Raw genomic sequence first — 55,315 nt, forward strand, 5'->3', positions numbered from 1 at the left:
GGGGGGGGGGGGGGGGGGGGGGGGGGGGGGCGGGGGGGGGGGGGGGGGGGGCGGGGCCCCCCCCCCCCCCCTCCGCCGTACCTCCTGCCGGTCTCAGACCGTCTCGTGCCGGTCTCAGACCGTCTCGGCGACCTTGGGCGCGTCGTCGCCGGACTCCGCCTTCGGCGCCGCGGCCGGTCCGGCGCCGCGGAGCGCCACCTCCTTGACGAAGAAGGCGAGGACGAAGCCGAGGACGGCGACGGCCGAGCCGATGAGGAAGGCGCCGTGCGTGCCGGACGCGACCGCGTGCTGGTAGGCCTCGCGGAGCGCGGCCGGGAGCTTGGCGAGGCTCGCCGCGTCGAGCTGGGCGGTCCGCTCCGTGAGCCCGCCGCCGCCGCGGGAGGCCATCTCGTCCTGGACGCGGCTGGTGAAGAGCGCGCCCATGATCGCGACGCCGAAGGAGGAGCCGAGGGTCCGGAAGAGGGTGGTGGAGGAGGAGGCGACGCCCATGTCCTTCATCTCCACGCTGTTCTGGGCGACCAGCATGGTGATCTGCATGAGGAAGCCCATGCCGGCGCCGAGGACGGCCATCCAGATCCCGGAGACGAGGCGCGAGGTGCCGGTGTCCATGGTGGAGAGCAGGAAGAGGCCGGCCACCATGAGCGCGCCGCCGACGATCGGGAAGACCTTGTACTTGCCGGTGCTGGTGGTGAAGCGGCCGACGAGCAGCGAGACGACCATCATCGACAGCAGCATCGGCAGGAGCAGCAGGCCGGAGTTGGTGGCCGAGGCGCCCTGGACGGCCTGCTGGAAGATCGGCAGGTAGAGGACCGCGCCGAACATCACGAAGCCGGTGATGAAGCCGATCAGGGACATCAGGGTGAAGTTGCGGCTGCGGAAGATGTGCAGCGGCATGATCGGGTCGCTCGCGCGGGTCTCGACGAAGAGGAACGCGGCGAGGGCCAGGGCGCCGCCGATCGTCAGGCCGATGATGGTGGCCGAGCCCCAGGCGTACTCCGTGCCGCCCCAGGTGGTGACGAGGACGATCGCGGTGATGCCGGCGGTCAGCAGCGCGGCGCCGAGGAAGTCGATGCGGGTGCCCGTGGCGCGCTGCTTCTTCGGCAGGTGCAGGACGGTGGTGAGCATGGCCAGGGCGACGGCGCCGAGCGGCAGGTTGATGTAGAAGGACCAGCGCCAGCCCCAGTGGTCGGTGATGGTGCCGCCGACGAGGGGGCCGCCGATCATGGCGAGGGCCATGATTCCGGCCATCATGCCCTGGTACTTGCCCCGCTCGCGGGGCGGGATCAGGTCGCCGATGATCGCCATGACGCCGACCATGAGGCCGCCGGCGCCGAGGCCCTGGACGGTGCGGAAGCCGATGAGCTGGCCCATGTCCTGGGCCATGCCGCTGAGCGCCGAGCCGATCAGGAAGATCACGATCGAGGTGAGGAAGACGCCCTTGCGGCCGAACATGTCGCCGAGCTTGCCCCAGAGGGGGGTGGAGGCGGCGGTGGCCAGGGTGTAGGCCGTGACGACCCAGGAGAGGTGCTCCAGGCCGCCGAGCTCACCGACGATCGTCGGCATCGCGGTGCCGATGATCATGTTGTCCAGCATCGCGAGCAGCATCGCGATCATGAGGGCGAGGAGGACGACGCGTACGCTGCGCGGCTGCGGCTCCGCGGCCTCCCCCTGTGCTGCCTTGTCGTTCTGTTTCGTCGCCATGTCGGTCCCCGTCGCTCCCTTACTTGCCGCCCGGCTAGTTACTACACTGAGGAAGGTAGGCCGGTAACTAGCCGGGCGTCAAGTAAGTTTTCTGGAAAGCGGAGACCCGTCATGGCCCGAGGCAACACCCGCCAGCGCATCCAGGACGTGGCTCTCGAACTCTTCGCCGAGCAGGGGTACGAGAAGACCTCGCTGCGCGAGATCGCGGAGCGGCTCGACGTCACCAAGGCCGCGCTCTACTACCACTTCAAGACCAAGGAAGACATCATCATCGGGATCTTCCAGGACCTGGCGCGCCCCATCGACGAGCTGGTCGCCTGGGCCGGCGAGCAGCCGCGCACCCTGGAGACCAAGCAGGAGATCCTGCGCCGCTACCAGAAGGCCCTGCGCGCAGCGGCCCCGCTGTTCCGCTTCATGCACGAGAACCAGGCGACCGTGCGCGACCTGAGCATCGGGCTCACCTTCAAGGAGCGCTTCATCGCGCTCAACCAGTTCATCCAGGAACCCGACGCCCCGATGAAGAACAAGGTCCGCGCCGTGAGCGCGATCTTCTCGCTGCACGCCGGGACCTTCTTCATGGACAACGTCGAGGGCGACCCCGAGGAGAAGCAGGAAGCCGTCCTCGAGGTCGCCCTCGATCTGATCGAGCAGGCCCAGGGGGCCTGAGCGACCGGGTGCGTCAGACGCCGACGCCGTGGGCCCGCAGGAAGGCCATCGGGTTGACGGCGGAGCCGTAGTTCGGGGTCGTGCGGATCTCGAAGTGCAGGTGGGGGCCGGAGGAGTTGCCGGTGTTGCCCGAGAGGGCGATCTGCTGGCCGGCGCCGACCTTCTGGCCGATGGAGACCTTGATCTTCGACAGGTGGGCGTACTGGGAGTACGTGCCGTTGCCGTGCTTGATCACGATGGCGTTGCCGTACGCGGGGCCGTCGCCGCCGCCGTACGGGCCGGCCTTCACGACGGTGCCGGCGGCCGCGGCGTGGACCGGGGTGCCGATCGGGACGGCGAAGTCCTGACCGGAGTGCTTGTGGGCCCACATGGCACCGCCCTGGTTGAAGCTGGCGCTGAGGGCGTACGAGGCGACCGGCTTGACCCAGGCCGGGGAGGCCTTCTTGACGGCCTTCACGGGCGTGGCCTTCACGGCCGCGGCCTTGGCGACGGCGGCCTTCACCTGGGCGGCGACGTGGGCCTGGGCGTCGGCCTGGGCGGCGACGGCGGCGGACGCGGTCAGCGCGGCCGGGGCGGTGACGGCCTTGCCCTCGGCGGCGAAGGCGGACCCTGCTCCGGCCACCAGCGTCGCTCCCAGACCCGCGGTGGCGAGAGCAACGGCGGTGATACGGGCGGCGGGGTTCATGACGCGCTTCGACATACGGGGGAAAACCTCCGGGACGTACGGGACCCGGCGCGGACGGTCGCCGCGCCGGGCTTGCTCATCCTTGGTAACCCGGGCCCCAGCCCATCCCAAAACACCCCATCTACGACATCACGTCGTAGCGATCTCCCCAGGAATACGACCCTTGACGACTCGGAGGCTGAGCCGCGAAATCGGACAAAACGACCTCATGAATCCGGTTTATCCGCATGTCGAGCCCCACCTGAACCGCCGAAAACACGGCGCACGGCCCGCCTCGGGCCCGGCGGGACCGAAGTCACGATGGTTGATCCCTGAACGTCCCGATTCGCGGCCAATGCGAGCCACTACCGCGCCTAGTACCCCCCGAAACCCCTGTGCGCCTTGTCACCAGCGCCCGGCTTCGGATGGGACCTGGGTCACGCCGCGAGTCATCCCGAATGGGACCTGGGTCACGCGACCGAGCCCGTCGGAAGCCCGTCCCGCACTACGCTGAGCGCTTCGGGGACCCACGGGGGGCACACATGGAACCGGCACTCATCGGCACGCGCCTCGCCTCGGCGGCGATCAGCCCGCTCCTGAGGAAACTGCTGGTCGGTGACGGCCCGGGGGCGGGCCTCACCGGCTCTTCGAAGATCCGGCTCTCCTCCCTGGTCTCCTTCCGGGGCGAGAAGCGCACCCTCACGGAGAAGGACGTCCGCAAGCTCGCCGCCACCCTCGTCGCACGCTCCACGGGCGGCCCCGGCGAAGCCCCCTTCCCGGCCGACGAGACCGAGGCCGTCACCGACACCCTCGCCAGGACCCTCCTCGCCCTCGGCGACCTCGACATGGACGACGTCCAGGCCGTCCGCCTCGGCCACCGCGACCTCGCCCGCCGGCTGCGGGCGGCGGCCCCGGCCCCCGACGGCCTCTCGACGGACTCGGCCCTCTACCTGGAGTCGATGACCGAATGGGCCTGCCTCCACCTCCTGGAGTTCTTCACCCAGCGCTCCACGTTCATCGCCCGCAGCCTGGTCGAACAGACCCGGACCCAGGCCAAGCTCATCGCCAAGGTCGACGAGGTCATCCGCCGGACACCACGGTCCGACGCCCGGGACGCGGAGTTCGAGCGCCGCTACCTGGACCACCTGGCGAAGAAGCACGGCCGCCTCACGATCCACGGCATCGACCTGCACCACTCGCCGGACCGGTGGCCGCTGGACCTCGCCTACCTGTCCCTGGAGGCGACGGGCGAAGCGCCCGTGCCGGACGAGTCGGGCTCCTTCGCCCCTCACCAGCGGGAACAGGCCGTCCGCGCCGACCTCGCCCTCGCCCGGCACGACAGGGTCCTGCTGCGCGGCCTCGCCGGCTCCGGCAAGACGACCCTCGTCCAGTGGCTGACGGTCTCGGCCGCGACCGGGGGACGCACGGACGGCATGGCGTACCTCCGGGGCCGCGTCCCCTTCGTCCTGCCCCTGCGCGCCCTCACCCGCCACGGCGAACGGCTCCCCGCGCCCGACCGCTTCCTCCCCGCCTCCGGCTGCCCGCTCACCCCGCCCGACGGCTGGGCCGACCGCGTCCTGTCCTCCGGCCGGGGCGTCGTCCTCGTCGACGGCATCGACGAGATCCCCGAGGCCGAACGCGGCCGGGCCCGCGACTGGCTCCGGGACCTCCTCGACACGTACGGGGGCAACCGCTGGCTCGTCACCTCGCGCCCCACGGCCGTGCGCGACGACTGGCTCGCCGGCGACGGCTTCACCGAGCTGACCCTCTCCCCCATGACCCGCGCCGAGGTCTCCACCTTCGTACGGCGCTGGCACCGGGCCGCCGGGCCGGAGGCGGAGCCGTACGAGCAGCCGCTCCTCGACGCCCTCCGCACCGCCGAGCACATCGGCCGGCTCGCCACCAACCCCCTGATGTGCGGCCTCGTCTGCGCCCTCCACCGCGACCGGCGCGGCTTCCTGCCCCGCGGCCGCAAGGCGCTCTACGAGGCCGCCCTGTCGATGCTCCTCGCCCGCCGCGACCGCGAGCGGGACATGGGCGCCCCGTCGGGCATCGCCCTCGACGAGGCGCCCCAGATCCAGCTGCTCCAGCGCCTCGCGTACTGGCTGACGCTGAACGGCCGCACCCAGCTGGACCGGTCCCGCGCGGAGTCCCTCGTGCGGGAGGCGGTCCCGGCGGTCCAGGAGGCCGCGCAGCATCCGCCGGAGACGGTCTTCACCCACCTCCTCCACCGCAGCGGCCTCCTGCGCGAGCCGACGGAGGACACCGTCGACTTCGTCCACCGCACCTTCCAGGACTACCTGGCCGCGAAGGCCCTGGTGGACCACTGGGACATCGGCGTCCTGGTCCGCCACGCGGCCGACGACCAGTGGGAGGACGTCATCCGCATGGCGGTGGGACACGCGAGGCCGCGCGAGTGCGCGGAGATCCTCCGCGAGCTGCTGGCGGCGGCGGACGCGGCCGAGGACCGCCGGGACCAGTTGCGCGTCCTGATGGTCGCGGCGACCGCACTCGAAAGTGCCACGGAGGTGTCCCCCGACGTACGGGACGAGGTCATGGCCCGCACGGCCGAGCTGATCCCGCCCCGCTCGGACGGCGAGGCCCGCCAGCTGGCGCTGGGCGGCTCGTCGGTGCTCCGGCTGCTGGGCGGGCCGGAGGAGCTCGGCGCGATGGACGCGTACCACTCGGTGATCACGGCCACCCACGTCACGGTGGACGCGGCCCTCCCCTATCTGGCCCGCTTCGCCGATCACCCCTCCCTGCGGATCCGGGCCCAGCTGATGCACGCCTGGACCCGCTTCGAACCCGGCCCGTACGCCGAGGAGGTCATCGCGCGACTCGACCCCAGCGGGCTCCGGTACTTCCTCCACGCCGACGAGCACGTGGACGAGCTCCTCCGGCTCGGCCTGCGTCCCGACCTGCTGGAGGTCGACGAGCCGGTGTCGGACGAGGCACTTGCCCGGCTCCTCGCCGCCTGCGACCCCGTGGCCCTCAGGCTGCGGCGGGCGGGCGGACGACCCCGCCTCTCCGCGCTGTCCGGACTGACCCGGCTGGAGTCCCTCGTCCTGGGACTGAGGGCCGACGCCACGTGGTCGGCGGCGGACCTGCCCTCGGGGGCACCGCTCGACCACCTCCAGCTGCCGGGCAGCTGGCCCGAGGACGGGCTGGAGACGCTCGGACGGCTCCGGAACCTGACCTCGCTGAACCTGTGGAAGGCGCCGTACGCGACCGCCGTCGCATGGCGAGGACTCGCCTCCCTCTCCACGGTGCGCACCCTCTGGATCGACGAGGGGGATCTCGTCGGCTGCCCGGAGGGGACGGCTCTGGAATCGGTGCGGACCGTCCGCCTGACCCACGAGGAGGAACCGGAGCTCAGCCGGCTCGACGCGGTCTTCCCCGCGCTGGACGAACTCGATCTCGTCCGGACGGGAAGCGTCGGGGGGTAGGCCCGCCCGTCTCTCGCACGCGGACGGCACGCGAAAGGGGCGGCCCCGGAACCATCAGGTTCCGGGGCCGCCCCTTCGGCACTACGGGCTCAGCGCCTGCGTCACGCGTCCTTCGAGAGGTTCGGGCCCGGGCCGCCCGCCGCCTCGATCGGCGGGGCGTCCGGCAGGGCCGTCTTCTCCTCGCCGCGGAAGGTGAACTTGCGCTCCTCGCCCTCGCCCTCCGTGTCCACGACCACGATGTGACCGGGACGCAGCTCGCCGAAGAGGATCTTCTCCGACAGCGTGTCCTCGATCTCGCGCTGGATCGTCCGGCGCAGCGGCCGGGCGCCCATCACCGGGTCGTAACCCTTCTTGGCGAGCAGCTCCTTCGCGGTCTGGGAGAGCTCGATGCCCATGTCCCGGTCCTTGAGGCGCTCGTCGACGCGGCTGATCATCAGGTCGACGATCTGGAGGATGTCCTCCTGCGTCAGCTGCGGGAAGACGATGATGTCGTCCACACGGTTGAGGAACTCCGGGCGGAAGTGCTGCTTCAGCTCGTCGCTGACCTTCGCCTTCATCCGCTCGTAGTTGGACTTCGTGTCGCCCTGGGCGGCGAAGCCCAGGTTGAAGCCCTTCGAGATGTCCCTGGTCCCGAGGTTGGTGGTCATGATGATGACCGTGTTCTTGAAGTCCACGACCCGGCCCTGGGAGTCGGTCAGGCGACCGTCCTCCAGGATCTGGAGAAGGGAATTGAAGATATCGGGGTGGGCCTTCTCGACCTCGTCGAAGAGGACGACGGAGAACGGCTTGCGGCGCACCTTCTCGGTGAGCTGGCCACCCTCTTCGTAGCCGACGTATCCGGGCGGCGAACCGAAGAGACGGGAAACCGTGTGCTTCTCGCTGAACTCCGACATGTCGAGGGAGATCATCGCGTCCTCGTCGCCGAAGAGGAATTCGGCGAGCGCCTTGGAGAGCTCGGTCTTACCGACGCCGGACGGGCCGGCGAAGATGAACGAGCCACCGGGGCGCTTCGGGTCCTTCAGACCCGCACGGGTACGGCGGATGGCCCGCGAGAGGCCGATGACGGCGTCCTTCTGGCCGATGACGCGCTTGTGGAGCTCGTCCTCCATGCGGAGCAGACGCGAGGACTCCTCCTCGGTCAGCTTGAAGACCGGAATGCCGGTGGCGGTCGCGAGGACCTCGGCGATCAGCTCGCCGTCGACCTCGGCGACGACGTCCATGTCGCCGGCCTTCCACTCCTTCTCGCGCTTGGCCTTCGCGGCGAGGAGCTGCTTCTCCTTGTCGCGCAGGGACGCGGCCTTCTCGAAGTCCTGCGAGTCGATCGCGGACTCCTTGTCGCGGCGGACGCCGGCGATCTTCTCGTCGAACTCGCGGAGGTCCGGCGGCGCGGTCATCCGGCGGATGCGCATCCGGGAGCCGGCCTCGTCGATCAGGTCGATCGCCTTGTCCGGGAGGAAGCGGTCCGAGATGTACCGGTCGGCCAGGGTCGCGGCCTGGACGAGGGCCTCGTCGGTGATGGAGACCCGGTGGTGGGCCTCGTACCGGTCGCGCAGACCCTTGAGGATCTCGATGGTGTGCGGCAGCGACGGCTCGGCGACCTGGATGGGCTGGAAGCGGCGCTCGAGGGCCGCGTCCTTCTCCAGGTACTTCCGGTACTCGTCGAGCGTGGTGGCGCCGATGGTCTGGAGCTCACCGCGGGCCAGCATCGGCTTGAGGATGCTGGCGGCGTCGATCGCGCCCTCGGCGGCGCCCGCACCCACGAGGGTGTGGAGCTCGTCGATGAACAGGATGATGTCGCCGCGGGTGCGGATCTCCTTGAGGACCTTCTTCAGGCGCTCCTCGAAGTCACCGCGGTAGCGGGAGCCGGCGACCAGCGCGCCGAGGTCCAGGGTGTAGAGGTGCTTGTCCTTGAGGGTCTCGGGCACCTCGCCCTTGACGATGGCCTGCGCCAGGCCCTCGACGACGGCGGTCTTGCCGACGCCGGGCTCGCCGATGAGGACCGGGTTGTTCTTGGTGCGGCGGGACAGCACCTGCATGACCCGCTCGATCTCCTTCTCGCGCCCGATGACCGGGTCGAGCTTGGATTCGCGGGCCGCCTGGGTGAGGTTCCGGCCGAACTGGTCGAGGACCAGGGACGTCGAGGGGGTGCCCTCGGCAGGACCGCCGGCCGTGGCGGCTTCCTTGCCCTGGTAGCCGGAGAGCAGCTGGATGACCTGCTGCCGCACCCGGTTGAGGTCGGCGCCCAGCTTCACGAGGACCTGGGCGGCGACGCCCTCGCCCTCGCGGATCAGGCCGAGCAGGATGTGCTCGGTGCCGATGTAGTTGTGGCCGAGCTGGAGGGCCTCCCGGAGCGACAGCTCCAGGACCTTCTTGGCACGAGGGGTGAAGGGGATGTGCCCGGACGGGGCCTGCTGGCCCTGGCCGATGATCTCCTCCACCTGCTGGCGGACCGCCTCGAGCGAAATCCCGAGGCTCTCCAGGGCCTTAGCGGCGACACCCTCACCCTCGTGGATAAGGCCCAGAAGGATGTGCTCGGTGCCGATGTAGTTGTGGTTGAGCATCCGGGCTTCTTCCTGAGCCAGGACGACAACCCGCCGCGCGCGGTCGGTGAACCTCTCGAACATCGTTAATCGCTCCTCAGAGCGGTCAGTCAGTTAGGGGTCGATCCCCTCCCTGTCCTTCCGCAGCTTAGTCCCGCAAGCGGGGACCGCTCATTCCAACTGCCGACATCCGTCCGGATCACCCCCTCTTCAGCGGGGAGACCTGCTGCCGAACAGCCGACAAATGCTCCAACCCGATGGTGCGAGACGATGTTCCCGCAGGCCAAGTAGTTACCCGCGCCATCAGTACGCCGATGGCGAACGTGAGACGCCGAAGCCCGCGAGTCGCCCCTCCCCACTAGGAATGTCTTACCCGTGAGGACTGACACTCCATGCGGCACACCCCGGTTCCCTCCGCTACCAGCGAACACCCTTGCGCGCTCGAATGCACCCTTAGGCCCCATCCCGGACACCTTGCGCGACCCGATGGGCACACCGTGTCACCGCGGGCGTAACCAAGTCGTCCCTCCGGGAGTTCCCCGGGCATGGTCTTCACCGTCCCGCCGCCCCGCTCGCCGATCGACGGCGGTGTGGCGCGGTGGTACGAGGACCGGCTCGGCTGGGCGACGGAGGCGGGGCCGCCGGTGCGGCTCGTCACCGGGCTGCGCTTCGACGTCCTGGAGGTGCCCGCCGAGGCCGGCCGGGGCGTGCTGCGCCGGATGGGCGCGGCGACGGGTCCGGTGGCCCTGGTGGGGCGCCGGATGGGGCTGCTCGTGGCCGCGGGGAGCGCGGAGGAGCTGCCGGGGCTGCTCGACTGGCTGGAGTGGGGCGGGATCTCACTGGATCTCGCGGTCCTCGGTGCCGACGGCCGGATGACCGCACCCCTTCCCCCGGGGTGGGGCGGATCCGGCGCGCCGGGCGCCGCGGTGTGGCTGCGGGCGCCCGCGCCGGGCCGCGAGGTCGAGGCCTCGCTTCCGGCGCTGCGGTCCGCGCCGTGGGGCGTTGCGGGCACCCCCTGTCTGGTGCGTCTCGTGGCCGCCGCCGCCGCGGAGTGCCATCGGGTGCGGCTGCTGAGCGCCCGTACCCGCGGGACGGCTCAGCAGCTGCCGCCTCAGCGGTTCGCGTCCTCGTAGGCAGCCTTGATGTCGGCGGGAACGCGACCGCGGTCGTTGACGTTCATGCCGTTCTCCTTGGCCCACGCGCGGATCTTCGCGGTGTCCGGGCTGCCCGTGGCCACGGCGCGGCCCTTGCCGCGTCCGCCGGTGGTGCGGCCACCGGTGCGACGGCCACTCGTGGTGTACGGCTCGAGCAGGCCACGGAGCTTTTCCGCGTTGGCGGTGGTGAGGTCGATCTCGTAGGTCTTGCCGTCCAGAGCGAACGTCACGGTCTCGTCCGCCTCGCCGCCGTCGAGGTCGTCGACAAGAAGGACCTGAACCTTCTGTGCCACCGGATTTCCTTTCATCGAAAATGCAGTACGCGGAAAGGAAACCGCTTTTCCCGGAAAAACACAAACCCCTGGGAGAGGTTCAGAACCCCGGCGGCACGGGAAACGTGCGCGATTCGGACATAGGGTTCCGCGAGAGGATCCCGGGCTTCCGCGTCACAGGTGCAGAAGCATCCGGCTGTTGCCCAAGGTGTTCGGCTTCACTCGTTCGAGACCGAGGAACTCGGCGACTCCCTCGTCATAGGAACGCAGGAGCTCGCTGTAGACATCTCCGTCGACCGGGGTCTCGCCGATCTCGACGAAGCCGTGCTTCGCGAAGAAGTCGACTTCGAAGGTCAGGCAGAATACCCGCCGCACCCCGAGCCATCGGGCGGTGTGCAACAACTTGTCCAGCACCTGATGTCCGACGCCGGCGCCCTTGAACTCGGGATCGACGGCGAGAGTGCGGACTTCGGCGAGGTCTTCCCACATGACGTGGAGTGCGCCGCAGCCGACGACGGTGGCGTCCTCGTCGCGTTCCGCGACCCAGAACTCCTGGATGGACTCGTAAAGGGTTACGGTCGCCTTGTCGAGCAGGATGCCGCGCTGCACGAAAGGATCGACGAGACGGCGGACCGCGGGGACGTCGCTGGTGCGGGCCCTGCGGACGGTGACGGCTTTGGCGGAGGTCGACATGGGGGGACGCTATCGCTACGGGCGGGCTGTCCCTTCGCCACCCTCGGGCTCCCGCGGGGGAGCGGGGAGCGGGTTGTCGCGCTGGACGATCCGGATGGCGTCGTTCAGCGACTCCCGCTGTTCCGGCGACATCATCCCGAAGAAGGCGACGAGCGCGGCGGCGGGGTTGTCGCTCTGCGCCCAGGCCTCGTTCATCAGGGCCGCCGAGTAGGCGGCGCGGGTGGAGACCGCCGTATATCGATAGGCGCGGCCTTCGACTTCCCTGCGGACCCAGCCCTTCTGGTGGAGATTGTCCATGACGGTCATGACGGTGGTGTAGGCGATGGACCGTTCCTGCTGGAGGTCCTCCAGGACTTCCCGGACGGTCACCGGGCGGTTCCATTGCCAGACGCGCGTCATGACGGCGTCTTCGAGCTCTCCCAATGGACGGGGCACAGCGTCACCATAGTGCTCGAAACGCCAATACGGGGCGATTTAAGACAAGAAACCAACAAAAAGGACGCACGACCTCGAAAGGTCGCACGTCCTCGGTGACGCGGGGCCGGCGGGAGCGGCAGCACGGGACCGGCGGGGCCTATACGGGCCGGGCGGGGCCGGTGCGGGCCGGGCAGGGCCTGCGGGCCGGCCGGCGGGGGCCGGTGCGGGCCGGCGGGGCCTCAGGAGGCGGCGGGGCCGTCCGCCTGGCGGGCCGCCTCGGCGCGGGCGAGGGCGGCGTCCACGGCCGCGTCCTCCTTGGCCTTGTTCGGGCCGCCCTGGCTCTTGACGATCGTGACGACGAGGCCGATGAAGAAGGCGGCCATCACGACGGGGGGCACGAGCGCGGATACGTATTCCATGCCGTCCAGAGTAGCTATCCGGCGGCCCGTTCCTCGGGTGGGGGCGGGGGTACGGGGCGGCGGCGCGGCGGGAACGCCTCGGAGGGCTTGGGCACCGGGCGCTCGGCCGGGGCGGGCGGGGTCGGCTTGGGCTCGTCGCCCGCCGTGCGCCCGCCGGGCAGGGCGAGCAGCCGGGCCCGGGAGGCGGAGGCCGCGGCCGGGGCGGTGGCCTGGGAGACCCGCGCCAGGCGCGCGCGCACGGAGCGCTCGGCGAGGACCTGGCAGCGGGCGAGCAGCTCGGCGGCGGCCGGGTTGCGGCGCAGCGCGCGCAGGGCGGCGAGGTCGTCGGCGCCGGGGTCGTAGCCGGCGGCCAGCGCGTCCCGGAGGAGCTCCAGATAGCCGCCGAGGGACCCGGGCAGCGCCTCCCGGTAGCGGACCAGGTCGGCGAGGAGGAAGGCGCGCAGCCGGCCCGCCTCGCGTACCGCCTCGTCCACGGATTCGGTCAGGCGCAGGCAGTCCTGGACGTCCTCCTCCTGGAGGGGGGCGGGGTGGAGGGCAGTGGCGAGGGCGCGGCGGAGCACACGCAGTTCGTCCGCGCTGAACGCCATGCCGCCGCGGGATCCGTATGGCGTGGGCATGGGCCGACACTACGCGCTAATCGGACAATTTTCGCTTAGCGATCATCGCGGCGCGCCGAACCCACCCCTACATGCGGGACACGTTCCGCTCGTACACGAGACGCAGGCCGATCAGCGTCAGCCAGGGCTCGTGCGCGTCTATCTCCTTCGAGTCGGCGAGGACCATCGGCGCCAGGCCGCCGGTCGCGATCACCGTGACGTCGGAGGGGTCGCCCTTCGGGCCGACCAGTTCCCGCTTCATCCGGGCCACGACGCCGTCGACCTGGCCCACGTATCCGAAGACGATGCCCGACTGCATGGCCTCGACCGTGTTCTTGCCGATCACGCTGCGCGGCCGGGCCAGCTCGATCTTGCGGAGCATGGCGCCCTTGACGCCCAGGGCCTCCACCGAGATCTCGATGCCCGGCGCGATCGCGCCGCCCGCGTACTCCCCGCGCGTGCTGACCGCGTCGTACGTCGTGGCCGTGCCGAAGTCCACGACGATCGCCGGGCCGCCGTACAGCTCGACGGCCGCGACCGCGTTGACGATGCGGTCGGCGCCGACCTCCTTGGGGTTGTCCGTGAGGATCGGCACCCCCGTCTTCACGCCCGGCTCCACCAGGACCGCCGGCACGTCCCCGTAGTACCGGCGGGTCACCTCGCGCAGCTCGTGCAGCACCGAGGGGACCGTCGCGCAGATGGCGATCCCCTCGATGCCGTCGCTCAGCTCGACGCCCAGCAGCGGGTGCATGCCCATGAGGCCCTGGAGCAGGACCGCCATCTCGTCGGCGGTCCTGCGCGGGTCCGTGGAGATCCGCCAGTGCTCGACGATCTCCTCGCCGTCGAAGAGACCGAGCACCGTGTGCGTGTTGCCGACGTCGATGGTGAGCAGCATCAGGCCCGCACCTCGCGCAGGTCCAGGCCGATGTCGAGGATCGGGGAGGAGTGGGTGAGGCCGCCGACCGCCAGGTAGTCCACGCCGGTCGCCGCGTACGCCGCCGCGTTCTCCAGGGTCAGCCGGCCCGAGGACTCCAGGACGGCGCGGCCCGCGACCAGGGCGACGGCCTCCTCGGTCTCCAGCGGGGTGAAGTTGTCGAGCAGGATCAGGTCGGCGCCCGCGTCCAGGACCTCGCGGACCTGGTGCATCGTGTCGACCTCGACCTCGATCGGCACCTCCGGGAACAGCTCGCGGACGGCCTTGAAGGCCTCCGCGACGCCGCCGGCCGCCACCACGTGGTTGTCCTTCACCAGGGCGGCGTCGGAGAGCGACATGCGGTGGTTGACGCCGCCGCCGCAGCGGACCGCGTACTTCTCCAGGGCGCGCAGGCCCGGCGTCGTCTTGCGGGTGTCGCGGACCTTCGCCTTCGTGCCCTCCAGCGCGTCCGCCCACGCGCGCGTGGCGGTGGCGATGCCGGAGAGGCGGCACAGGATGTTGAGCGCGCTGCGCTCGCCGGTGAGCAGGTCGCGGGTGCGGGCGGTGACGCTGAGCAGCTTCTGCCCGGCCTCCACGCGCGCGCCGTCCTCGACGTGCCGCTCGACCTCGAACTCGTCGGTGCAGACGATCGACAGGACGGCCTCGGCGACCCGCAGACCGGCAACGACACCGGCCTCGCGGGCGGTGAAGTCGGCCGTGGCGACGGCTTCCTCGGGGACCGTCGCCACGGTCGTGACGTCGACCCCGCCGTCGAGGTCCTCGGCGATCGCGAGGTGGGCGATGTCCTCGACCTGGACGGGGTCGAGCCCGGCGTCGGCGAGCAGCTCCGCGAGGGCGGGGTCGAGCCCGCACTCGAACTCCTCGCCGTCGCCGCAGGCGCAGCCGTCGCCGCAGCCGCCGGCCTCCTCGTCGGAGACCGTGTTGATCTGGATGAGAGGGACGTCCACGGGCTCGGGACGGGCTTCCTCGGGCGTGCTCACTTACGGCTCCCTGGGGGCGTCGACGGTGGGGGGAAAGTCGGAGGTCCCGGTGGTGCGGACGTCGAGGGTCCGCTCCGGGGTGAGGTGGACGACGAGGTGCCTGCGCCACCGGGCGTCGTCCCGGTCGGGGCGGTCCTCGCGCCAGTGGCAGCCGCGGGTCTCCTCGCGGCGGGACGCCGCCGCGACCAGGAGGCGGGCGACGGCGAGCAGGTTGGTGGTCTCCCAGGACTCGACGCCCGGCTCGGCGGACTTCCGGACCTCGGGCTTCGGGTCGTCGGCGTGGGCCGGGGCGGGTCCGGCCGTCCCGGCCCGGGGCGCCTCCGGCTCGCCCGGGACCGGCGGGATGTGGAGGGCGTCCAGCTCCTCGGAGGCCGTGCGCAGGCTCGCGGCGGACCGGAGCACCCCGGCGCCCAGGGTCATGGTGCGCTGGATGCGGCGCCGGGCACCGGGGTCGAGCAGCGGCAAGACCACCGGGGCCGGGTGGTCCACCGGGACGGCCGGGCCGCGGCCGGGGGCGCGGGCCACGACGTCCTCGGCGATCCGCTCGGCGAAGACCAGGCCCTCCAGGAGCGAGTTCGAGGCGAGCCGGTTGGCGCCGTGGACGCCCGTGCAGGCGACCTCCCCGCACGCGTACAGCCCGGGAACGGTCGTCCGGCCCGACAGGTCCGTGCGGACGCCGCCGGAGGCGTAGTGGGCGGCCGGCGCGACCGGGATCGGCTCCGTCACCGGGTCGATGCCGTGGGCGCGGCAGGCCGCCAGGATCGTCGGGAAGCGCTCCGCCCACATCTCGGCGCCGAAGTGCCGGGCGTCGAGGTACATGTGCTCGGCGCCCTGCTCCTCCATCCGGCGCGTGATCGCCTTGGCGACGATGTCCCGGGGCGCCAGCTCGGCCAGCTCGTGCTGCCCGAGCATGAAGCGGACCCCGTCGGCGTCGACCAGGTGGGCGCCCTCGCCCCGCACCGCCTCGGAGACCAGCGGCTGCTGGCCCTCGGAGCCGGCCCCGAGGAAGAGCACCGTGGGGTGGAACTGGACGAACTCCAGGTCGGAGACCTCGGCCCCGGCCCGCACCGCGAGCGCGACGCCGTCGCCGGTGGAGACGCCCGGGTTGGTGGTGGCGGAGAAGACCTGCCCCATGCCGCCGGTGGCGAGGACCACCGCGGGCGCGTGGACGGCGCCGACGCCGTCGTGCTGCCCCTCGCCCATGACGTGCAGGGTCACGCCCGCCGTACGGCCCTCGGCGTCCGTCAGGAGGTCCAGGACGAGGGCGTGCTCGATGGTGCGCACGCCCCGGTCCCGTATCGCCTCGACCAGGGCGCGGGAGATCTCGGCGCCGGTCGCGTCCCCGCCCGCGTGGGCGATCCGGCGACGGTGGTGGCCGCCCTCCCGGGTCAGCGCGATCTCGCCGTCGGCGGTCTTGTCGAAGTCGGCGCCCGTCGCGATCAGCCGGCGGACGGCGTCCGGGCCCTCCGTGACCAGGGCCCGCACGGCCCGCTCGTCGCAGAGCCCGGCACCGGCGACGAGGGTGTCGTCGAGGTGCTGCTCGGGGGTGTCGCCCTCACCGAGCGCGGCCGCGATGCCGCCCTGCGCCCAGCGGGTGGAGCCGTCGTCGAGCCGGGCCTTGGTGACGACGACCGCACGGAGCCCGGCGGCGGTGCAGCGCAGGGCGGCGGTGAGGCCGGCGACCCCGGAGCCGACCACGACGACGTCGGCGTCGATGGCCCAGCCCGGCGCGGGCGCGTGCAGCCGTATTCCGGTCACTTGGTGGCTCCGAAGGTCAGGGGGATGTTGTCGATGAGCCGCGTGCTGCCCACGCGCGCGGCGACGGCGAGGATCGCCTCCCCGTCGTGGCCGTCGGCGACCTCGGTGAAGTCGGCCGGGTCCACGAGGGCCAGGTAGTCGAGGACGAGCGGCGGCTCGGCCTTGGCGGCCTCGTCCAGGACGGCGCGGGCCGCGGCCCGCACGGCCTCGGCGCAGCCGCCCTCGGCGGCCTGCGCGACCGCGTGGGCGTCGGCGGCGGCCCGGGCCTCGCCCAGCCGCGACAGCGCCTCGGCCCGGTTCTCGGCCCGGCCCTGGGCGCCCGGCAGCGAGGCGGCACGCGCGCGCAGCGCCTCCTGGGCGGCGAGCCGCTCACGGGCGGCGAACAGCGCCCGCGACAGCGACAGCGCCGTCCGGCGCTCCCCGGCGGAGAGGTAGCGGTTGCGGCTGGAGAGGGCCAGGCCGTCGGCCTCGCGGACGGTCTCCACGCCGACGATCTCGACGCGGAAGTTCAGATCGCGGACCATGCGGCGGATCAGGGCCAGCTGCTGGGCGTCCTTCTGGCCGAAGAAGGCCAGGTCGGGCGAGGTCAGGTGGAGCAGCTTGGCGACGACCGTCAGCATGCCGTCGAAGTGGCCCGGCCGGGAGGCGCCTTCGAGCCGCTCGCCCATGGGTCCGGCGGTGATCCGGACCTGAGGCTCCCCGCCCGGGTAGACCTCGTCCACGGAGGGCGCGAAGACCACGCTCGCGCCCGCGTCGAAGGCCAGCGCGAGGTCGGCGTCCAGGGTGCGGGGGTAGCGGTCGAGGTCCTCGCCGGCGCCGAACTGCAGCGGGTTGACGAAGACGGTGACGACCACGAAGCCCTTGGCGCCGACGCGCTCGCGTGCGGCCCGGATCAGGGTGGCGTGGCCCTCGTGGAGGGCGCCCATGGTCATGACCACGGCGGTGCGTCCGGGCACGCCCCAGTGGGCCGCCGCGTCCTCCAGGTCCTCGACCGTGGGCACCAGCTCGGCGGGCTCGTGGCGGACGGCACGGCCGCCCTCGGCGCTCTTGCGGGCGAACAGGGTCATCGGTCGTCTCCTTGCGGCCCGTCGGCGGGGCCGGCGGGGTCTGCGGGGCGGGCGCTCCCGCCCGACGGCTCGGCCAGCACGCCCAGCAGGTCCTCGGCCAGCTCGGGCTTGAGCAGGCCGTGCGCGAGCGCCCGGTCGGCGGTCGTGCGGGCCATCGCCAGATAGCCGGCGACGGTGCCGGGCGCGTGCTTGCGCAGCTCGGACACGTGGGCGGCGACCGTGCCGGCGTCCCCGCGCGCGACGGGCCCGGTGAGGGCCGCGTCCCCGGACCGCAGGGCGTTGTCCAGGGCGGCGCCCAGGAGCGGGCCGAGCATGCGGTCGGGGGCGGCGACCCCGGCCTTGTGGAGCAGCTCCATCGACTGGGCCACCAGCGTGACCAGGTGGTTCGCGCCGAGGGCAAGGGCCGCGTGGTAGAGCGGCCGGGCCGCCTCCGCGATCCACTCGGGCTCGCCGCCCATCTCGATCACCAGCGCCTCGGCGGCGAGCCGCAGCTCCTCGGGCGCGGTCACCCCGAAGGAGCAGCCGGCGAGCCGCTGGACGTCGACGGCGGTACCGGTGAAGGTCATGGCGGGGTGCAGGGCCAGCGGCAGGGCGCCGGCCCGGCGGGCGGGGTCCAGGACCCGCGCCCCGTACCGCCCGGAGGTGTGCACGAGCAGCTGTCCCGGCCGTACGGCCCCGGTGTCGGCGAGGCCCTCGACCAGTCCGGGCAGCGCGTCGTCCGGCACGGTCAGCAGGACCAGGTCGGCGAGGGCGAGGACGCGGGCGGGCTCGACGACCGGGACGTCGGGCAGGAGCTCGGCGGCGCGCCGCCGGGAGGCGTCGGAGACCGCCGAGACGGCGACGGGGCGGTGCCCCGCGAGCCGGAGCGAGGCGGCGAGGGCGGGGCCCACCCGGCCGGCGCCGACGACTCCGACGGTGAGGCGGGCGGGTCGGTCCTCGGCCCGGAGCTCCGATGCTCCGGGCTCTGGCGCTGCTGGTGCGTTCACGGTGGGGACGGCCTTCCGTTCCAGTCCTCGGCGGGTACCGGACGATTTCTGGTCATGCTACGCCAGCGTTTCGCGGCGCTCCGCGGGCTGTCCACAGGGTGTGGGCGGTGGTGTGATGATCGGCCCATGAATCCTGAGACTCCTGTCGAGACTCCTGGCCGGCCTCCCGTGGACGAGGAAGCGGCCCGGCTCCACCGGGCGAAGGTGTGGGGCGGCGCCGAGCGCCGCCTGTGGGACACCTCGGTCGACGGCACGGCCGGCTCGCGGCTGCGCGAACTGGCCGCCTGGACGGAGGCCACGGGCCGCGGGGACGCCCCCGTCGACATGTACGGGAACGGGGTCGTGGAGGAGCTGGAGCGGCGCGTCGCCGAAGAGCTCGGTCTTCCCGCCGCCGTCTTCTTCCCCACCGGCACCATGGCCCAGCAGGTCGCGCTGCGCTGCTGGGCCGGGCGCACCGGCAGCCCCGTCGTCGCCCTCCACCCGCTCGCCCACCCCGAGGTCCACGAGAACGGGGCGTTCGGGGCCGTCTCGGGGCTCCGCACGGTCCACCCGACCGACGCGCCCCGGCTGCCGACCGCCGAGGAGGTGCGGGGCCACCCGGAGCCCTTCGGGACGCTGATGCTGGAGCTGCCGCTGCGGGACGCCGGCTTCGTGCTGCCGTCCTGGGAGGAGCTGACCGAGGTGGTGGAGGCGGCCCGGGAGCGGGACGCGGTGGTCCACTTCGACGGGGCCCGGCTGTGGGAGACCACGACGCACTTCGGCCGCGGGCTCGCGGAGGTCGCGGGGCTCGCCGACAGCGTGTACGTCTCGTTCTACAAGTCCCTCGGCGGCATGTCCGGGGCCGCGCTCGCCGGCCCCGAGGAGGTCATGGAGGAGGCCAGGATCTGGCGGCACCGGTACGGGGGGATGGTCTTCCAGCAGTACCCGGCGGCGCTCTCCGCGCTCCGGGGCCTGGACGTCGAGCTGCCCCGGCTGCCCTCGTACGTGGCGCACGCGCGCGTGGTGGCCGACGCGGTGCGGGAGGCGTTCGCGGAGGCGGGCCTCGGCTGGTCCCGGGTCCACCCGGAGACCCCGCACACCCACCAGTTCCAGGTCTGGCTGCCGTACGACCCGGCCGCCCTGACGGCGGCGGCCCTCGCCCAGACCGAGGACACCGGCGTCGCCTTCTTCCGCCGCTGGTCCTCCCCGGGCGCGGGCGGCCCGCCGGGCGTCGCGATCACGGAGCTGACGGTGACGGGCTCCGGCCTGGAGTGGACGGCGAAGGACGTGAAGGAGGCGGTACGGGACTTCCTGGCGCGCGTGGAGGGGTGAGGGGCCTGGGGGGGCGAGGTTTCGGGGGTCGAGGCCGGGGCGTCGGGCGCCGGGGGTCGAGGCCGGAGTCCGGGGCGTCGGGCGCCGGGGGTCGAGGCCGGAGTCCGGGGCCTGAGGCCAGGGCCGGGGTTCCGGAGGCCGCGAGTCGGGATACCGGGGGCCTGGGTCGGGGGTCGGAGCCGGGGTCAGGGGCCGGGGCCGTCCTCGGAGGACGGTCGGGTTCCTCGGGCCCGTCAGGAGGACGGACGGCGGCGGCGCAGGGCCGCGCGGAGGCGCAGGCGCAGGCCTCCGCCGGCCCTGCGGCCCGCCACCACCCGCTCGAAGCGGCGGCGGTCGCGGGCGGCCCGCAGGACGGCCACGTCGTGGGTGCCGGGCACCGGCGGCATCGGTTCGCCGAGCCGGGCGGCGCGGCAGGCGTCGAAGAGGTACTGGTGCAGCGCGTTCATGCCCCCACCGTGCGCCGCGCCGCCACGCCCCGGCCCCCGGATTGACGGCCCCCGTCAATCCGGGGCCCGCCGATTGACGGCCCCCGTCAAACGGGACGACAACGCCCCCTCCCCACCCCGCACCATGGACGGGTGAGCGTGACCATCGACATCACCGGACTGCCGCACGAGCGGATCACCTTCTGCCCCTCGCCGCTGGCCGAGCTGGGCTCCGCCCTGCACACCCTCGCCGTGCCCGCGCACCACCCCCGGCTGCACGCCTGGACCACCACGACGACGGCGGCCCTGAAGCCGGAGCTCGCCGACCGGCTCGTCGATGCCGACTTCATGTGGAACAACACCCGCTCGGACATCCTGCTGCCGTCGCGGCCCCGGGAGACCCTCGCGGAGGAGCTGGACGACCTCGACCGCATGGACGACGAGAAGTTCGTGGGCTCCGCCCTGGAGATCTCCTGCAACAGCCGTTACACGGACGGCGCCCCCTCGCCGCTCGTCGACGAACGGATGCGCCGCCGCGCCCTCGACCTGGCCGCCGCGCGCGGCCCGCGCCAGGCCTCGTTCGTGGAACGGATGCTCGCCGACCCGCCCGGCACGCGCGCGTGGATCCGGCGGCTCCTGGAGGACTGCGACGAGGCCTTCTTCGCGGACACCTGGCGCCGCGTCCGGGTCCAGCTCGCCGCCGACGCCCGCCACAAGACGGAGCTGATGCGCCGCGAGGGACTCGCCGAGGCCGTCGCCGACGCCTCCCCCGCGATGAGCCTGGAGGAGGACGCGCACGGCTCCCGGATCGTCGTCGACAAGCTGGTCCAGGGCCGGACCAGCGCCGAGGGCACCACGCTGACGTTCCTGCCGACGGCCTTCGGCTGGCCGCACCTCTTCGCCCTCTACACCCCCGGCTGGCAGCCCGTCGTCCAGTACCCGATCCCCACCCGCGACCTCGGCGGCGCGGCCTCCGTCGAGGCGGTCAAGCTGCGCCTGGAGGCCGTCGCCCACCCCATGCGGATGCGGCTCTGCCGCAGCCTGGCGCGGGGCTCCAGCACGACGAGCGAGCTGGCCGACGCGTACAACATCACCGCCCCCGAGGTCTCCCGCCACCTCGCGGTCCTGAAGAAGGCCGGGCTGATCATCACCCAGCGCCGCGGCCGGTACGTGCACCACCAGCTCGACGTGTCCGTCGTCGCCCGCCTCGGCAGCGACTTCCTGGAGTCGGTGCTGCGCTGAGCCCGGCCCGACCGGTCCCGACCGGTGCCGGCCAGTGCTCATCAGTGCCGATCAGTCTCGGTCGGTCCGGTCGGTCTCGGTCGGTCCGGTCAGTCGAAGCGGATGTGGGAGAGGCCGATCCGGATCCGCCGCAGCCGGTGGCGCAGCCGCCCGTCCGTGTCCGGCGCGATCCGCAGCCCGGCGAGCCGCGCCACCTCGTCGGCGACCCGCGGGACCGGCATCCGGTCCGTACGGAGGTGGTGGGCGAACTCCGGGCCGGCCAGCCGCTCCAGGCACTCGTCCAGCCTGGCGACGGCGAAGCTCTCCCGCTTGAGTCCGCGCCCGAGCCCCCGCTCCGCGAGCCGCTTCAGGACCGTCTCCCGCTCGGCGAGCAGCGCGAAGTGCCGCACCCGCTCCTCGCCGTGCGCCTCCCGCAGCCGCCCCACGACCTCCGTGAAGTACCCGGGGTCCACCAGCGTCATCGGGACGATCACCGGCCCGTCCCCGTACTCCCTCAGCGCCAGGTCCAGCACCTCGTACACCCCCCGCCGCCAGGCCGGCAGGTCCTGGAAGTCCCCGCGCAGCGACGGCGGCAGCGTCCGGTGCAGACCGAAGCCGATGTGCTCCGGATCGCAGACCACGCTGCCCGGCAGACGGCGCCGCAGCTCGTACGCGGTCTGGGTCTTGCCGCCGCCGAACGGCCCGTTGATCCACAGCAGCACGGCTCAGCCCATCCCGCCGCCGCCCGCCCGGACCAGGCCCGTCTCGTACGCCAGGACCACGACCTGGACCCGGTCGCGCAGGCCCAGCTTGGTCAGGATGCGGCCCACGTGCGTCTTCACCGTCGCCTCGGAGAGGACGAGCCGGGCGGCGATCTCGCCGTTCGACAGGCCCTGCGCGACCAGCATCATCACCTCGCGCTCCCGCTCCGTCAGCCGCTCCAGCTCCTTGTGCTGCGGCTCCTTCCCCGAGGACGGCAGCATCGGCGAGAAGCGGTCGAGGAGCCGGCGCGTGGTCGAGGGCGCCACCACCGCGTCCCCGCTGTGCACCGAGCGGATCGCGCCGAGCAGCTCCGCCGGCGGCACGTCCTTCAGCATGAAGCCGCTCGCACCCGCCTTCAGACCCGAGAAGGCGTACTCGTCGAGGTCGAACGTCGTCAGGATCAGCACCTTCGGAGCCCCCGGCTCCGCGCAGATCCGCCGGGTCGTCTCCACCCCGTCCAGCTTCGGCATCCGCACGTCCATCAGGACGACGTCGACCGCCGTGGACCGCAGCACCTCCAGGGCCTCGACCCCGTCGCCGGCCTCCGCCACGACCTCCATGTCCGGCTGGGCGGCGAGCACCATGCGGAAACCGGTCCGCAGCAGCACCTGGTCGTCGACGAGCATCACGCGGATGGACATCAGGTCAGTTCCTTAGGGGTCGATCGTCAGTGAGCGGGCTTGAGGGGGAGCAGGGCGCTGATCCGGAAACCGCCACCCGGACGCGGGCCCGCGTCCAGGGTGCCGCCGACCATGCCGACCCGCTCCCGCATGCCGATCAGACCGTGGCCCCGCCCGTCGGCGCCCCCGTCCTCGTACATCTCCTGCGGAGCGCCCCGGCCGTCGTCCTCGACGAGCAGGCCGAGACCGTCGTCGAAGTAGACGAGGCGCACGCTGGCGCCCGCGTCCGGCCCGCCGTGCTTGCGCGTGTTGGTGAGGGCCTCCTGCACGATCCGGTACGCGGTGAGCTCGACGCCGCTGGGCAGCGGTCGCGGGCTCCCCTCGATCGCGAAGTCGACGGTGAGGCCGGCGCCCCGGACCTGCTCCACGAGGTCCTCGATCTGCCGCACGTCGGGCTGGGGCACGTACTCCCCGGCCTCCTGGTGCTCGCCGGTGCGCAGGATCCCGAGGAGCCTGCGCATCTCGGCGAGCGCCTGCCGGCCGGTGGTGGAGATCGTCTCCAGGGCCTGCTTGGCGGTCTCCGGGGAGGAGTCCATGACGTAGGCGGCGCCGTCGGCCTGCACCACCATCACCGACACGTTGTGCGCGACGACGTCGTGCAGCTCGCGGGCGATCCGGGCGCGCTCGGCGGCGACCGCGACCTTGGCCTGGGCCTCGCGCTCCTGCTCCAGGCGGGAGGCCCGCTCCTCCAGCTGCGCGAAGTAGGCGCGGCGGGTGCGGAGCGAGTCGCCGAGCACCCAGGCGAGGGCGAACGGCACGGTCATGATGATCGTGAAGAAGACCTTGGCCGCGTCGGAGCCCGTGCCCTCCATGGGCCATCTGAGCTGCGAGAGCGTGGAGGCGCTGAGCCCGCCGATGAGCGCGAGTCTGGACGCCCAGCGGGGTCCGTCGTGCGCCGCGACGGTGAAGATGATCACGAGCATGGCGAAGTCGGCCATGAACGGCACCAGGCCGAGGGCGAGCTGGGCGACGCCCAGCGCGACCGCGAGCACCAGCATCTTCTCCGGGGCACGCCGGCGCAGGGCCACGACCAGGGAGAAGAGCAGGGCGACGAGGCCGTACCCCACGGCGCTGCCCCTCATCTCGCCCGCCGACACCACCCACAGCAGGGAGAACCCGAGGAGGACGACGGCCCAGAAGGTGTCGACGCCCGTCGGGTGTCTGCGGATGAAGTCGTAGAGGCTCTGCACGTCACCCAGAGTAGGGAAGACGGATAGGTGCAGGGATCAACCGTGGGGTCGATCCTTGGCGCGGACCCCGTACTCCCCGAGGTGGAGACTGGGGCACGTGACGGATGAGACGTGTCAGTGGCAGGGGTGGCGGGAGGCCACGGAACGGGCGCTGTACGGCCCCGGGGGCTTCTACCTGCGCCCCGAGGGACCGGCGGGCCACTTCCGCACCTCGGTGCACGCCTCCCTGCTCTTCGCCGCGGCCGTGGCCCGGCTGCTCGGCGAGGTCGCGGAGGAGCTGGGCACGGCCGAGGTCGACCTGGTGGACGTGGGCGCGGGCCGCGGCGAGCTGCTGACGGCGGTGCTCGCGGCCGTCGGGCCCTCGCTCTCGGTACGGGCGTACGCGGTCGAACGCGCCGCCCGCCCGGACGGGCTCGACCCACGGGTGGAGTGGACGGACCGGGTGCCGCGGGGCGTGCGCGGGCTGCTCTTCGCGAACGAGTGGCTCGACAACGTGCCGGCGGACGTCGCCGAGGCGGACGCGACGTGCACGGCCCGGTACGTGGAGGTCGCGCCGGACGGCCGCGAGCGTCTCGGCGCCCCCGTCACCGGCCCGGACGCCGACTGGCTGGACCGCTGGTGGCCGCTGCGGGAGCCGGGCGCGCGGGCCGAGATCGGCCGGCCCCGCGACGAGGCCTGGGCGGCGGCGGTCGCCTCCCTGGCGGCGGGCCGCGCGGTGGCCGTGGACTACGCGCACCTACGGGAGGCCCGGCCGCCCTTCGGCTCCCTGACCGGCTTCCGCGCGGGCCGCGAGGTCCCCCCGGTGCCGGACGGCGGCTGCGACGTGACCTCCCACGTGGCCCTGGACGCGTGCGCGGCCGCGCCGGACGACGGCCTGCCCGCCCCCGAGCTGGTCACGCAGCGGGAGGCTCTGGGGCGGCTCGGGGTGTCCGGGGGACGGCCGCCGCTCGCGCTCGCCTCGACCGACCCCGCCGGTTACGTCCGCGCGCTCGCCTCCGCCGGCGAGGCGGCCGAGCTCACCGCCCGCGGCGGCCTCGGCGACTTCCTCTGGCTGACCCAGCGGGTCCCGGGCTCCGTCCACCGACCCGAGGGGCCCGGGGCCCCCGGGCCACGGGGGATACTGGCCGCATGACGGAGACGACGGTCGGAATCGGCGGCGCGGCGGAGAGCACCGACATGGTGCTGAACATCGGACCGCAGCATCCCTCGACCCACGGCGTGCTCCGGCTCCGGCTCGTGCTCGACGGCGAGGTCGTCCGGCACGCCGAGCCGGTGATCGGCTACATGCACCGGGGCGCCGAGAAGCTCTTCGAGGCCCGGGACTACCGGCAGATCATCATGCTGGCCAACCGGCACGACTGGCTGTCCGCCTTCTCCAACGAGCTCGGCGTCGTCATGGCCGTCGAGCGGATGCTCGGCATGGAGGTCCCGGAGCGGGCCGTGTGGACGCGGACGCTCCTCGCCGAGCTGAACCGCGTCCTCAACCACCTGATGTTCCTCGGCTCGTACCCGCTCGAACTGGGCGGGATCACCCCCGTCTTCCACGCCTTCCGGGAGCGCGAGGAGCTCCAGACGGTGATGGAGGAGGTCTCCGGCGGCCGGATGCACTACATGTTCAACCGGGTCGGCGGCCTCAAGGAGGACCTGCCCGCCGGCTGGCTGGGGCGGGCGCGGCAGGCCGTCGCCGACGTCCGGTCGCGGATGGACGTGTACGACCGGCTGGTCCTCGGCAACGAGATCTTCCGGGGCCGTACGCGGGGGGTCGGCGTCCTCGCGCCGGAGACCGTCCACGCGTACGGGGTGTCCGGGCCCATCGCCCGCGCCTCGGGCGTCGACTTCGACCTGCGCCGCGACGAGCCGTACCTCGCGTACGGGGAGCTCCAGGACACCCTGCGGGTCGCCGTGCGGCAGGAGGGCGACTGCCTCGCCCGGTTCGAGTGCCTGCTCGACCAGACGCACAACTCCCTGGACCTGGCGGACGCCTGCCTGGACCGGATGGCCGAGCTGGCACCCGGGCCGATCAACCAGCGGCTGCCGAAGGTGCTCAAGGCGCCGGAGGGGCACACGTACGCCTGGACCGAGAACCCGCTGGGCGTCAACGGCTACTACCTGGTGTCCAAGGGCGAGAAGACCCCGTACCGGCTGAAGCTGCGGTCGGCGTCGTTCAACAACATCCAGGCGCTGGTGGAGCTGCTGCCGGGGACGCTGGTCGCCGACATGGTGGCGATCCTGGGCTCCCTCTTCTTCGTCGTGGGCGACATCGACAAGTAGCCCCCACCGTTGTGGGCTCGCGCCCGCGGGCGGTGCCTCCGCCGCTGCGGGCAGCCGCTTCGCCGGGGCGGCGCCCATCCCTGTTGCGGGCTGCCCCCGCCGCCCCCGTTGTGGGCAATCGTTCCGCTGGGGCGGAACGGGTGGGCACAACGGACCCGCGCCCTGCCGGCGCCCAAGGCTCATGTGCCTGGACCCGCACCCCGTGCACAGCGCACCGGTGGTGGTGCGGGTTCAGGCGCGGGACGCGGAGGCGCCGCTAGGGGCGCCGTCCCGTGTGCCCACCCGTCCCGCCCCAGCGGGACGATTGCCCACACGGGGGTACGGGAGGGGCACCGCCCCGCAGGGTGCGGCCCCCGCGGGCCGAGGTGCCGACCCGCGGGGTGCGGGCTCGTGGCTCGTGGAGGGTCAGGAGATGATGGCGCCTCGGAGTTCCGCCACGTCCAGTTGCTCCGTCTCGTCGTGCGCCGTCAGGTCGATGACCTGACCGATCGCCCGCGGCGCCGCGGCGACCGGGGTGAGCAGCGGCGTCCCGGAGGCCAGGACCTCCTCGCCCACGACGTCGGCGAGGTCGCTGTTCTGCACGTCCTCGATGACGGCCGCCGCCTTCTGCGTGCCGAAGAAGTCGAAGCCGCCCTCGGGGCGCGGGGCGGGCCGGCGGGCCGCGTACGGGACGACCGCGGCCGCGACCGGCACTGCGGGCAGGGTGGTGGAGGCGGCCGTGCGGGTGTGCTCGGTTCCGGCGGCCGCCGCGTGCTTCCCCTGCGGCTCCTCCGTCTCCCGGGCGCGCTCGGCGAGGTCGCGGGCGCGGGCCGCCTCGGCGGTGCGGCGGGCCTGCTGGGCGGCGGCGTTGCGCGGGAGGTCGCGCAGGGCCTGGGCGGCGCGGCGGAAGGCCTCCGGGGTGGGCGTGGAGCCGCCGGCCGGCAGCGCCTTGGCGTCGGCGCCCGCGGCACCGCCGGTCTCCAGGGCGAGGACGCGGCGGCCCTCCAGGGCGCTGGCCCGCTCGGTCTCCGCGGTGGCGTACCGGCGGAGGAGGTCGGCGTGCTCGCCGCGCAGCCCGGCGAGCTCCACGCGCTTGGCGCGGAGTTTGGCCTCGAGCCGGGCCCGCAGCGCGCGGGACTCCTCCAGGTCGGACTCCAGCTCGGCGGTCCGCTCCTCGGCCTTCCACTGGTCGGCGGCGCGCGCCCGGTCGAGTTCGGCGACCTTGAGGCCGGCGCTCCGGTCCCAACTGCGCATGAGGACGGCGCCGGTGACGGCCGCGGCGGCCGCGGCGGCCGCGAGCAGCCGCGCGATCACCGGGTCGCCGGGCAGCCAGGCGGCCGCGGCGCACACGACCGCGGCGCCGGCGACCGCGGAGGGCGGCAGCAGCTTGTGCAGAGGCGGGGAATGGCGGTGGCGTCCACGTGGCATGGCCTGAAATTTACCGTGCGTAGGCGTCATGTGGGGTGTCGGCCCGGCAATCTCTTGGCCACTTCTCGCCACCAGAAGTGGATATCGATGGTTCCGGTTCCGTTTCGGGCCGACTCCCCTCCCTCATCTCCTACTTCTTGAGCAGCCCCTTCGTCTCCAGATACTCCTTGGCGACGTCCTCCGGCTTCGCCCGCTCGGCGTCCACCTTGCGGTTGAGTTCGGCGAGATCCGCTGTGGTCAGCACCTTGGTGAGACGGTCGAGCGCGGCCGCTATCTCGGGGGAACCGGCGTCCTTGGCGTTGACCACCGGCAGCACGTTGTCGGCGTTCTGCAGATGCTTGTCGTCCGTGAGGAGGACGAGGCCGTACGTGTCGATCGTGGCGTCCGTGGTGGTCGTCAGGACCAGCTGGTCCACCCCGTCCTTCACCGCCTGCTTGGCCTGCGGCGTGCCGACTCCCTTGGGGTCGATCCCGGCCACGTCGATCCCGTACGTCTTCTTCAGACCGGGCGCGCAGAAGGGCCGCACCGCGCATTCGTCACCGGCCGCGATCTTCACCTTCAGCTTCGCGCGGCCGAGATCGGAAAGCGTCGTCAGCTTGTTCTTCGCGGCGAATTCCTTGGTCACCGCGAAGGCGTTCTGATCGACGGCCTCTCCGGCCGCGAGGACCTTCAGTCCGCGCGGTTCGGCGAGCTTCCGCAGCGCGTCGACCGTGGCCGTCACGTCGCCCGAGGCGACCGGCTTGTCCTCGGGCGCCTTCGGGCCGTTCGCCTTCGCGTTGAGGAATTCCGCGATCGTCGCCGCGTATTCCGGGACGACGTCGATCTCGCCGTTCTCCAGGGAGGGTTCGTACAGCTCGCGATTCTTCACCGTCGTGACGGACACCGAGTATCCGGCGGACCGCAGCGACTGCGCGTACAGCTCGGCGAGGACCTTGGCCTCCGTGAAGGCGGCCGCGCCGACCACCAGCGAACCCTTCTCCCCGCCGCCGGAGCCGCCGGAGCTCCCGGCGCTCCCGGCGTCCTTCTTCTTGCCTTCCTCCAGGCTGTCACCGCCGCACGCGGCGAGGGCGACGGTCAGCGCCGCCGTACCCAGCAGCGCGCCCGCGATACGCGAGACCCTGTTCACCAGATCACCCATCTCATCAGTCAGCGTTCGATCGATCGGCCGTCATGTGCGAAAAGGCGGTCCACGCCCACCAGGACGCCCTCCACCAGGAGGGCGAGCAGCGCCACCAGCACGGCGCCCGCGACCACCTGCGCGGTGTCGTACGTGGCGAAGCCGGCCGTGATGACGCGGCCCAGGCCGCCCTGTCCGACCATCGCGGCGATCGTCGCCGTGGCGACCACCTGCACCGCGGCCGAGCGGATGCCGGTCATCACCACCGGTCGGGCCAGCGGGAGTTCGACCCGGAGGAAGAGCTGACCGCCCGTCATCCCCATGCCCCGGGCGGCCCGCACCGCCGCCCGGTCCACCTCCCGCACCCCCACGTACGCGTTGGTGAGGAGCGGGGGGATCGCGAAGAGCACCAGGGCCACCACGGTCGGCACGTAGCCGGCGTTCCGCAGGGGCGACACCATGAACAGCGCGAGCACCGCGAAGACGGGGATCGCCCGCCCCACGTTCGACACGTTCACCGCGAGCGCCCCGCCGCGGCCGAGGTGCCCCAGCCACAGGCCCAGCGGCAGCGCGAGCGCGGCGGCGATCAGGAGCGCCGCCCCGCTCACGTACACGTGCTCGGCGAGCCGCCGCCCGATGCCCTCCTCGCCCGTCCAGTGCGCGCCGGTGGTGAGCCAGCCCCAGGCGTCCGTCACGATGCCCACCTCACCCACCTCCCGGCGCGGTCCGTATCCGGGTCCAGGGCGTGAGCAGCCGCTGGAGGCCCAGGAGCAGCAGGTCGGCGGCGACGGCGAGCAGCACGCACAGCACCGACGCGGCGAGCATCTGCGCCTTGAAGAAGGTCGGCAGCGCGTCCTCGATGAGGTTGCCCAGGCCGCCGCGGCCGACGACCGAGCCGACCGTCGTCAGCGCGATCGTGGAGACCGTCGCCATCCGGACCCCCGCCATCAGCACCGGCAGCGCCAGCGGGAGCTCGACCTGCCAGAGCATCCGCAGCGAGCCGTACCCCATGCCCCGGGCGGCCTCCCGCGTCTCGGCCGGCACGGCGGCGAGCCCCGCCAGGGTGTTCCGCACGAGGATCGTCAGCGCGTACAGCACGAGGCCGGTCACGACGAGCGCCGCCGAAAGGCCGAAGAACGGCAGCAGCAGCGAGAACATCGCGAGCGACGGCACCGTGTAGAGCAGGGTGGTCAGGCCGAGGACCGGGCCGGCGAACCGGGGCCGGGCGCGGACGAGCAGCGCGAGGGGCACCGCGACGGCGAGCGCGATCAGCACCGACACGACCGTGATTCCCACATGCTGGAGCAGGGCGTCCGTCAACTCCCCGCCGCGCGTGCGCAGATACTCGCCGCAGACCCAGTCGTTCGTGACCAGACAGTTCGGCGCGCTCATCGTCCCTCCCCCCGGGTCGCCCGCCCTCCCGAACTCTTGTGTGACGACCCTAACCCCCGCCACCGACAATCCCCGAGACTCGCCACAATGCGGCAACACGCCCTTCACACACACCCGTCGCCCGGGGGACAGAATGGGGAACCATGATCCGGTTCGAACGCGTGACCAAGCGGTACGACGACGGCACCACGGCCGTCGACGACCTCTCCTTCGAGGTCGCCGAGGGCGAACTCGTCACCCTGGTCGGCCCCTCCGGCTGCGGCAAGACGACCACGATGATGATGGTGAACCGACTCGTGGAACCGACCTCGGGCCGCGTCCTCGTCGACGGCCGGGACGTCGCCGGCGTCGACCCGGTCGCCCTGCGCCGCAAGATCGGATACGTCATCCAGCAGGTCGGGCTCTTCCCCCACCGCACGGTCCTCGACAACACCGCGACCGTCCCCGCCCTCCTCGGCTGGAAGAAGGCCGCCGCACGCGCGCGCGCCGCCGAACTCCTCGAACTCGTCGGCCTCGACCCGGCCGTCCACGGCCCCCGCTACCCCGCCCAGCTCTCCGGCGGCCAGCGCCAGCGCGTCGGCGTCGCCCGCGCGCTCGCCGCCGACCCGCCCGTCCTCCTCATGGACGAGCCCTTCGGCGCCGTCGACCCGGTCGTCCGCGAACGCCTCCAGAACGAGTTCCTCGCCCTCCAGGCCACCGTCCGCAAGACGGTCCTCCTCGTCACCCACGACATCGAGGAGGCCGTCCGCATGGGCGACCGCATGGCCGTCTACGGGCAGGGCCGCATCGAACAGTTCGACACCCCCGCCACCGTCCTCGGCTCCCCCGCCACCCCCTACGTCGCGGACTTCGTCGGCAGCGACCGCGGCCTCAAGCGACTCGCGGTCACCCCCGTCACCGAGGCCGACCTCGACCCCCGGACAGAAAGCACCGAACGGCACGCCGGAGGCCCCGAGGGAGACCGGGACGACGCCCGAGTGCCCCTCGGGACCTCCCTCAAGGACGCCCTCGCCGTGCTCCTCCAGCACGACACCGGCCGCCTCACCGTCACCGGCGACGACGGCCGCCCGCTCGGCGTCCTCACCCCGGCCGGCGTCCACCGCGCCCTGCGCCGGGCCACGGCACCCGCGGACCCTAGTTCGCGCTGAGCCTCGCACCCATCCAGATCAGGCCCGGCGGCAGCTCGCGGTTCCACGTGTTGAAGTTGTGGCCACCGCTGTCGAGGATGATCGACGACACCGTCGCCGGGCTCTTCACCTTCTTGATGAACTGCCGCGTCCCCTTCAGGTTGCTCTCGCCCCGCTTCGACGAGGTCACCAGGAGCGACGTCTGCCCCCGCGGCCGGTGATCCAGACTCCACAGCAGGTCACCCCGCTTGCGCAGGGCGTCGTCCCCGTGGAACAGATCCCCCGTCGTGACGTCCTCCGCCGCCCGGTAGTACGCGGAGAAACCCGCCCCCGCCGCGAACCGGTCCGGATGGTGGAGCGCCATCTTCAGAGCGCAGTACCCACCCGTCGAGTTCCCCATGAACCCCCAGTTCCGAGCCCTCTTCCCCACCCGGTACGTCTCCGAGACCGCCTTCGGCAGGTCCTCCGCGAAGAAGGTCTCCGTCTGCGGGCCCCCGGGAACGTCCACGCACTCGGTGTCCCTCGGCGGCGCCACCGTCGGACGCAGCATCACCAGGATCATCGGCTGCATCCGCCCCGCCTTCGCCTGGAGGTACGCCGTCTTCGGATAGTTCAGCCCCTTGAGCAGGTTCTCCGCCGTCCCCGGATACCCGGTGAGCACCACGGAGGCCGGAAACGTCCGTTTGGCGTACTGCGGCTGGAAGTACTCCGGCGGCAGATACACATAGGCCGGCGACACGATCCCCGAGCGGCCCCCCGCCACCATGACCTTCTGGACCTGCCCCCCGACCGACGGACGACCCCCGCCCGGCACGTCCAGCGCCTGCGACCCCAGCACCCGGAGGTGCTTCGAACCGGCCGCGTGGTCGACGACCACACCCATCTCCTGCTCCTGCCCGAACAGATCGGCCCAGGAACCGTAGAAGAGGAACGACCGGTTCGCCGCCAGCCCCACCGCCGCGAACAACACCACCTGCGTCACGAGCAGCAGCCCCACCCGGCCCACGACCGGCCGCCAGCCGCGCCGCGCCAGCCTCGGCCACAGCCAGACCGTGGCCAGGAACAGCACCACGGCCAGCACCACCGCCAACACGAGGACCTTGTTGCTGGTGAGACCCATGAGACGACCGAGCCTTCTTTCCGAGATTTTCCTGTGCACGAATGAACCCGGTCCGGTACGCCGTCGTCATAGAAGGCGCACCAGCCGGAACGGCCCACCGAACGCGCCGCAGGGCCCGACCGGAGTCAGAGACCCTGCGCAGGACCACGAGAAGTACGGGAAGCCATGTCTGTCACGGTAGATGGGGACAAATCAGGATTGGTTCCGGTTCGGGTGCGGCGGATTCTCCGCGGCCCCCGCCCCGAGAACGTCCCCGCCCACGTCGGCACCGCCTGCACCGCCATCGGCCTCATCGACATCGCCGCCGGAGTCTTCCCCCGCTTCCGGACCAGCCGCATGCACGCCGTCGCCGAAGTCCTCCCCGGCACCCTCGGCCCCCTCTCCGCCGCCCTCTCCCTGAGCGCCGGCGTCCTCCTCCTGCTCCTCGCCCACGGCCTCAAGCGACACAAACGCCGCGCCTGGCGCGCCGCCGTCGTCCTCCTCCCCCTCGGCGCCGCCGCCCAGTTCGTCTGGCGCCACTCCGCCCTCGGCGCCCTCCTCTCCCTCGCCCTCCTCACCCTCCTCGTACGCCACCGCAACGAATTCGCCGCCCTCCCCGACCCCCGCAGCCGCTGGCGAGCCCTCGCCAACTTCGTCCTCATGGGCGCCGGATCCATCGCCCTCGGCCTCGTCATCGTCAGCGCCCACCCCCACCGCGTCATCGGCAACCCCAGCCTCGCCGACCGACTCGAACACGTCCTCTACGGACTCCTCGGCATCGAAGGCCCCGTCGCCTACACCCAGGGCGTCGACTGGACCGTCGGCTACTCCCTCGGCGCCCTCGGCATGCTCACCGCCCTCACCACCATCTACCTGGCCTTCCGCCCCGAACACCCCGCCGCCCGCCTCACCGACGACGACGAGACCCGCCTACGCGCCCTCCTCGACCAGCACGGCGGCCGCGACTCCCTCGGCCACTTCGCCCTCCGCCGCGACAAGGGCGTCGTCTTCTCCCCCAGCGGCAAAGCCGCCGTCTGCTACCGCGTCGTCTCCGGCGTCATGCTCGCCAGCGGCGACCCCATCGGCGACGTCGAAGCCTGGCCCGGCGCCATCGAACGCTTCATGGACGAAGCCAAGGCCCACTCCTGGACCCCCGCCGTCATGGGCTGCTCCGAAACCGGCGGCCAGGTCTGGACCCGGGAAACCGGCCTCGACGCCCTCGAACTCGGCGACGAAGCCGTCGTCGACGTCGCCGACTTCTCCCTCTCCGGCCGCGCCATGCGCAACGTCCGCCAAATGGTCAAACGCATCGAACGCAACGGCTACACCACCCAGGTCCGCCGCGTCCGCGACCTCGACGACGACGAACTCGAACGCGTCCGCCGCGCCGCCGCCGACTGGCGCGGCACCGACACCGAACGCGGCTTCTCCATGGCCCTCGGCCGCATCGGCGCCCCCGGAGACGGCGACGCCGTCATAGCGACCGCCCACAAAACCGACGACACCGACACCCCCTACGGCGACCTCAAAGCGATCATCCACTTCGTGCCCTGGGGCCCCGACGGCATGTCCCTCGAACTCATGCGCCGCGACCGCTCCGCCGACCCCGGCATGAACGAGCTCCTCATCGTCGCCGCCCTCCACGCCTCCCCCGACCTCGGCATCACCCGCGTCTCCCTCAACTTCGCCATGTTCCGCGCCGCCCTCGCCCGCGGCGAGAAGATCGGCGCCGGCCCCGTCCTCCGCATCTGGCGCGGACTCCTCGTCTTCCTCTCCCGCTGGTTCCAGATCGAGTCGCTCTACAAGTTCAACGCCAAATTCCAGCCACGCTGGGAACCCCGCTTCGTCGTCTACCGCAAAAGCCGCGACCTCCCCCGCATCGGCCTCGCCGCCATGCAGGCCGAAGGCTTCGTGAACCTCACCCCGCCCCGCCCCTTCACCCGCCGACGCCCCACCCCCGCACCCCGACCCTGCGCCCACATCACCCCCGCCCCGACCACCGACCACGAGGTCCGAGCCGCCTGACCGGAGCACGCCCCCACCCGAGCACCCCCTCCACACGGCCTGATATCGCCCCTGGGCCCTACGCTGGACACATGAGTACGACGATCGACCGGGGCACGGCCCAGGGCCTGCCGGAGTGGGACCGCTGCGCGGTCATGGGCGTGGTCAACGTGACCCCCGACTCCTTCTCCGACGGCGGCCGCTGGTTCGACACCACGGCCGCCGTCAAACACGGCCTCGACCTCGTCGCCGAAGGCGCCGACCTCGTCGACGTCGGCGGCGAGTCCACCCGCCCCGGCGCCACCCGCGTCGACGAGGAAGAAGAACTCCGCCGCGTCATCCCCGTCGTCCGCGGCCTCGCCGCCGAAGGCGTCACCGTCTCCGTCGACACCATGCGCGCCACCGTCGCCGCCCGCGCCGTCGAAGCCGGCGCCGTCCTCGTCAACGACGTCAGCGGCGGCCTCGCCGACCCCGCCATGGTCCCCGCCGTCGCCGCCGCCGAAGTCCCCTTCGTCGTCATGCACTGGCGCGGCTTCAGCCACGACATGAACAGCCTCGCCGTCTACGACGACGTCGTCGGCGAAGTCCTCACCGAACTCCGCACCCGCATGGAAGCCGTCATCGACGGCGGCATCGCCCCCGAACGCATCGTCATCGACCCCGGCCTCGGCTTCGCCAAACTCGCCCCCCACGACCTCGCCCTCGTCGCCCACCTCCCCGACCTCCGCACCCTCGGCCGCCCCCTCCTCGTCGCCGCCTCCCGCAAACGCTTCCTCGGCCACGTCCTCACCCGCGAAGGCGCCACCCCACCCCCCGCCCGCGAACGCGACGCCGCCACCGCCGCCGTCTCCGCCATCGCCGCCCACACCGGCGCATGGGCCGTCCGCGTCCACGAAGTACGCGCCACCGCCGACGCCGTACGCGTCGCCAGGGCCGTCGAAGGAGCCGCGTGAGCCGCACCGACCCGGCCACCGACGAAGCAGCCGTCGAAGCCGCCAACACCGCCTTCTACGAAGCCATGGAAACCGGCGACTTCGAACGCCTCGCCACCCTCTGGCTCGACGACGACACCACCCCCGTCACCTGCGTCCACCCCGGCTGGCCCGTCCTCACCGGCCGCGGCGAAGTCCTCCGCTCGTACGCCCTGATCATGGCGAACACCGACTACATCCAGTTCTTCCTCACCGACCTGCGGATCTCCCTCGCCCACGACACCGCCCTCGTCACCTGCACCGAGAACATCCTCAGCGGCGGACCCGCCGAGGACGGCGCCGAGCTCGGCCCCCTCGTCGGCCAGCTCGTCGTCGCCACCAATGTGTTCCGCCGCACACCCGGCGGCTGGCGCATCTGGTCCCACCACGCCTCCCCCGTCCTCGGCGAAACCGAGGAAACAGACGGCACCGAACCCGGCACCGGCCCCCTCGAACCCCCCACCGAACCCCCCTCCTGACCCACCCCCGGCCCCCCACGGGCAAGCGCTGTCGGTCCCCGCAGGTAGATTCGAAGCGGACACCCGGCCGTCCGCACCCGGCTGCGTGGCCACCCGAACTACGACAGCAGGAGTGATTCGCGTGGATCGTGTCGCGCTGCGCGGCCTCAAGGCCCGAGGCCACCACGGCGTCTTCCCCAAGGAGCGCGAGGAGGGCCAGACCTTCATCGTGGACCTGGTCCTCGGCCTGGACACCCGCCCGGCCGCCGCCGACGACGACCTCACCAAGACGGTGCACTACGGCATCGTCGCCGAAGAGGTCGTCGACGTCGTCCAGGGCGAACCCGTCGACCTCATCGAAACCCTCGCCGAGCGCATCGCCCAGCAATGCCTCAGCCACGCCGGGGTACAAGAAGTGGAGGTCGTCGTCCACAAACCGGACGCGCCCATCACCGTGCCCTTCGACGACGTGACCATCACGATCACCCGGAGCCGACGATGAAGCCGACGCAGAGCGACCCCACCGTCCAGCCCGTGCCGGCCTCCGTCGTCGCCACCGTCGACGCCGCCGACACCACCCTCTCCAACCCCCGCTGGGCCGTCCTCGCCCTCGGCGCCAACCTCGGCAACCGCCTGGAAACCCTCCAGGGCGCCGTCGACGCCCTCGGCGACACGCCCGGCCTCCGGGTCAAAGCCGTCTCCCCCGTCTACGAGACGGCCCCCTGGGGCGTCGAGCCGGGCACCCAGCCCTCCTACCTCAACGCCGTCGCCCTCGTGAAGACGACACTGCCCCCCTCCTCCCTCCTGGAACGGGCCCACGCCGTCGAAGAAGCCTTCCTCCGCGTCCGCGAAGAACGCTGGGGCGCCCGCACCATCGACGTCGACATCATCACCTACGCCGACGTCGTCTCCGACGACCCCGTCCTCACCCTCCCCCACCCCCGCGCCCACCAACGCGCCTTCGTCCTCGCCCCCTGGCACGACGTCGACCCCGACGCCCAGCTCCCCGGCCACGGCCCGGTCGCCGACCTCCTCACCGCCCTCGGCCACGAAGGCGTCACTCCCCGTGCCGACCTGGAACTCCGTCTGCCCGAGTAGTCGTTACGCTCGGGGAGACCGCCCGGCGACCACGACCGACGACCACACGAAGGACACCCGGTGAAACAACTGCGGCTGAAAGTACTCACCGGACTGTTCCTGGTCGCCGGCATCCTCTCCTGGGGCGCCGCCCGCCTCTGGGACTCGGTCGGCACCCTCCCCAGCGTGCCGCTCGCCGCACCCATCGTCCTCGCCGTCATCGCCGTCGTCCTCACCGCCACCGCGCTCTCCCTCCGCGCCCGCCTCAAGGCCCAGCGCGAGCGCCGCCCCGGCGCCAAGGGCGTCGAACCCCTGATGGCGGCCCGCGCGGTCGTCTTCGGCCAGGCGAGCGCCCTGGTCGCCGCCCTCGTCGCCGGCATGTACGGCGGCGTGGGCGTCTTCCTCCTCGGCTCCCTCGACATCCCCGCCCGCCGCGACCAGGCCCTCTACGCGGCCTGCTCGGTCGCGGCGGGCATCGCCGTCATCGCCGCCGCCCTCTTCCTGGAACGCGTCTGCAAGCTCCCGGAGGACGACGACAAGGACCGCGCCCCGGCGGCGTAGCCACCCCTACCAGGGCTCGCGCGCCAGGTGCCCGTTCACCAGGAAGGTGGGGTGCGGGGAGAGCTTGTACCCGTAGAAGGTGAAGGGCTTCGCGCCCAGGGCGGAGCGGGGGCGGACCTCCTGGACCTTGATCCAGGAGGACTCGGGCGGGTTGAGGGGGTGGTGCTCGGGGTGGAAGGTGCCACGGGTGGCCCAGCGGTTCGACACGTAGAGCTGCGAGGCGAGTCCCCGCTTCGCGGGGGTGAAGCGCGCACCGATGATCCGCGCCAGCTCGACGAGAAACGGTACGTTGGCGCTCGCGATCATCCGCCCCCACCCGTGCTTGACGGTGAAGCCATCGCCATCGATGTACCCGTCGAGGAACCCCTTGAAGGTGTCGATGTCGCGCAGCACGACACGAGGGAAGAGCTGCCGCATGTGGTGGGCGTCTCCACCCACGTAGTGCCGCATCGCGTCGGAGAGGTACGAAGAGACCACTCGCACGCGGAAGCCGGGCAGGTCACGCTTCAGATAGCCGGAGGGTCGGGTGACCGCCTCCAGACGGGCGGGAAGGCCTGTGCAGGCCGTGAGCGCGGTCGCGTACCGCGAAGCAAAGCCCTCGTCATTGACGATCAAGGACACGTAGTTCTTGTAGACGGTCCCGTCGGCGCACGTGGCGCCCACGAAGTAGCCGAAGTCATACCCGGGCCGGATGACCGGCCGCTCCCGGCACAGCTTCTTCGCGTGCGTCCAGGCGACCGTCGTCCCCGCCGCGTCCGCGGCGCGCTTCCACCCCTCCGGGGTGAGCAGCAGCAGATCCGGGCCGGCGGTGAAGGTCATGTGGTCCGTGACCACGTCGACGGCCTGCCGCCCCTTCACCGCCGTCACGTCCACGACCGTGGTCCGCACCGTCCGGTCGCCGTCCAGCGTCCACATCACACTGCCCGGCGCCACGTTCTTGGCCTGCGTGCAGCCGTCCACCAGGTTGACCAGCATCTTGCTGGTCGGTCCGTACCCCATACCGCCCCCTTGATCAGCGAGGAACTCCGCTGATCAAGGACGGTAGGGAGCAAGCCGGACAGTCCGCCACTAACGGGCCAATATCAGGGACATGGCCTCAGCACGTGTAGTAGCGTCACGAAGTTGACCACGTACCGCCGAGGTCGTCGTCTTCGCGCCGGGCTTGCGGACCCCGCGCAGCGCCATGCACATGTGCTCCGCCTCGATGACGACGATCGCGCCGCGCGCATCGAGGATCCGCATCAACGAATCCGCGATCTGCGTCGTGAGGCGCTCCTGCACCTGCGGACGACGAGCGAAGACATCGACAAGGCGGGCCAGCTTCGACAGGCCGGTAATCTTGCCCGTTTCCGCCGGAATGTAACCAATGTGTGCTACGCCATGGAATGGGAGCAAATGATGCTCACAGGTCGCTGTCAGCTCAATGTCCTTCACCAGGACCATTTCGTCGTGGCCCAGGTCGAACGTCGTCGTCAGAACGTCCTCGGGCTTCTGCCACAAGCCCGAGAACAGCTCCCTGTACGCCCGCGCCACCCGCGCCGGCGTCTCTCGCAAACCCTCGCGGTCCGGGTCCTCGCCGACCGCGATGAGGAGCTCCCGTACGGCATTCTCGGCGCGCTTCTCGTCGAACTCGCCGATCTTGCCCTCGCCGTCCAGCGTCACCGGGTCGGTCATCCTGTGCCTCGTTCCGTCTGACTGTGTGCGCGCGAAAGAGCCGCGCCCCCACAGGCTAGAACCTGTGGGGGCGCGGCTTCCATTCCGGGGGGCCGGGTGGTCAGTCCTCGGGGGTGTCGACCGGGGCGATGTCGATGCCCTTGGTGGTGTCGACCGCCGGGGTCGCCGAGCCGTTCGCGCTGTTCGTCAGGGCGAGCTCCTTGGGGGAGAGCACCGGCGGGCGCGTGGAGGGGGTGCGGCGGCTGGAGCCGGTCCAGGCCGGGCGGGCCGGGCGCTTGACGATGGGGGCGAAGATCTCGGCGATCTCCTCCTTGCCCAGCGTCTCCTTCTCCAGGAGGGCGAGGACGAGGTTGTCGAGGACGTCGCGGTTCTCGACGAGGATCTCCCAGGCCTCGTTGTGCGCGGTCTCGATGAGCTTCTTGACCTCTTCGTCGACCAGCGCCGCGACCTCTTCCGAGTAGTCGCGCTGGTGCGCCATCTCGCGGCCGAGGAAGGGCTCGGTGTTGTCGCCGCCGAACTTGATGGCGCCGAGCCGCTCGGTCATGCCGTACTGGGTGACCATGGCGCGGGCCGTGGCGGTGGCCTTCTCGATGTCGTTCGCGGCGCCGGTGGTCGGGTCGTGGAAGACCAGTTCCTCGGCGGCGCGGCCGCCCAGCATGTACGCGAGCTGGTCGAGCATCTCGTTGCGGGTGGTCGAGTACTTGTCCTCGTCCGGGAGGACCATCGTGTAGCCGAGGGCGCGGCCGCGGGACAGGATGGTGATCTTGTGGACGGGGTCGGAGTTCGGGGAGGCCGCGGCGACGAGGGCGTGGCCGCCCTCGTGGTAGGCGGTGATCTTCTTCTCCTTGTCCGACATGATCCGGGTCCGCTTCTGCGGGCCCGCGACCACGCGGTCGATCGCCTCGTCCAGAGCCTTGTTGTCGATCAGCTTCTGGTCGCTGCGGGCGGTGAGGAGGGCGGCCTCGTTGAGGACGTTGGAGAGGTCCGCGCCGGTGAAGCCGGGGGTGCGGCGGGCGACGGCGCCGAGGTCGACGTCGGGGGCGACGGGCTTGCCCTTCTGGTGGACCTTGAGGATCTCCAGGCGGCCCTGCATGTCGGGGCGGTCGACGGCGATCTGCCGGTCGAAGCGGCCGGGGCGCAGGAGGGCGGGGTCGAGGATGTCGGGGCGGTTGGTGGCGGCGATGAGGATGACGCCGCCCTTGACGTCGAAGCCGTCCATCTCGACGAGGAGCTGGTTGAGGGTCTGCTCGCGTTCGTCGTGGCCGCCGCCGAGGCCGGCGCCGCGGTGGCGTCCGACGGCGTCGATCTCGTCGACGAAGACGATGGCCGGGGCGTTGGCCTTGGCCTGTTCGAAGAGGTCGCGGACGCGGCTGGCGCCGACGCCGACGAACATTTCGACGAAGTCGGAGCCGGAGATCGAGTAGAAGGGCACTCCGGCTTCGCCGGCGACGGCGCGCGCGAGGAGCGTCTTGCCGGTTCCGGGGGGGCCGTAGAGGAGGACGCCCTTGGGGATCTTGGCGCCGACGGCCTGGAACTTGGCGGGTTCCTGGAGGAACTCCTTGATCTCGTGGAGTTCCTCGACGGCCTCGTCCGAGCCGGCGACGTCGGCGAAGGTGGTCTTGGGGGTGTCCTTGGTGATGAGCTTCGCCTTGGACTTGCCGAACTGCATGACGCGGGAGCCGCCGCCCTGCATCTGGTTCATCAGGAAGAGGAAGACGACCACGATGAGGACGAAGGGGAGGAGCGAGAGCAGGATCGAGACGAAGGGGGACTGCTTCGTCGGGGAGACGGTGTAGCCCTTCTCGATCTGTCCGGCTTCGAACTTCTCCTGGAGCTTGTCGGCGAGGTCGGCGCCTTGGGTGCCGATGTAGCTGGCCTGGAGCTTGTCGGCCTTGTTGATCTTCTGACCGTCGATGAGGTCGATCTTGATGAGCTGCTCATCACCGGTGGTGAGTTTTGCCTGCTTGACCTGGTTCTTGTCGATCGCCTGGACGACCTGGCCGGTGTCCACCGTCTTGTAGCCCTCGGACGAGCCGACGACCTGCATCAGCACGACCACGGCGAGGACGGCCAGCACGATCCACATGACCGGCCCACGGAAGTATCGCTTCACGTCCATCCATACGGAGCGGTGTCGCTCCGTCCCTCCTGCCCGTAGGAAAATGCTGCTGTGAGTGCTGCTGTGTGAAAAAGCTGTTCTTCGGACGGTACCTCAGCATCGTCGCCCGCGACCGCCTTCCCGTGGTTCAACGGAGGGAAGGCGGTGCGGGTTCCCCGAGGGGCCGAGGTCTCGGCCGTGGTGTCAGCCGCCGTAGACGTGCGGGGCGAGTGTGCCGACGAAGGGGAGGTTCCGGTACTTCTCGGCGTAGTCGAGGCCGTAGCCGACGACGAACTCGTTGGGGATGTCGAAGCCGATCCACTTGACGTCGATGGCGACCTTGGCGGCCTCCGGCTTGCGCAGGAGGGTGACCACCTCGAGGGAGGCGGGCTCGCGGGAGCCGAGGTTCGACAGCAGCCAGGACAGGGTCAGGCCGGAGTCGATGATGTCCTCGACGATCAGGACGTGCTTGCCCTTGATGTCGGTGTCGAGGTCCTTGAGGATCCGGACGACGCCGGAGGACTGGGTGCCGGCGCCGTAGGAGGAGACGGCCATCCAGTCCATGGTGACGGGGGTGGAAAGGGCGCGAGCCAGATCCGCCATCACCATCACGGCGCCCTTGAGGACGCCGACGATGAGCAGGTCCTTGCCCGCGTATTCCGCGTCGATCTTCGCGGCCAGCTCTGCCAGCTTGGCGTCGATCTCTTCCTTGGTGATGAGCACCGACTGGAGGTCGGTGCCCATGTCCTTCTCGTTCACCCGGGTCACTTTCGTTGCAGCGTGCGTCAGCCTTGCCGGATGACCAGTCTGCCACCCTGGCGGCGGGCTTCGACTCGGCCGGGCAGGTTGATGGCTCCTTGGCCGCGCCAGCCGGTGATGAGTCGGTCGACTTCTTCGATGTGGCGGGCGAAGAGGGAGCCGGCGGGTGCGCCTTCGGCGATGACGGCGCGGCGCAGGACCCGGCGGCGTACGGCGGGGGGGAGTCCGTGGAGTTTGGCGCATTCGAGGGCGCCTGCTTCGTCGCGTACGGCGGTCTCGGCGTCGGCGGCCCAGGTGTCGAGGGCGTCGGCGTCGTCGCGGGAGAGCTGGGCCGTTCGGGCGAGGGCTTCGACGACGCCTTTGCCGAGGGCTTTCTCGAGGGCGGGGAGGCCTTCGTGGCGGAGCCGGGAGCGGGTGTAGGCGGGGTCGCTGTTGTGGGGGTCGTCCCAGACGGCGAGTTCTTGGGCGATGCAGGCCTTGCGGACGGTCTGGCGGTCGAGCTGGAGGAAGGGGCGGCGGTAGCGGCCGGAGGTGCCGGAGACGGCGGCCATGCCGGAGAGGGAGCGGATGCCGGAGCCGCGGGCGAGGCCGAGGAGGACGGTTTCGGCTTGGTCGTCGCGGGTGTGGCCGAGGAGGATCGCGGTGGCGCCGTGGCGTTCGGCGGCTGCGTCGAGGGCGGCGTAGCGGGCGTCGCGGGCGGCGGCTTCGGGTCCGCCTTCGCGGCCGACGGTGACGGTGACGGCTTCGGCGGGGGTGAGGCCGAGGGCGGTCATGCGTCCGGCGACCTCGGCGGCTCGGGTGGCGGAGCCGTCCTGGAGGCCGTGGTCGACGGTGATGCCGCCGGCGCGTAGGGGGAGTTTGCGGGCCTCGAAGGCGAGGGCGGAGGCGAGTGCCATGGAGTCGGCGCCGCCGGAGCAGGCGACGAGCACGAGCGGTTCGTGGCCGGTCGTGTGGTCGGTGAGGACGTCGTGGAGTACGCGGCGGACCGCCAGGCGTATCGCCGCGACCGCAGGATGGGGACCCATGTCCGGTTCCCTTCGTGATGGGGGTGGGGTGCCTCGGTCGGTGTCTTAACGGTCGGAAAGGGGGGTTCGGTCACTCAGAGTGCGTCGATGGTGACAGAGACCCGGCCGTTACCCGAGCATTGCACGCCTCACCCCTTGCTCAGGGTCCCTCGGATGGGTGATTGGGGGGTGTTCTGGCGTGTTCTCGTGTCATGTGCCGCTTCCGTCTCAGGAGTCTGCCTTACGGTGCACCCTCGCGATCCAGTCGGCGGGTGCGGCGATCTCCGCCTTGGTGGGGAGCGTGTTGGGTGAGGTCCAGACGCGGTTGAAGCCGTCCATGCCGACCTGGTCGACGACGGCGCGGACGAAGCGTTCGCCGTCGCGGTACTGGCGGAGTTTGGCGTCGAGGCCGAGGAGTCGGCGCAGGGCGAGGTCGAGGCGGGAGGCGCCGCGGGCGCGGCGGGCCTGGAACTTCTCGCGGATCTCGGCGACGGAGGGGACGACCTGGGGTCCGACGCCGTCCATGACGTAGTCGGCGTGGCCTTCGAGGAGGGACATGACGGCGGTGAGGCGGCCGAGGATCTCGCGTTGTTCGGGGGTCTGGACGAGTTCGACGAGGGAGGGGGCGGGTTCGCCCTCTTCTCCTTCGGGGCGGCCGCCGGCGAGGGTCTGGACGGCTTCGCGGAGGCGTTCGACGACGGTGCCGGGGTCGACGTCGGTGGCGGCGAGGAACGACTGGATCTCGCCCTGGAGGTGGTCGCGGAGCCAGGGGACGCCGGTGAACTGGGTGCGGTGGGTCTCCTCGTGGAGGCAGACCCAGAGCCGGAAGTCGTGGGGGGAGACGTCGAGTTCGCGTTCGACGTGGACGATGTTGGGGGCGACGAGGAGGAGGCGTCCGCCGCCGTCGGCGCCGGCGGGGAGGTCGCGGGTGGCGGGGGCGAAGGTCTCGTACTGGCCGAGGATGCGGGAGGCGAGGAAGGACAGCAGCATGCCGAGTTCGACGCCGGTGACCTTGCCGCCGACGACGCCGAGGACGGCGCTGCCGGGGGTGCTGGAGCGGCGTTCCTGCATCTTGCCGAGGAGGGGGGTGAGGAGGGCGCGGAAGCCGGCGACGTTGGCTTTGATCCAGCCGGCGCGGTCGACGACGAGGACGGGGGTGTCGGCGGCGGGGTCGGTGCCCTCGGGGATCATCCGGGTGTAGGCGCGGACGTGTTCCTCGGAGGCTTTGGCGTGTCTGCGGAGTTCGGCGACGACCTCGCGGGCCTCGTCGCGGCTGACTTCGGGTCCGGGCCGCACGAGGCGGGTCGCGGTCGCGACCGCGAGGTTCCAGTCGACCATCCCGGATGTGCCTGCGCCACCGATGCTCGTCATGCGTCAACCGTACGGGTTCGGCGCCTGTTCGGTCAGGGTTCGGTGGGGTTCGGACACGGGTGGGCGGGGGGCGGGGTGCTGGTCAGTTCTGACCGGCGAGGGCGGCGGAGAGGCGGTCCAGGGCGGGTTGTGCCTCGTCGGGGGAGGGGGTGCGGCCGGCGAGGAACGCGAAGGCGAGGAGGCGTCCGTCGGGGGTGACGACGGTGCCGGCGAGGGTGTTGACGCCGGTGAGGGTGCCGGTTTTGGCGCGGACGAGTCCGGCGCCGGCGGGGGCGGTGCCGAAGCGGCCGGCGAGGGTGCCGGTGAAGCCGCCGACGGGCAGTCCGGTGAGGAGGGGGCGCAGGGCGGGTCGGGTGGGGTCGGCCGCTCGGGTGAGGAGGCCGGTGAGGAGGGCGGCGGTGACGCGGTCGCGGCGGTCGAGTCCGCTGCCGTCGGCGAAGCGGGCGCCGGTGACGGGGAGGTGGAGGCGGGCGAGTTCGTCGTGGACGGCCTTCTCGGCGCCCCGGAAGTCGGCGGGCTGTCTGCGGGCGAGGGCGGTCTGTCGGGCGAGGGCTTCGGCGAGGTCGTTGTCGCTGTGGGTGAGGGTGTGTTCGACGAGGTCGGCGAGGGGGGCGGATTCGGTGCGGGCGAGGGGGGTGGTCTTGGGGGTGGGCCCGGGGGCGGGGGTGCCGGTGACGGTGATGCCGGCTTCGGTGAGGAGTTCCGCGAAGGCGGTGGCGGTGTCGCGGGCCGGGTCGGCGGCGCGGGGGGCGGGGCCGCTGGTGCTGTCGTCGAGGCGTCCTTCGCGGGTCATGAGGGCGACGACGGGGGCGAGGTTCTCGTTGGGGCCGATGGGGTGGAGTGCGGGGCCGCGGTAGAGGCTCGTGTCGTAGGCGAGGCGTACGGAGGTGTGGTGGCGGGTCCTGAGGGCGCGGGCGGTGTCGGTGGCGAGGGTCCCCAGGCGGGCGGGGTCGAGGGTGGGGTCGCCACCGCCGGTGAGGGTGATGCCGCTGCCGTCGGGGGTGGCGGTGACGGTGGTGGGGATGCGGTGGTCGGGGCCGAGGGCGGAGAGCGCGGCGGCGGTGGTGGCGATCTTGACGGTGGAGGCGGGGGTCATGGGGGTGGTGGCGCCCTCGCCGTACAGCTGTTCTCCGGTGGCGGTGTCGACGACGGAGGCGGTGCGGAGGGTGCCGAGGCCGGGGTCGGCGAGGAGGGGGACGAGGGCGGCGGCGAGGTCGGTGGCGCGTCCGGCGGGGGCGGGGGCGTGCAGGGCGGTGAGGACGCCGGGGGCGCTGGGGGCGGGCGCGGGGCGGCGGGGTGCGGCGGGGGCGGGGTGCGGGGCGTGATGCGTGCCACCCGTCGTGGGGGCGGCGGCGCGGGCCCGCTCGGCCGTACGCTGGCCTCCGTCCCACGGTCCGGCCGCGGTCACCGCCGCGGCGGCCAGGACGAGACCGAGGGCGGCGGAGCCCGCCGTGAGCTGCCACGTCCTCGGCTCCGGCATTGCTGACCAGCCCCTTTCGCGATCACACACGTGCGTGAGGGACACTTAATCACCGCGCGTCGTCGCGAGCATTCACTTGTGTTGATTCAGGAGGAGCCACCCGTGGAGTTCGACGTTCTCATCGAGATCCCGAAGGGATCGCGGAACAAGTACGAGGTCGACCACGAGACCGGTCGCATCCGCCTGGACCGTCGTCTTTTCACGTCGACGGCCTACCCGACCGACTACGGCTACGTCGAGAACACCCTGGGTGAGGACGGCGACCCGCTGGACGCGCTCGTGATCCTCGACGAGCCCACCTTCCCGGGCTGCCTGATCAAGTGCCGCGCCATCGGCATGTTCCGCATGACGGACGAGGCCGGCGGCGACGACAAGCTGCTGTGCGTGCCGGCGACGGACCCGCGCATGGAGCACCTGCGGGACATCCACCACGTGGCGGAGTTCGACCGTCTGGAGATCCAGCACTTCTTCGAGGTCTACAAGGACCTGGAGCCGGGCAAGTCGGTCGAGGGTGCCGACTGGGTCGGTCGCGCCGAGGCCGAGGCCGAGATCGAGAAGTCGTTCGCGCGCGCCAAGGAGCAGGGCGGCCACTGAGCCCCTGATGCCGGGTTGACGTGAAGGCGGTGCACCTCTTGGGGTGCACCGCCTTTCGCGTGTCTGTCGCACCTTCATACTGGAATCCAGGATTCCCCGGGGATGAGGGCGGAGAGAGTGGTGGCGGAGCCGGAGGACGGTGCTCCTGAGGACCGGAAGCCGCAGTCGGACGAGGCGCGGAGCGCGTTCGTGCCGCCGGCGGGGGTGGAGAAGCCCGTGCCGGCCGAGGAGGAGCATCCGACCTCGGAGTTCGCCCTTCCGTCCGGTCTGGTGCCGGAGCCGCCGCAGGAGCCGGAGGGTTCGGCGTTCGCGCCGCCGGCCACGTACTCGGCGAAGAGCTCGCCTCCCGCGTTCACTCCGGCGTACGGGGTGCCGATGGTGCGGCTCTCGCAGGACGCGCCGTGGCAGGACCGGATGCGGACGATGCTGCGGCTGCCGGTGGGTGAGCGGCCGGTGCCGGAGGCGCCGCGCAAGGAGGACGAGTCCGGGCCCTCGGTGCCGCGCGTGCTCGACCTGGCGCTGCGCATCGGTGAGCTGCTGCTCGCGGGCGGGGAGGGCGCGGAGGACGTCGAGGCGTCGATGTTCGCGATCTGCCGCTCGTACGGTCTGGACCGGGTGGAGCCGACGGTCACCTTCACGCTGCTGTCCGTCACCTATCAGCCGTCGCTGGTGGACGACCCGGTGACGGCGAACCGGACGGTGCGCCGCCGGGGCACGGACTACACGCGGCTCGCGGCGGTCTACCAGCTGCTGGCGGACATCAACGCGCAGGCGCACGAGGTGTCGCCGGAGGAGGCGTACCGGCGGCTGGCGGAGATCCGGCGGAACCGGCACCCGTATCCGGGCTGGGTCCTGACGGCGGCGGCCGGTGTGCTGGCCGGGGCGGCGTCGGTGCTGCTCGGCGGCGGTCCGACGGTGTTCTTCGTGGCGGCGCTGGGCGCGGTCCTCGGCGACCGGCTGGCGTGGCTGTTCGCGGGGCGCGGGATGCCGGAGTTCTACCAGTTCCTGGTGGCGGCGATGCCGCCGGCGGCGATGGGGGTGCTGCTGACGCTGCTGCACGCGGACCTGCGTCCTTCGGCGGTGATCACCGGTGGGCTGTTCGCGCTGATTCCGGGGCGGGCGCTGGTGGCGGCGGTGCAGGACGGGCTGACCGGTTTCTACATCACGGCCTCGGCCCGGCTCCTGGAGGTGGCGTACTTCTTCGTCGCGATCGTGGTGGGCGTGCTGTCGGTGCTGTACATCGCGGTGCAGTTCGGGGCGGAGCTGAACCCGGAGGGGGTGCTGCGGCCGGTGGAGCGGCCGGTGGTGCAGATCCTGGCGTCGATGGTGCTGTGCGCGACCTTCGCGATCCTGTTGCAGCAGTCGCGGGCGACGGTGCTGTTCGCCACGTTGAACGGCGGGGTGGCGTGGGTGGTGTACGCGTCGATCGCGGTGACCGCCGAGGCGTCGGCGGTGATGGCGACGGCGGTGGCGGCCGGTCTGGTGGGTCTTTTCGGCCAGCTGATCGCCCGCTATCACCACACGTCGTCGCTGCCGTACGTGACGGCGGCGATCGGGCCGCTGCTGCCCGGTTCGGCGACGTACTTCGGTGTGCTGGCGATCGCCCAGCACAATCTGGACCAGGGTTTCGCCTCGCTGGCGAAGGCGGCGGCGCTCGCCCTGGCGATCGCGATCGGCGTGAACCTGGGGAGCGAGCTGGCCCGCCTGTTCATGCAGGCCCCGGGTGCGGCGGCGGCGCGGCGCGCGGCGAAGCGCACCCGGGGTTTCTAGGGCCTGGCTTTTCGGGTCAGGTCCTGGGGCCTGGCTTTCGGGTCAGGTCCCGGCTGCCGCTGCTACCGCTTGGCGTGGCGGCCCCGGGAGGCGCCGGGCGGGTTCGGGGTGCCGGGGGCGTCGTGGTCGCTGCGGGGCGGGTTCTTCTTCGCGTGGGAGCGGGCGCGGAGGAGTTCGATCGCGACGGGGATCACGGAGATCAGGACGATCCCGACGAGGATCAGCTCGATGTGCTTGTGGACGAACTCGATCTTGCCGAGGGCGGAGCCGAGCAGGGTCACGCCCGCGCCCCACAGCAGGCCGCCGATGAGGTTGAAGATGATGAACGAGCGGTAGTTCATCCGGCTCACGCCGGCGATGATCGGCGTGAACGTCCGCACGATGGGGACGAAGCGGGCCAGGATCAGCGACTTCGGGCCGTGCTTCTCGAAGAACTCGTGCGCCTTCTCGACGTTCTCCTGCTTGAAGAGCTTGGAGTCGGGGCGCTTGAAGAGGGACGGGCCGACCTTGCGGCCGAAGAGGTAGCCGACCTGGTCGCCGAGGACGGCGGCGGCCACCACCAGGGTGCACACCAGCCACAGCGGCGTGTCGAGCTTGCCGGTGGTGACGAGCAGGCCGGTGGTGAAGAGCAGCGAGTCGCCGGGCAGGAAGAACCCGATGAGGAGGCCGGACTCGGCGAAGACGATGACCAGGACACCGATCAGACCAAAGGTCTGGATCAGATAGTCCGGGTCCAGCCAGCTCGGTCCGAGGGCAAGCGTGTTCACGGGTTCCGGGCTCCTGCGGTCGGTGGGGGCGTGGGGACGGCTGGCCCCAAGCTATCAACGCGGGCCGCGGGCGCCCGGTTCCACCCGGCCCCACGGGATGCGGACCGGCCGCGCCGGCCCGAGGCTGGGGGGTCAGGAGGTGCATGCCGATGGGCATCGAGGAGTACGGGGGCGGTCAGGGGCCGCACCCCGAGGTACTGGTCGTGACGACGAACGACGTGCCGGGTTTCGAGGTCCGGCAGGTGATCGGCGAGGTCTTCGGGCTCACCGTCCGGTCCCGCCATCTGGGCAGCCAGATCGGGGCGGGGCTGAAGTCGATGATCGGCGGTGAGCTGAAGGGTCTGACGAAGACCCTCGTGGAGACCCGCAACCAGGCGATGGAGCGCCTGGTGCAGCAGGCGAAGGCGCGCGGCGCGAACGCCGTGCTCATGTTCCGCTTCGACGTGACGGAAGCGGCGGACGTGGGCACGGAGGTGTGCGCGTACGGTACGGCGGCGGTGATCGCACCGCGCGCGTGAGGCGCCGTGTGGGCGCGCCGCGCGCGTGAGGCACCGCGTGGGCGCGGCCGGTCGGGTCGCCCGCCACCGTGCTCGCCCGGCACCGTGCTCGGCCGGTGCCGGGCGCGGTCCGTCAGACGGTCCGGCGTTCGGCGTTCGCCCGGACGGCCTCCCGCAGGTGCTCGGGGAGGCCGGGGTGGATCGCCTCGTAGAACGCGTGGAAGTTCTCGTCGGCGACGTACATCTCGGCGAGTTCCACGTGGGTCCTGGGGTGGCACTCGAAGAACCAGGTGGTGAGGTGGCGGCGGTGGGCCTCGGCGAGGTCCATCGCCTCCTCGGACCTCGGGTCCCGGCCCTCGCCCATCAGGGCGGCGTAGGCGGCGCCCCAGGCGTCCACCTCGTCCTTCATCCGCTGCCAGTCCTCCTTGCCGTAGGCGGCGGCGCGGGCCCGTGCCTGCTCGTGGGAGTGGGAGCCGCCCCAGCGGCGGGCGGTCTCGGCCGCGAACCGTTCGGGGTCCTTGTCCCCGAAGACCTCGAACTTCTCCTCGGGGGTGAGGTTGATGCCCATCTTCTTCGCCTCCATGGCGTGCTCGACGGCCGCCGCCATCCTCTGGAGTTCGCCGATCCGCGCGGTCAGCAGCGTGTGCTGGCGCCGCAGGTGCTCCTGCGGGTCGGCGTGCGGGTCGTCGAGGAGGACGGCGACCTCTTCGAGGGGGAAGCCGAGCTCCCGGTAGAACAGGATCTGCTGGAGCCGGTCGAGGTCCGCGTCGTCGTAGCGGCGGTGGCCCGCCGTGCTGCGGCCGCTCGGCGAGAGCAGCCCGATCGCGTCGTAGTGGTGCAGGGTGCGCACCGTGACCCCGGCGAAGCCGGCCACCTGTCCCACGGAGTAGCCCATCGGCCGTCCGCCCTTTCTCAGTCGGTACGCCGTTCAGCCTGGGTCCTGACGCGACGTGAGGTGCAAGTGTCGTCGGGGGCGTTGTCCGGGGTGATGTTCAGGTTGATGTCCGGGGTGGTGACGGTAGTGATGTCTGGGATGTTGTGCGGCATTTGCTCACTTATGGTGGGCCGGTGGCCACCGATCATGCTCCGCCTCCCGTGGAGGCGCCCGCCCGGCTCCTGCTCCCCCAGATCCTGCCCGCCCTGCTCGTCGGGGTGGGGGCGAGCCTGCTGTTCCTCGGGATCAGCGCCCTCGCCGAGAAGTTCCAGCACGTGCTCTGGAACGATCTGCCGGACGCGCTCGGCATCGGGAACCACTCCGCCCTCTGGACGATCATCATGCTCACGGCGACGGGCATCGCCGTGGGTCTCGTCGTGTGGAAGGCGCCCGGCCACGCCGGACCCGACCCGGCCTCCGAGGGGCTCGGCGGGGCGCCGCTCGCCCCGGGCGTGGTGCCGGGGCTGCTGCTCGCGAGCACCCTCGCCCTGGCCGGCGGCGTCAGCCTCGGCCCCGAGAACCCGATCATCGCCGCCAACATCGCCCTCGCCTACTGGCTCGGCCGCAGGGCGGCCCCCTCCGTGCCGGGCGCGGCCTGGGTCGCGCTCGCCTCGGCCGCCACCGTCGGCGCCCTCTTCGGCACCCCCGTGGCGGCCGCCCTCCTCCTCTCCGAGGCCCTGGTCGGCCGGCCGGGCCGCGGTTCCCTCTGGGACCGGCTCTTCGCCCCGCTCGTCGCCGCCGGTGCCGGGGCGATGACCACCGAGCTGCTCGCGGAGCCCAGTTTCGACGTGGGGCTCCCGCCGCTGACCGACCCCGGCTTCGGCGACCTCCTCGCGGCCCTGGTGATCGCCTCCGCCGCGGCCCTCTTCGGCCTCGTCTCCTGCTTCCTCTTCCCCCACCTCCACGCCGCCTTCCGGCGCCTGCGGCACCCCATGGTGATGCTGCCCCTCGGCGGGCTGGTCCTCGGCCTCCTGGGCGCCCTCGGCGGGAAGGAGACCCTCTTCAAGGGTCTGGAGCAGACCAAGGAGCTCACCGCCTCGATCGGCGCCTGGTCCTCCGGCGAGCTCGCCAAGTTCGCCGTCGTCAAGCTCCTCGCCCTGCTCGTCGCCGCCTCCTGCGGCTTCCGGGGCGGCCGGATCTTCCCCGCCGTCTTCATCGGGGCGTCGTTCGGACTGCTCGCCCAGGCCCTCGTCCCCGAGGTCCATCCGGCCGTCGCCGTCTCCTCCGCCGTCCTCGGCGTCCTGCTCGCCACCACACGGCAGGGCTGGATCAGCCTCTTCACGGGCGCCGCCCTCGCCGCCTCCCCCGCGGTGCTCGCCCTCCTCTGCCTGGCCTCGCTCCCCGCCTGGCTGATCGTCACCGGACGCCCGCAGCTCGAACTCGACCACGAGGGCAAGGCCCTGCGCTGATCGCGGCCCCGCGCGCCCGCCTCCGCGCCGGCTACTTCCCGAGCCGCCCGAACCTCCGTACCGCCAGCGGGAGGAAGAGCGCCAGGAGCGCCAGCGGCCACGCCACCGCCGCCGTCAGGTGCCCCGGCTCGCCGCCGGGACTGCCGAAGAGGTCGCGCACGGCCGTCGCGGTCGCCGACATCGGGTTCCACTCCACGACCGTGCCGAGCCAGCCCGGCATCGAGTCCGGCGAGGCGAAGGCGTTGGAGAGGAAGCCGACCGGCCAGACCAGGATCTGCACGGCCTGCACCAGCTCCGCCCGTCCCGCGACCAGGGCCAGGAAGATCCCGATCCACAGCATCGCGAAGCGCAGCAGGAGCAGCAGCCCCAGCGCGCCGAGGGCGGCTCCCGGGCCGCCCTCCACCCGCCAGCCGATCGTGTGTCCCACGCCGATCAGCACGAGGAGCCCCACCGCCGACTGGAGCATGTCGGCGGCCGCCCGACCCACGAGGACCACCCCGTCGGCCATCGGCATCGACCGGAACCGGTCGATCACGCCCTTGTCCAGGTCCCGCGTCACCGCCGTCATCGTGCCTTCGAGGCCGAAGGCCATGGTCAGCGTGAGCATCCCGGGCACCAGGTAGTCGACGTAGTCGCCGTCGACGGTCCGCCCGCCGCCGACCAGATAGCCGAACATCAGCAGCAGCATCACCGGGAAGACGAGCCCCACGAGGACCTGCACCGGCTGCCGTGCCCAGTGGGCGAGTTCGCGCCGGGTCATCGTCAGGCAGTCGCTCACCACGTACGCCACGCCCGGCCGCGAAACCACCGCCTCCGCCACGCCCGCCCGCGAATCCGCCGCTTCCGCGATCCCCGCCACGCCCGCCCCCGAAACCGTCGCCTCCGCCGTCCCCGCCACGCCCGGCCCCGCCTCCGGTCGTACCGCGCTCATGCCGCCGCCTCCTTCTCACGTCCGGTCAGGTGCAGGAAGACCTCGTCCAGCGTCGGCCGCCGCAGCGCGATGTCCTCCGCCTCGATTCCGGCCGCGCCGAGCGCCCGGACGGTCTCGGCGAGGACGGCCATCCGGTCCGCCGCCGGTGCGCTGAGCCGCCGCCGGTCGGCGTCCACGGCCACCTCCGCCCGTTCCACGGGCAGCAGGCCGGCCGCCTCGTCGAGCCGCGCCGCGTCCCGGACGACCACGTCGAGGCGGTCGGCGCCCACGTGCGCCTTGAGCCGGTCGGGCGTGCCCTCGGCGACGACCCTGCCCCGGTCCACGACCGAGATCCGGTCGGCGAGCCGGTCGGCCTCCTCCAGGTACTGCGTGGTCAGCAGGACGGTCGTGCCCCCGCCGACCAGGGAGCGCACGGCCTCCCAGACCTCCACGCGCCCCCGGGGGTCGAGGCCGGTCGTCGGCTCGTCGAGGAAGAGCACCTGGGGGTCGGTGATCAGCGAGGCGGCCAGGTCGAGCCGCCGCCGCATGCCGCCGCTGTACTGCCGGACGGGCTTGCGGCCGGTGTCCGCGAGGCCGAAGCGCTCCAGGAGCTCGTCAGCCCGGGTGCCGGCCCGCCGGGCGCCCAGGTGGTGGAGGCTGCCGAACATCTCCAGGTTCTGCCGGCCGCCGAGCTCCTCGTCCAGTGCGGCGTGCTGCCCGAGGAGCCCGATCCGCCGCCGCACCTCCCGGGCCCCGGTCCGTACGTCATGGCCCGCGACCCGCACCACGCCCTCGTCGTGCCGCAGCAGGGTCGCCAGGATCCGTACGGTCGTGGTCTTCCCCGCGCCGTTGGGGCCGAGGAGTCCGTGGACGGTGCCCCGCCCCACGGCGAGGTCGAGCCCGTCCAGGGCGTCCTTCCGGCCGTACCGCTTCCGCGCGCCCTCCACGAGGACCGCTTCCGATGACATCCGCTTCCTCCCGAAACCTCTTAGTCAAATTTGACCAGTGGTCGATGACGGAGGAGGGTATGCCCTCGCCGGGCTTTAATCAAACTTGATTAGCTCGCATACGGGTTCTCCTCGCCCTCCGCGAGCACCCCCACGAAGGCCTCGCCCTCGCCCGCGAACACGTACGCCCCGCCCTCGATCCGCTCGATCAGGCCGAGCGTCCACTCCTTGCCGGCGTCCGCCGAGTGCACCCAGAAGTGCATGATCTCGCCGATGTGCCCGAGCTGCCCGGGGCCGCCCTCCGGCGTGTAGTACCCGGTGACCTCCGCCCGCCACTCGTCGAGCGCCGACACCCGCCGGCGCAGCAGCTCCACCGCCTCCGCGCGGGGCAGGTCCACCATGAAGCCGATGGCCGCCGACAGGACGTCCGTCTTCTGGTCGTACGTGGTCAGCGCCTCGCGCAGCAGCGCGAAGTACTCCTCCGCGCCGGCCTCCGTCAGCTCGTACTCGACGCGCGGCGGGCCGCCCACCGTGCTCGGTGCGACCTCGTGCGCGTGCAGCAGTCCCTGCTTCGCCATCTGCTTCAGCGCGTGGTAGATCGAGCCGGGCTTGGCGTGGGACCACTCGTGCGCGCCCCAGTACTCCAGGTCGTTGCGGACCTGGTAGCCGTGGGCGCGGCCGTGCTGCTTGACCGCGCCCAGGACGAGAAGACGGATCGCCGACATGCGCCCATGTTAGTCAACCTTGACTAAGCGGTGCCGTTCTCCTCCGCGATCAGGTCGAAGGAACCCTTGCCGTCCAGGGACTCGCGGACGATGTCCGCGTGGCCGGCGTGCCGGCCCATCTCCTGGACCAGGTGCAGCAGCATCCAGCGCACCGACACCCGCCCGTCCTTCGGGAACCAGGGCGCGGGCGGCAGCGGGAAGGTGTCGTCCAGGCTCGGCACGGAGCGGACGAACTCCTCCGTCTCCTTCGCCACGTCCTCCCAGAACGCGACGACGTCCGGGATCGTCTCGCCGTCCACGAGCCGGAAGGCCTCGCCCCAGGTCTCCTCGGTGCGCTGCCGCTCGTTCGGCTGCTGCTGGGCCAGGCGCAGCCAGTTCAGCTCCACCTCGGCGACGTGCTTGACCAGGCCGGAGAGGCTGAGCTCGCTGGCGCTGGGGCGGCTCGCCGCCTGCTCCTCGGTGAGACCGAGGAGCGAGCGGCGGAGCGCGGCGCGCTGGGCCTCGACGAAGTTGAGGAACGCTCCGCGCTCGTCGCCGGGCTGCTCCGCGGGAACAAGGGCCACCATGGTGGGTCCGCCTTTCGTGGCTGGGGCTTTTCGACACCGACCACGCTACGGACCCTTGCGGACAGCTGCTGTCCTAGAAGGGGAACCGGCTGCGGCCGTGCTGAATCGAGATCCACTTCTGGGTGGTGAAGGACTCCACCATCGCCTCGCCGTTGAGCCGCCCCACGCCCGAGTGCTTCTCGCCGCCGAAGGGCACGATCGGCTCGTCGTGCACGGTGCCGTCGTTGATGTGGATCATGCCGGTGTGGATGCGCTTGGCGACCCGTACGCCCCGCTCGACGTCCCCGGTGTGGACGGCGCCGCTGAGCCCGTACGGCGTGTCGTTGGCGATCCGCACGGCCTCCTCCTCGCCGTCGAAGGGGACGATCAGCGCGACCGGACCGAAGATCTCCTGGCTCAGGACCGGGGCGTCGGCGGCGAGGCCGGTGAGGACGGACGGGGAGA

Annotated in this window: 55 protein-coding genes (1 of these 55 cut by a window edge); 18 read left to right on the top strand and 37 right to left on the bottom strand. The window is 72.1% G+C overall.

What is annotated here, in order from left to right:
• Positions 1-114 precede the first annotated feature (114 nt).
• Positions 115-1,701 carry an MDR family MFS transporter gene (locus tag ACIGW4_RS26510; RefSeq protein ID WP_123452937.1) on the bottom strand — a complete coding sequence of 529 codons (1,587 nt, stop codon included), beginning with the start codon at positions 1,699-1,701 and terminating at the stop codon, positions 115-117.
• Between the two features lie 111 nt (positions 1,702-1,812).
• Here ACIGW4_RS26510 and ACIGW4_RS26515 point away from each other — a divergent pair, with 111 nt between their 5' ends.
• Entirely contained in the window at positions 1,813-2,367 is a 555-nt protein-coding gene (locus ACIGW4_RS26515) for a TetR/AcrR family transcriptional regulator (protein ID WP_123452939.1), read from the top strand.
• Between the two features lie 13 nt (positions 2,368-2,380).
• Here the strand turns inward: ACIGW4_RS26515 and ACIGW4_RS26520 are convergent, their stop codons facing one another.
• Entirely contained in the window at positions 2,381-3,067 is a 687-nt protein-coding gene (locus tag ACIGW4_RS26520) for a M23 family metallopeptidase (protein ID WP_398708394.1), read from the bottom strand.
• Positions 3,068-3,573: 506 nt separating this feature from the next.
• Here ACIGW4_RS26520 and ACIGW4_RS26525 point away from each other — a divergent pair.
• The gene (locus ACIGW4_RS26525; RefSeq protein WP_399583209.1) at positions 3,574-6,477 is read left to right on the top strand and encodes an NACHT domain-containing protein; all 2,904 of its coding nucleotides are present in this window, start codon (positions 3,574-3,576) and stop codon (positions 6,475-6,477) included.
• Between the two features lie 101 nt (positions 6,478-6,578).
• Here the strand turns inward: ACIGW4_RS26525 and ACIGW4_RS26530 are convergent, their stop codons facing one another.
• Positions 6,579-9,101 carry an ATP-dependent Clp protease ATP-binding subunit gene (locus tag ACIGW4_RS26530; protein WP_123452945.1) on the bottom strand — a complete coding sequence of 841 codons (2,523 nt, stop codon included), beginning with the start codon at positions 9,099-9,101 and terminating at the stop codon, positions 6,579-6,581.
• Positions 9,102-9,562: 461 nt separating this feature from the next.
• Between ACIGW4_RS26530 and ACIGW4_RS26535 the strand changes: the two genes are divergently transcribed.
• Entirely contained in the window at positions 9,563-10,150 is a 588-nt protein-coding gene (locus tag ACIGW4_RS26535) for an SCO3374 family protein (protein ID WP_399583211.1), read from the top strand.
• Here ACIGW4_RS26535 and ACIGW4_RS26540 read toward each other — a convergent pair.
• The 10 genes from ACIGW4_RS26540 to ACIGW4_RS26585 form a co-directional block, all read right to left on the bottom strand.
• The gene (locus tag ACIGW4_RS26540; protein ID WP_123452949.1) at positions 10,129-10,464 is read right to left on the bottom strand and encodes an Lsr2 family protein; all 336 of its coding nucleotides are present in this window, start codon (positions 10,462-10,464) and stop codon (positions 10,129-10,131) included. The two genes, ACIGW4_RS26535 and ACIGW4_RS26540, sit on opposite strands and share 22 nt — an antisense overlap.
• Positions 10,465-10,617: 153 nt before the next feature.
• Positions 10,618-11,136, bottom strand: coding sequence for an amino-acid N-acetyltransferase (locus ACIGW4_RS26545; RefSeq protein ID WP_123452951.1), 519 nt, complete (start codon positions 11,134-11,136; stop codon positions 10,618-10,620).
• A gap of 15 nt (positions 11,137-11,151) precedes the next feature.
• On the bottom strand, positions 11,152-11,571 hold the full coding sequence (locus ACIGW4_RS26550; RefSeq protein ID WP_123452952.1) for a BlaI/MecI/CopY family transcriptional regulator: 420 nt from the start codon (positions 11,569-11,571) through the stop codon (positions 11,152-11,154).
• Between the two features lie 221 nt (positions 11,572-11,792).
• Positions 11,793-11,972, bottom strand: coding sequence for a hypothetical protein (locus ACIGW4_RS26555; RefSeq protein WP_123452954.1), 180 nt, complete (start codon positions 11,970-11,972; stop codon positions 11,793-11,795).
• Positions 11,973-11,986: 14 nt separating this feature from the next.
• Positions 11,987-12,559, bottom strand: a complete 573-nt coding sequence (locus ACIGW4_RS26560; RefSeq protein ID WP_359591924.1) for a hypothetical protein — start codon at positions 12,557-12,559, stop codon at positions 11,987-11,989.
• A gap of 97 nt (positions 12,560-12,656) precedes the next feature.
• Positions 12,657-13,463 carry a type III pantothenate kinase gene (locus tag ACIGW4_RS26565; RefSeq protein ID WP_190155747.1) on the bottom strand — a complete coding sequence of 269 codons (807 nt, stop codon included), beginning with the start codon at positions 13,461-13,463 and terminating at the stop codon, positions 12,657-12,659.
• Positions 13,463-14,482, bottom strand: coding sequence for a carboxylating nicotinate-nucleotide diphosphorylase (gene nadC / locus ACIGW4_RS26570; RefSeq protein ID WP_359591905.1), 1,020 nt, complete (start codon positions 14,480-14,482; stop codon positions 13,463-13,465). The genes ACIGW4_RS26565 and nadC overlap by 1 nt, the downstream gene beginning before the upstream one ends.
• Positions 14,483-16,240, bottom strand: a complete 1,758-nt coding sequence (locus tag ACIGW4_RS26575) for an L-aspartate oxidase (RefSeq protein ID WP_359591904.1) — start codon at positions 16,238-16,240, stop codon at positions 14,483-14,485.
• Positions 16,237-17,307 (bottom strand): pantoate--beta-alanine ligase, encoded by a 1,071-nt coding sequence (gene panC / locus ACIGW4_RS26580; RefSeq protein WP_398708386.1) that lies wholly within the window; start codon positions 17,305-17,307, stop codon positions 16,237-16,239. The genes ACIGW4_RS26575 and panC overlap by 4 nt, the downstream gene beginning before the upstream one ends.
• The gene (locus tag ACIGW4_RS26585) at positions 17,304-18,293 is read right to left on the bottom strand and encodes a Rossmann-like and DUF2520 domain-containing protein (protein ID WP_123452965.1); all 990 of its coding nucleotides are present in this window, start codon (positions 18,291-18,293) and stop codon (positions 17,304-17,306) included. The genes panC and ACIGW4_RS26585 overlap by 4 nt, the downstream gene beginning before the upstream one ends.
• 126 nt (positions 18,294-18,419) lie before the next feature.
• Between ACIGW4_RS26585 and ACIGW4_RS26590 the strand changes: the two genes are divergently transcribed.
• A complete protein-coding gene (locus ACIGW4_RS26590) occupies positions 18,420-19,604 on the top strand; it encodes a threonine aldolase family protein (RefSeq protein WP_399583215.1) in 1,185 nt (394 codons plus the stop codon).
• A 233-nt stretch (positions 19,605-19,837) separates the two neighbouring features.
• Here ACIGW4_RS26590 and ACIGW4_RS26595 read toward each other — a convergent pair whose 3' ends face one another.
• Positions 19,838-20,050 (bottom strand): hypothetical protein, encoded by a 213-nt coding sequence (locus ACIGW4_RS26595; RefSeq protein ID WP_359591900.1) that lies wholly within the window; start codon positions 20,048-20,050, stop codon positions 19,838-19,840.
• 138 nt (positions 20,051-20,188) lie between these two features.
• Here ACIGW4_RS26595 and ACIGW4_RS26600 point away from each other — a divergent pair, with 138 nt between their 5' ends.
• Positions 20,189-21,271 (top strand): DUF5937 family protein, encoded by a 1,083-nt coding sequence (locus ACIGW4_RS26600; protein WP_399583319.1) that lies wholly within the window; start codon positions 20,189-20,191, stop codon positions 21,269-21,271.
• Positions 21,272-21,360: 89 nt separating this feature from the next.
• Here the strand turns inward: ACIGW4_RS26600 and ACIGW4_RS26605 are convergent, their stop codons facing one another.
• From ACIGW4_RS26605 to ACIGW4_RS26615, 3 genes are read right to left on the bottom strand one after another with little or no spacing between them, the layout of a single operon-like run.
• Positions 21,361-21,972, bottom strand: a complete 612-nt coding sequence (locus tag ACIGW4_RS26605; protein ID WP_359591899.1) for an AAA family ATPase — start codon at positions 21,970-21,972, stop codon at positions 21,361-21,363.
• 3 nt (positions 21,973-21,975) lie between these two features.
• Positions 21,976-22,653 (bottom strand): response regulator transcription factor, encoded by a 678-nt coding sequence (locus ACIGW4_RS26610; protein ID WP_123452975.1) that lies wholly within the window; start codon positions 22,651-22,653, stop codon positions 21,976-21,978.
• A 26-nt stretch (positions 22,654-22,679) separates the two neighbouring features.
• Positions 22,680-23,882, bottom strand: a complete 1,203-nt coding sequence (locus tag ACIGW4_RS26615; RefSeq protein ID WP_123452977.1) for a sensor histidine kinase — start codon at positions 23,880-23,882, stop codon at positions 22,680-22,682.
• A gap of 88 nt (positions 23,883-23,970) precedes the next feature.
• On the opposite strand from ACIGW4_RS26615, the gene ACIGW4_RS26620 reads away from it, so the two are divergent.
• A complete protein-coding gene (locus tag ACIGW4_RS26620; RefSeq protein WP_399583321.1) occupies positions 23,971-25,014 on the top strand; it encodes an SAM-dependent methyltransferase in 1,044 nt (347 codons plus the stop codon).
• Positions 25,011-26,153 carry an NADH-quinone oxidoreductase subunit D gene (locus tag ACIGW4_RS26625; RefSeq protein ID WP_123452981.1) on the top strand — a complete coding sequence of 381 codons (1,143 nt, stop codon included), beginning with the start codon at positions 25,011-25,013 and terminating at the stop codon, positions 26,151-26,153. Before ACIGW4_RS26620 ends, ACIGW4_RS26625 begins: the two co-directional genes overlap by 4 nt.
• A 405-nt stretch (positions 26,154-26,558) precedes the next feature.
• Here the strand turns inward: ACIGW4_RS26625 and ACIGW4_RS26630 are convergent, their stop codons facing one another.
• The 4 genes from ACIGW4_RS26630 to ACIGW4_RS26645 form a co-directional block, all read right to left on the bottom strand.
• Positions 26,559-27,560, bottom strand: coding sequence for a hypothetical protein (locus ACIGW4_RS26630; RefSeq protein ID WP_398708380.1), 1,002 nt, complete (start codon positions 27,558-27,560; stop codon positions 26,559-26,561).
• A gap of 130 nt (positions 27,561-27,690) precedes the next feature.
• The gene (locus tag ACIGW4_RS26635) at positions 27,691-28,698 is read right to left on the bottom strand and encodes an ABC transporter substrate-binding protein (RefSeq protein WP_399583219.1); all 1,008 of its coding nucleotides are present in this window, start codon (positions 28,696-28,698) and stop codon (positions 27,691-27,693) included.
• Positions 28,699-28,706: 8 nt separating this feature from the next.
• Complete coding sequence (locus ACIGW4_RS26640; protein WP_399583221.1) at positions 28,707-29,381, bottom strand: ABC transporter permease; 675 nt, start codon at positions 29,379-29,381, stop codon at positions 28,707-28,709.
• Position 29,382: 1 nt separating this feature from the next.
• Complete coding sequence (locus ACIGW4_RS26645; protein ID WP_123452989.1) at positions 29,383-30,069, bottom strand: ABC transporter permease; 687 nt, start codon at positions 30,067-30,069, stop codon at positions 29,383-29,385.
• Between the two features lie 143 nt (positions 30,070-30,212).
• On the opposite strand from ACIGW4_RS26645, the gene ACIGW4_RS26650 reads away from it, so the two are divergent.
• On the top strand, positions 30,213-31,217 hold the full coding sequence (locus ACIGW4_RS26650; protein ID WP_359586869.1) for an ATP-binding cassette domain-containing protein: 1,005 nt from the start codon (positions 30,213-30,215) through the stop codon (positions 31,215-31,217).
• Here the strand turns inward: ACIGW4_RS26650 and ACIGW4_RS26655 are convergent.
• Positions 31,204-32,316 carry an esterase family protein gene (locus ACIGW4_RS26655; protein ID WP_123452993.1) on the bottom strand — a complete coding sequence of 371 codons (1,113 nt, stop codon included), beginning with the start codon at positions 32,314-32,316 and terminating at the stop codon, positions 31,204-31,206. The genes ACIGW4_RS26650 and ACIGW4_RS26655 overlap by 14 nt on opposite strands.
• A 165-nt stretch (positions 32,317-32,481) precedes the next feature.
• Between ACIGW4_RS26655 and ACIGW4_RS26660 the strand changes: the two genes are divergently transcribed.
• The 6 genes from ACIGW4_RS26660 to ACIGW4_RS26685 all read left to right on the top strand — a co-directional run bounded on the left by ACIGW4_RS26660 (position 32,482) and on the right by ACIGW4_RS26685 (position 37,366).
• Positions 32,482-34,320, top strand: a complete 1,839-nt coding sequence (locus ACIGW4_RS26660) for a phosphatidylglycerol lysyltransferase domain-containing protein (RefSeq protein WP_359586867.1) — start codon at positions 32,482-32,484, stop codon at positions 34,318-34,320.
• 71 nt (positions 34,321-34,391) lie between these two features.
• Positions 34,392-35,252, top strand: coding sequence for a dihydropteroate synthase (gene folP, locus ACIGW4_RS26665; RefSeq protein WP_123452996.1), 861 nt, complete (start codon positions 34,392-34,394; stop codon positions 35,250-35,252).
• Positions 35,249-35,749: a nuclear transport factor 2 family protein gene (locus ACIGW4_RS26670; protein ID WP_311319261.1), complete on the top strand. Its 501-nt coding sequence runs from the start codon at positions 35,249-35,251 to the stop codon at positions 35,747-35,749. Before folP ends, ACIGW4_RS26670 begins: the two co-directional genes overlap by 4 nt.
• A 121-nt stretch (positions 35,750-35,870) precedes the next feature.
• Positions 35,871-36,230, top strand: coding sequence for a dihydroneopterin aldolase (gene folB, locus ACIGW4_RS26675; RefSeq protein ID WP_056569486.1), 360 nt, complete (start codon positions 35,871-35,873; stop codon positions 36,228-36,230).
• Positions 36,227-36,826 (top strand): 2-amino-4-hydroxy-6-hydroxymethyldihydropteridine diphosphokinase, encoded by a 600-nt coding sequence (gene folK, locus ACIGW4_RS26680; RefSeq protein ID WP_399583224.1) that lies wholly within the window; start codon positions 36,227-36,229, stop codon positions 36,824-36,826. The genes folB and folK overlap by 4 nt, the downstream gene beginning before the upstream one ends.
• Positions 36,827-36,886: 60 nt before the next feature.
• Positions 36,887-37,366 carry a DUF3180 domain-containing protein gene (locus tag ACIGW4_RS26685; protein ID WP_123453002.1) on the top strand — a complete coding sequence of 160 codons (480 nt, stop codon included), beginning with the start codon at positions 36,887-36,889 and terminating at the stop codon, positions 37,364-37,366.
• A gap of 6 nt (positions 37,367-37,372) precedes the next feature.
• Here ACIGW4_RS26685 and ACIGW4_RS26690 read toward each other — a convergent pair whose 3' ends face one another.
• The 7 genes from ACIGW4_RS26690 to dacB form a co-directional block, all read right to left on the bottom strand.
• On the bottom strand, positions 37,373-38,365 hold the full coding sequence (locus tag ACIGW4_RS26690) for a hypothetical protein (RefSeq protein ID WP_399583226.1): 993 nt from the start codon (positions 38,363-38,365) through the stop codon (positions 37,373-37,375).
• Between the two features lie 69 nt (positions 38,366-38,434).
• Positions 38,435-39,040, bottom strand: coding sequence for a GTP cyclohydrolase I FolE (gene folE / locus ACIGW4_RS26695; protein ID WP_398708365.1), 606 nt, complete (start codon positions 39,038-39,040; stop codon positions 38,435-38,437).
• A 100-nt stretch (positions 39,041-39,140) separates the two neighbouring features.
• The gene (gene ftsH / locus ACIGW4_RS26700) at positions 39,141-41,159 is read right to left on the bottom strand and encodes an ATP-dependent zinc metalloprotease FtsH (protein ID WP_123453006.1); all 2,019 of its coding nucleotides are present in this window, start codon (positions 41,157-41,159) and stop codon (positions 39,141-39,143) included.
• 183 nt (positions 41,160-41,342) lie between these two features.
• Entirely contained in the window at positions 41,343-41,882 is a 540-nt protein-coding gene (gene hpt / locus ACIGW4_RS26705) for a hypoxanthine phosphoribosyltransferase (RefSeq protein WP_116165458.1), read from the bottom strand.
• Positions 41,883-41,923: 41 nt separating this feature from the next.
• The gene (tilS, locus tag ACIGW4_RS26710) at positions 41,924-42,922 is read right to left on the bottom strand and encodes a tRNA lysidine(34) synthetase TilS (protein ID WP_123453008.1); all 999 of its coding nucleotides are present in this window, start codon (positions 42,920-42,922) and stop codon (positions 41,924-41,926) included.
• A gap of 207 nt (positions 42,923-43,129) precedes the next feature.
• Positions 43,130-44,272, bottom strand: a complete 1,143-nt coding sequence (locus ACIGW4_RS26715; protein ID WP_399583229.1) for a zinc-dependent metalloprotease — start codon at positions 44,270-44,272, stop codon at positions 43,130-43,132.
• An 82-nt stretch (positions 44,273-44,354) separates the two neighbouring features.
• Positions 44,355-45,752: a D-alanyl-D-alanine carboxypeptidase/D-alanyl-D-alanine-endopeptidase gene (gene dacB, locus ACIGW4_RS26720; RefSeq protein ID WP_399583231.1), complete on the bottom strand. Its 1,398-nt coding sequence runs from the start codon at positions 45,750-45,752 to the stop codon at positions 44,355-44,357.
• Positions 45,753-45,854: 102 nt separating this feature from the next.
• On the opposite strand from dacB, the gene ACIGW4_RS26725 reads away from it, so the two are divergent.
• Both ACIGW4_RS26725 and ACIGW4_RS26730 read left to right on the top strand, forming a co-directional pair.
• The gene (locus ACIGW4_RS26725; RefSeq protein ID WP_123453014.1) at positions 45,855-46,346 is read left to right on the top strand and encodes an inorganic diphosphatase; all 492 of its coding nucleotides are present in this window, start codon (positions 45,855-45,857) and stop codon (positions 46,344-46,346) included.
• Between the two features lie 117 nt (positions 46,347-46,463).
• On the top strand, positions 46,464-48,116 hold the full coding sequence (locus tag ACIGW4_RS26730) for a threonine/serine exporter family protein (RefSeq protein ID WP_399583324.1): 1,653 nt from the start codon (positions 46,464-46,466) through the stop codon (positions 48,114-48,116).
• 62 nt (positions 48,117-48,178) lie between these two features.
• On the opposite strand, the gene ACIGW4_RS26735 is transcribed toward ACIGW4_RS26730, so the two are convergent.
• Positions 48,179-48,883 (bottom strand): DedA family protein, encoded by a 705-nt coding sequence (locus ACIGW4_RS26735; RefSeq protein ID WP_398708357.1) that lies wholly within the window; start codon positions 48,881-48,883, stop codon positions 48,179-48,181.
• 149 nt (positions 48,884-49,032) lie between these two features.
• Here ACIGW4_RS26735 and ACIGW4_RS26740 point away from each other — a divergent pair, with 149 nt between their 5' ends.
• A complete protein-coding gene (locus ACIGW4_RS26740) occupies positions 49,033-49,401 on the top strand; it encodes a YbjQ family protein (protein ID WP_399583326.1) in 369 nt (122 codons plus the stop codon).
• A gap of 112 nt (positions 49,402-49,513) precedes the next feature.
• Here ACIGW4_RS26740 and ACIGW4_RS26745 read toward each other — a convergent pair whose 3' ends face one another.
• The gene (locus ACIGW4_RS26745) at positions 49,514-50,275 is read right to left on the bottom strand and encodes a MerR family transcriptional regulator (RefSeq protein ID WP_399583234.1); all 762 of its coding nucleotides are present in this window, start codon (positions 50,273-50,275) and stop codon (positions 49,514-49,516) included.
• A 17-nt stretch (positions 50,276-50,292) separates the two neighbouring features.
• The gene (locus tag ACIGW4_RS26750) at positions 50,293-50,427 is read right to left on the bottom strand and encodes a hypothetical protein (protein ID WP_399583236.1); all 135 of its coding nucleotides are present in this window, start codon (positions 50,425-50,427) and stop codon (positions 50,293-50,295) included.
• A 21-nt stretch (positions 50,428-50,448) separates the two neighbouring features.
• On the opposite strand from ACIGW4_RS26750, the gene ACIGW4_RS26755 reads away from it, so the two are divergent.
• A complete protein-coding gene (locus tag ACIGW4_RS26755; protein ID WP_399583238.1) occupies positions 50,449-51,723 on the top strand; it encodes an ion channel protein in 1,275 nt (424 codons plus the stop codon).
• Between the two features lie 31 nt (positions 51,724-51,754).
• Here the strand turns inward: ACIGW4_RS26755 and ACIGW4_RS26760 are convergent, their stop codons facing one another.
• From ACIGW4_RS26760 to ACIGW4_RS26780, 5 genes are all read right to left on the bottom strand, one after another.
• Positions 51,755-52,483, bottom strand: coding sequence for an ABC transporter permease (locus ACIGW4_RS26760; RefSeq protein ID WP_399583328.1), 729 nt, complete (start codon positions 52,481-52,483; stop codon positions 51,755-51,757).
• A 167-nt stretch (positions 52,484-52,650) separates the two neighbouring features.
• Entirely contained in the window at positions 52,651-53,601 is a 951-nt protein-coding gene (locus ACIGW4_RS26765) for an ATP-binding cassette domain-containing protein (protein WP_399583240.1), read from the bottom strand.
• A gap of 89 nt (positions 53,602-53,690) precedes the next feature.
• A complete protein-coding gene (locus ACIGW4_RS26770) occupies positions 53,691-54,305 on the bottom strand; it encodes a PadR family transcriptional regulator (RefSeq protein WP_398708349.1) in 615 nt (204 codons plus the stop codon).
• Between the two features lie 23 nt (positions 54,306-54,328).
• Positions 54,329-54,871 carry a DinB family protein gene (locus ACIGW4_RS26775; protein WP_399583243.1) on the bottom strand — a complete coding sequence of 181 codons (543 nt, stop codon included), beginning with the start codon at positions 54,869-54,871 and terminating at the stop codon, positions 54,329-54,331.
• Positions 54,872-54,944: 73 nt separating this feature from the next.
• On the bottom strand, positions 54,945-55,315 hold the 3' portion of the coding sequence (locus ACIGW4_RS26780; RefSeq protein ID WP_123453028.1) for an aldehyde dehydrogenase family protein. Its footprint extends 1,087 nt past the window's final position; only the last 371 of its 1,458 coding nucleotides appear in the window; its start codon lies beyond the right edge, outside the window — the gene reads right to left on this strand; the stop codon is at positions 54,945-54,947.

This window comes from Streptomyces sp. NPDC053513 (assembly GCF_044544765.1).
In the GTDB taxonomy this organism is placed as follows: Bacteria; Actinomycetota; Actinomycetes; order Streptomycetales; family Streptomycetaceae; genus Streptomyces; species Streptomyces litmocidini.

What these genes read in the sequence shown, in the direction of transcription:
- ftsH (WP_123453006.1), bottom strand. Translation starts at nt 41,159, where the DNA reads ATGGACGTGAAGCGATACTTCCGTGGGCCGGTCATGTGGATCGTGCTG.
- ACIGW4_RS26595 (WP_359591900.1), bottom strand. Translation starts at nt 20,050, where the DNA reads ATGAACGCGCTGCACCAGTACCTCTTCGACGCCTGCCGCGCCGCCCGG.
- ACIGW4_RS26745 (WP_399583234.1), bottom strand. Translation starts at nt 50,275, where the DNA reads ATGGGCTACTCCGTGGGACAGGTGGCCGGCTTCGCCGGGGTCACGGTG.
- folP (WP_123452996.1), top strand. Translation starts at nt 34,392, where the DNA reads ATGAGTACGACGATCGACCGGGGCACGGCCCAGGGCCTGCCGGAGTGG.
- hpt (WP_116165458.1), bottom strand. Translation starts at nt 41,882, where the DNA reads ATGGGCACCGACCTCCAGTCGGTGCTCATCACCAAGGAAGAGATCGAC.
- ACIGW4_RS26775 (WP_399583243.1), bottom strand. Translation starts at nt 54,871, where the DNA reads ATGGTGGCCCTTGTTCCCGCGGAGCAGCCCGGCGACGAGCGCGGAGCG.
- ACIGW4_RS26535 (WP_399583211.1), top strand. Translation starts at nt 9,563, where the DNA reads ATGGTCTTCACCGTCCCGCCGCCCCGCTCGCCGATCGACGGCGGTGTG.
- dacB (WP_399583231.1), bottom strand. Translation starts at nt 45,752, where the DNA reads ATGCCGGAGCCGAGGACGTGGCAGCTCACGGCGGGCTCCGCCGCCCTC.
- ACIGW4_RS26610 (WP_123452975.1), bottom strand. Translation starts at nt 22,653, where the DNA reads ATGTCCATCCGCGTGATGCTCGTCGACGACCAGGTGCTGCTGCGGACC.
- tilS (WP_123453008.1), bottom strand. Translation starts at nt 42,922, where the DNA reads ATGGGTCCCCATCCTGCGGTCGCGGCGATACGCCTGGCGGTCCGCCGC.
- ACIGW4_RS26650 (WP_359586869.1), top strand. Translation starts at nt 30,213, where the DNA reads ATGATCCGGTTCGAACGCGTGACCAAGCGGTACGACGACGGCACCACG.
- folK (WP_399583224.1), top strand. Translation starts at nt 36,227, where the DNA reads ATGAAGCCGACGCAGAGCGACCCCACCGTCCAGCCCGTGCCGGCCTCC.
- ACIGW4_RS26660 (WP_359586867.1), top strand. Translation starts at nt 32,482, where the DNA reads ATGTCTGTCACGGTAGATGGGGACAAATCAGGATTGGTTCCGGTTCGG.
- ACIGW4_RS26520 (WP_398708394.1), bottom strand. Translation starts at nt 3,067, where the DNA reads ATGTCGAAGCGCGTCATGAACCCCGCCGCCCGTATCACCGCCGTTGCT.
- ACIGW4_RS26645 (WP_123452989.1), bottom strand. Translation starts at nt 30,069, where the DNA reads ATGAGCGCGCCGAACTGTCTGGTCACGAACGACTGGGTCTGCGGCGAG.
- ACIGW4_RS26765 (WP_399583240.1), bottom strand. Translation starts at nt 53,601, where the DNA reads ATGTCATCGGAAGCGGTCCTCGTGGAGGGCGCGCGGAAGCGGTACGGC.
- ACIGW4_RS26715 (WP_399583229.1), bottom strand. Translation starts at nt 44,272, where the DNA reads ATGACGAGCATCGGTGGCGCAGGCACATCCGGGATGGTCGACTGGAAC.
- ACIGW4_RS26545 (WP_123452951.1), bottom strand. Translation starts at nt 11,136, where the DNA reads ATGTCGACCTCCGCCAAAGCCGTCACCGTCCGCAGGGCCCGCACCAGC.
- panC (WP_398708386.1), bottom strand. Translation starts at nt 17,307, where the DNA reads ATGACCCTGTTCGCCCGCAAGAGCGCCGAGGGCGGCCGTGCCGTCCGC.
- ACIGW4_RS26530 (WP_123452945.1), bottom strand. Translation starts at nt 9,101, where the DNA reads ATGTTCGAGAGGTTCACCGACCGCGCGCGGCGGGTTGTCGTCCTGGCT.
- ACIGW4_RS26770 (WP_398708349.1), bottom strand. Translation starts at nt 54,305, where the DNA reads ATGTCGGCGATCCGTCTTCTCGTCCTGGGCGCGGTCAAGCAGCACGGC.
- ACIGW4_RS26565 (WP_190155747.1), bottom strand. Translation starts at nt 13,463, where the DNA reads ATGCTGCTCACCATCGACGTCGGCAACACGCACACGGTGCTCGGTCTC.
- ACIGW4_RS26510 (WP_123452937.1), bottom strand. Translation starts at nt 1,701, where the DNA reads ATGGCGACGAAACAGAACGACAAGGCAGCACAGGGGGAGGCCGCGGAG.
- ACIGW4_RS26655 (WP_123452993.1), bottom strand. Translation starts at nt 32,316, where the DNA reads ATGGGTCTCACCAGCAACAAGGTCCTCGTGTTGGCGGTGGTGCTGGCC.
- ACIGW4_RS26590 (WP_399583215.1), top strand. Translation starts at nt 18,420, where the DNA reads ATGAATCCTGAGACTCCTGTCGAGACTCCTGGCCGGCCTCCCGTGGAC.
- ACIGW4_RS26690 (WP_399583226.1), bottom strand. Translation starts at nt 38,365, where the DNA reads ATGGGGTACGGACCGACCAGCAAGATGCTGGTCAACCTGGTGGACGGC.
- ACIGW4_RS26750 (WP_399583236.1), bottom strand. Translation starts at nt 50,427, where the DNA reads ATGCCGCACAACATCCCAGACATCACTACCGTCACCACCCCGGACATC.
- ACIGW4_RS26525 (WP_399583209.1), top strand. Translation starts at nt 3,574, where the DNA reads ATGGAACCGGCACTCATCGGCACGCGCCTCGCCTCGGCGGCGATCAGC.
- ACIGW4_RS26760 (WP_399583328.1), bottom strand. Translation starts at nt 52,483, where the DNA reads ATGACCCGGCGCGAACTCGCCCACTGGGCACGGCAGCCGGTGCAGGTC.
- ACIGW4_RS26555 (WP_123452954.1), bottom strand. Translation starts at nt 11,972, where the DNA reads ATGGAATACGTATCCGCGCTCGTGCCCCCCGTCGTGATGGCCGCCTTC.
- ACIGW4_RS26625 (WP_123452981.1), top strand. Translation starts at nt 25,011, where the DNA reads ATGACGGAGACGACGGTCGGAATCGGCGGCGCGGCGGAGAGCACCGAC.
- ACIGW4_RS26635 (WP_399583219.1), bottom strand. Translation starts at nt 28,698, where the DNA reads ATGGGTGATCTGGTGAACAGGGTCTCGCGTATCGCGGGCGCGCTGCTG.
- ACIGW4_RS26560 (WP_359591924.1), bottom strand. Translation starts at nt 12,559, where the DNA reads ATGGCGTTCAGCGCGGACGAACTGCGTGTGCTCCGCCGCGCCCTCGCC.
- ACIGW4_RS26515 (WP_123452939.1), top strand. Translation starts at nt 1,813, where the DNA reads ATGGCCCGAGGCAACACCCGCCAGCGCATCCAGGACGTGGCTCTCGAA.
- ACIGW4_RS26740 (WP_399583326.1), top strand. Translation starts at nt 49,033, where the DNA reads ATGGGCATCGAGGAGTACGGGGGCGGTCAGGGGCCGCACCCCGAGGTA.
- folE (WP_398708365.1), bottom strand. Translation starts at nt 39,040, where the DNA reads ATGACCGACCCGGTGACGCTGGACGGCGAGGGCAAGATCGGCGAGTTC.
- ACIGW4_RS26630 (WP_398708380.1), bottom strand. Translation starts at nt 27,560, where the DNA reads ATGCCACGTGGACGCCACCGCCATTCCCCGCCTCTGCACAAGCTGCTG.